Raw genomic sequence first — 57,121 nt, 5'->3', positions numbered from 1 at the left:
CGGGGCCGGTCGATCCCAGGTACGGTCATGGTCTGATATTAGAACGTTATTCGGTTCTGAAAACCACCTGGGAGTTGCGTAACGTTCCGCACCTGCGAGAACAGGCGACACACCGATCCTTTAAGCTGAGTTTCCACATGTCTGCCGCCCCGAGGCATGTCGACAGTAGGAGCCCAGTGCAGGTCACCCTCGCTCATCCCAGAGAGCTGGGAGACGCCGAAATCAGCCGCTGGCGTGCTTTGCAGGAAAGCGACACGGCGTTCGACAACCCCTTCCTGTCTCCGGAGTTCACGCTCACCGTCGGTGAGCTGCGCGACGCCGTGCGGGTCGCGGTGATCCACGACGGGCCGGAGATCGTCGGATTCTTCCCGTTCGAGCGACACCCGCTGGGCATCGGCAAACCGGTGGCCGCGGGTCTGACCGACGCCCAGGGCATGATCTACGCCAAGGACCTCGAGATCGACCCGTTCAAGCTGCTGCGCAAGTGCGGGCTCAGCGTCTACGAGTTCGACCACCTGGTGATCGGGCAGCCCCTGCTGGGCGCCACCTACGAGACCTATCCGTCGCCGGTCATCGACCTGAGCGACGGCTACGGCCCCTACACCGAGTTCCTGCGGGCCAACTCCGGCAAGACCTACAAGACGACGCTGGCCAAGGAGCGCAAGCTCGGGCGCGAGGCCGGTGAGGTGCGCCACGAGTTCGCGATCGCCGACCCGGGACCGCTCCACACGCTGCTCAACTGGAAGACCGACCAGTACCGCCGCACCGGCCGCACCGACCGGTTCTCCCACCGGTGGATCGTCGAGCTGGTGGAGCGGCTGCAGGCGACCCGCGGCGAGAGCTTCGCCGGCGTGCTCGACATGGTCTACGTCGGCGACCGGCCGGTGGCCGGCCACTTCGGCGTCCGCACCCGCACCACCCTGGCCGGCTGGTTCCCCGCCTACGACACCGCCTTCGCCAAGTACTCCCCCGGCCTCATCCAGCACCTGGCGATGGCCGAGAAGGCCGCCGCCGCCGGCATCGAGCTGATCGACATGGGCCGGGGCGCCAAGGAGTACAAGGAGAAGCTCAAGACCGGCGAGCTCTCCGTCGCGGAGGGCCGCCTCGCCAGGCCCGGCCTCCCGGCCGGCGTCCACTGGATGATGCGGGTGCCCGCGCGCAGGGCCAGGGCCACCGTGCTGGCCCATCCGGTGCTCCACAGGACCGCCGACAAGGCGCTGAAGACCTACGGCCGGTTGCGGGCCAGGATGGCCGGATGAGGTTCCTGGAGGAGCGCACCGGCCGCCACTGCCTGCTCCTCCCCTCCAACCGGCTCGGTCTCTACCTGGCGCTGCGCCACTGGTGTTCGCCCGGCCAGCGGTTGCTCATGTCGCCGGTCTCCGCCGACGAGATCCTCTTCCTGGTGCTCGCCGCCGGGCTGTGCCCGGTGATCGCGCCGCTGTCGCCGCGCGACGGCAACATCGACGCCGCCCGCGCCGACCTCTCCTCCGTGGACGCGGTCCTGACGACCAATCTGTACGGGCTGCCCGACCAGGTGACGGCGTTCACCGGGAAGGTCCTCGTCGAGGACGTCGCCCACGCGATGGAGACCTCGGTCGGCGGCCGGCCCCTCGGCACGTTCGGCCTGGCCGGGGTGTTCAGCCTGGGCAAGCACGCCGCCGCCGGCTCGGGCGGGGTGCTGGCCGTGGCAGAGCGCGCCGACCTGAAGTCGCTGGAGCGGGCCCGCGACGCCCTGCTGCGGCCGGGGTCGCTGCGCGCGGAGCTGTTCGCCGTGGCCACCTCGATGGCCCGCCAGGCGGCGCTCCGGCTCGACCTGGTGCGCCCGGCGCTGTGGCTGATGCGGGCGCTGGGCCTGCAGGAGGAGCGCGAGGGCTACCGCATCGCGCTGATGGCCCGCGAGCTGGCCGAGGCGCTGCCGCGGGCGCCCTCGCTGCCGTCGTTCGACCCGTGGGTCCGGGCCGACCTGCACGACTACCGCGCCGCCCGGGGCCGGGTGTCCCGGTGGTACCAGACCAGGCGGGTGGCCAAGGTGCCGCGCGAACGCGAGCGCAGGCTGGCCGGGGTCGCCCTGCTCGCGTCGTTGCCGATCGCCGCCCCCGCCGTGCGCGACCACCTCGACCAGCCGTTGTTCAGGGTGCCGCTGCTGGTGCGCGACCGCGACGCCGCCATCGCCGAGCTGGAGCGGCGCGGGGTGGCGACCGGCTATCTCTACGACCCGCCGTACGACGACTACGCGCCGGGTCTCACCAAGCCCTCGCCCGACCCGACGCCGGCCCGCTGGTGGGCCCGGCACGTGCTGCCGGTCGACCCGCTGTACGCGCGCCGGGCGCTGCCTCTGCTGCGCGAGCTGGAGGCCGCCCCGGCGTTCAGCCTTCCCTGATCAGCTCGGCCAGGATCTGGCAGCCCCGCCGCACCTGCGCGAGCGAGGCTGAACCGTACCCGATGACCAGGCCGTGCACCCGCTCGACCCCGTGATGATGGCGTTCGGCCGTGTCGAGCAGCACCCCTCGCTCCGCGGCACGTTCCATGACGCGGGGGGCCAGCCCCGGCGGCAGCTCGGCCAGCACGTGCAGCCCGGCCGTGTCGCCGCGCAGGCGGCAGACCGGTCCCAGCGACTCCACCACCACGGCACGCCTGCGCGCGTACTCCAGGCGCATCCTGCGCAGGTGGCGGTCGAGGTCGCCGCGCTCCAGCAGGGTCGCCACCGCCTGCTGCACCGGCCCGCTGGTGCGGTCGGAGACGGCGCGGCGGATGATGGCGATCCTGTCGAGCAGCTCGGGCGTGCCGACCAGCCAGCCGACCCCGACGTCCGGCGCCAGCGACTTCGAGAGCGTGCCGAGCAGCACCACCCGCGACGGGTCGAGGCCGTAGAGCGCGGGCAGCGGGGCGACGTCGTAGCGGAACTCGGCGTCGTAGTCGTCCTCCACCACCGTGGCGCCGGTGCGCCTGGCCCACGCCAGCAGCCGCTCGCGGCGCGGGATCGGCAGCCGCCCGCCCAGCGGGTACTGGTGGGCGGGGGTCGTGTAGAGCACGCGCAGTCCGGCGGGCAGGTCGTCGACGATCACGCCGTCCTCGTCCACGGGGCAGGCCACCACCTCCGCTCCCCTGGCGGCGAACACCGTGCGGGCCACGTGGTAGCCCGGGTCCTCGACGCCCGCGCGGGTGCCCGCGCCGAGCAGCGCCTGCGCGCACAGGTCGAGGCCGTTGCCGGTGCCGCGGGTGACCAGGATGTTCTCCGGCCCGACGGCCACCGCCCTGGCCCTGCGCAGGTGATCGGCGAGCAGCTCCCTGAGCCTGGGCAGGCCGTAGGGGTCGGGATAGTCGCCCGGCGGCAGGTCGGCGGCCTTGCGCCAGGCCCGCTTCCAGGCGGCCACGTCGTAGTCGCGCACCCAGGGGCGGCCGGGCGACAGGTTGATCACGTGGTCGCCCGGCACCGCCCGCCGCGCCATCTTCGGGGCGGGCGCCTGCGCGGCGGCCGCCCCGTTGGCGCCGGGCGGTGTCTCCATCGAGGCCACGAACGTGCCGGAGCCGTGCCGTCCCTCCAGCCAGCCCTCGGCGTAGAGCTGCTGGTAGGCCTCGGTCACCACGGTGCGGCTGACCCCGAGCTGGGCGGCCAGTCCGCGCGAGGACGGCAGCCGCTCGCCGGTCGCGAGCGCGCCCGAGAGCATGGCGTCGCGCAGCCGGCCCGCGAGCTGGACGGTCAGCGGCACGTCGGACTCCCTGGACAGGGAGATCGGAAGGTCGACGAGGGCGCGCAAGTGGTCTCCGGGAAGGCGTTGATAGTGGCTCTCCAGGATAGGTCCACTTCGCGGCTACGGTCGACGCATGCTCTCCTCCACCGCTCGCACCCGGCTGGGCCGCTCGAAGGAGCGTGGCAGCACCGACAGGAACGATCTGTACGAGATCCTCGACGCGGGTCTGATCTGCCACCTGGGCGTGGTGGCCGACGGTTACCCGATGGTGGTGCCCACCGGCTACGGGCGCGTCGGCGACACCCTCTACCTGCACGGGTCGACGGGAGCCAGATCGCTCCGCGCGGCGGCCGGCGGGGAGGTGTGCGTGACGGTGACCCACCTCGACGGCATCGTGCTGGCCAGGTCGGTCTTCCACCACTCCGTCAACTACCGCTCCGCGATCGTCTACGGCCAGGCCAGGCTGGTGACGGACGAGGAGGAGCGGATGGCCGGCCTGCGCGCGCTGACCGAGCAGCTCGCGCCGGGCCAGTGGGACTACGCCCGGCCGCCGGACCGCAAGGAGCTGGCCGCCACCGCCGTGCTCGCCCTGCCGCTGGACGAGGCGTCGGTCAAGATCCGCCGTGGCGCGCCGAGCGACGAGGACGCCGACTACGCGCTGCCCATGTGGGCGGGGGTGCTCCCGCTCGTCACCGCCTGGGGCGAGCCGCTGCCCGACCCGGCGCTCGCAGACGGGATCGGCATACCGGTTCACATCAGTGACAGAAAGTAGTTCCATGAACAGGGGCGCACCTGGCAAACTCCTTCCCTAGATCACGCGTCTCAACTGGTGGGCCGACCCTGGTTAAAGAGGCGGACAAATGGAGTGGAGCGCACCCGGCTACACGGAGATCACGCAGCTCGGCGCGGGCGCCAGCGGCCGTGTCGTGCTGGCCGCGCACGAGGAGACCGGCGTCAAGGTCGCGATCAAGTACCTCTCCGAGAGGTTGCGACATGATCCCGCCGCGCTGGGCAGGTTCCGCTCCGAGGCGCGGCTGCTGACCACGCTGCGCGACCCGAACGTCGCCACGCTGTGGGAGTACATCCAGGATCCGCAGGGCGCCGCCATCGTCATGGAGCTGGTCAACGGCGTCCCGCTGCGCGCGCTGCTGCGCGAGAGCGGCCCGACCGGCGCGGAGGCGGCGCTGGTCGTCCTCAAGGGCTCGCTGCTCGGCCTGGCCGGGGCGCACGCGCTCGGCCTGGTCCACCGCGACTACAAGCCGGAGAACGTGATCGTCCGCGACGACGGCCACAGCAAGCTCGTCGACTTCGGCATCGCCGTCAAGCAGGGTCAGGCCACCCGGGCCGAGGGCACCCCGCCCTACATGGCGCCGGAGCTGTGGTCGGGCGAGCCCGCCACCCCGGCGACCGACGTGTACGCGGCCACGGCCGTGTTCTTCGAGTGCCTGACGGGTCACCGGCCCTACCGCTCGCCCGAGCCGAGCGTGCTGGGCTACCAGCACCTGCACGCCCCGGTGCCGGTGGACGACGCGCCCGAGCCGGTGCGTGAGCTGATCCGGCGCGGGCTGGCCAAGAGCCCCGCCGACCGGCCCGCCGGCGCCGAGGCGTTCGTCGCCGAGGTGGAGGAGGTCGCCAGGGCCGCCTACGGCGACGACTGGGAGGAGCGCGGCCGCCGGCGGCTGGCCGGGCTGGTGTTCCTGCTCGCGCTGCTGCTGCCCGAGCCCGCCGAGCCCGCCCCGCAGGTGACCACCACCCTGGCCCGCACGGTGTTCAGGGCAGCGCCGCGCAAGGCGGTGCGCGTCGCCATGGCGGGCGGGCTGGCCGCCGTGGTGGCCGCCGCCGTGGTGGTCGTGGCCGTCAACAGGGAGACGCCGACGCGGCTCGAACCCGTGGCCGCCGCGCCCTCCGAAGCGCCGTCGCCCACCCCGTCCCTGCCGCCGGCGGTGACTCCGCGGCCCTCCGGGGATCCCACCGCGGGCCCCTCCCCGGAGGACACGGCGCTCGGCCGCCTGCCGGTCATCGGCGACCCGGGATCCCCGGCCACCGCCACGGGCGGGTCGCCGGACCCCGCCGTCACCGGGGGCCCCGACCCGGTCGCGACCTCCACGGACGACCCCGGCGCCCCGCCGACCAGCACCCCGCCTTCCTCCGAGCCTCCGACCAGCGACCCGCCCTCCTCGGACCCGCCGACCAGCGCCCCGCCCTCCTCCGCCCCGCCCTCTTCCGACCCGCCGACGACGACCACGCCGACGGTGACTCCGACGGTGACTCCGACGGCGACTCCGACGGCGAGCACCCCGACGCCGAGCGACCCGGTCACGAGCGCGCCGCCCCTGACCGCGGTGTCCTCGCTCGTCGTGAACCGGCTGGCCGTCCGGGGCGCCGTCGCGGCGGGAGCGCTCACCGTCGACGCCACCGGCACCGGCCCCATCACCGCCCGCGCCACCTGGCGCGTCGCCGGTGAGGAGGTGCGCACCGAGCGGATCCGGCTCGGCGACGCCCGCACCTACACCCGCACCGTCTCGCACGACCTGGGCGAGCGCCCCTGCGGCAAGGACGTCACGCTCACCGTCGTCTCCGACCCGCCCGCACGCGGCGGGAACGGTTCGTCGACCGTGAGCGTGCCGCCCTGCCCGACCGAGGTGACCGGCCTGCGGGTGAGGCTGGCCATGGCGGGCGCGACCGCCAGAGCCACCGTGTCCATGCGCACCAGCGGCACCGGCGAGGTGCCGGTGGCGGCGGCCTTCGCGGTCAACGGCGACCAGGTCGCCACCCGGTCGGCCGAGGCGTCCGGGCGCACCTCGTACACCACGACGTTCCGGCACGCCTTCCGCAGCCGCCCGTGCGGCGCCACCGTCACGGTCCGGGTCACCGCCAAGGGCCGGACGGCCACCGGCAGCGCCGACGTCGTCTGCCCGATCGAGGTCAGGAGCGTCTCCGTCGTGCGCGCCGTGGCCGACGCGGGCGGGCTGACCGCCACGGTCGCCGTGAGAACCGGTGACACGCGGCCGGTCCGCCTCGTCGTGGGGTTCCAGGCCGGGAAGATCTCCGGTACGAGGCAGCTCACGCTGTCCGGCGCGACTTCGTACTCCAGGACGATCCGATACGCGGTCAAGACGCCCTGCGGGGCCTCCTGGCTGGTACGGGCGAGCACCCGGCCGGGAGCGGGCAACGGCGGCTCCCAGCGGGGCGGCACGCTGCCGGACTGTGAACCCGAGGTGACGAAGACTCCACAGCCGGAGATCGACTGAACCTCGCCCTTTCGAAATTCGGGATATCTGATGCCGGTAGGTGTGAAACGCCGGTTAAGCTACGCTCCGTCTGTTGAGGGTGGGGGCCCGGACGACCGTAGAGGAGACCGCTATGAACGGCGATGAGCGGTGGGGGGTCCCCGGTTACACCGAGGTCCGCGAGCTGGGCACCGGCGCCGCCGGCCGGGTGGTCCTGGCCACGCGCGACCACGACGGGGCCGAAGTCGCCATCAAGTACCTGTCCGACCGGCTGAGGGACGACGTCGGCTTCGTCGCCCGGTTCCGGCAGGAGGCCAGGCTGCTGGGCGCGATGCGCAGCCCGCACAACGCCAGGCTGATCGACTACGTCGAGACCGGGCACGGCGCGGCCATCGTCATGGAGCTGGTCAACGGCGTGTCGCTGCGCGAGCTGCTCCGCTCGGAGGGCCCGACGGGGCCCGAGGCCGCGCTGACCGTGCTGAAGGGCTCCTTACAGGGGCTCGCCGCGGCGCACGCGATGGGGATCGTGCACCGCGACTACAAGCCGGAGAACGTGATCGTCCAGGGCGACGGCGCCAGCAAGCTGGTCGACTTCGGCATCGCGGTGGCGGCCGGCATCGGCGCCAGCGCGGCCGGCACGCCGCCGTACATGGCGCCGGAGCAGTGGTCGGGCGCGCCGGCCTCTCCCGCGACCGACGTGTACGCGGCCACGGTGGTCTTCTTCGAGTGCCTGACCGGCGCCCGCCCCTACCGGGCGACCAACCTGGCCGCGCTGGCCCGCCAGCACCAGGCCACGCCGCCGCCCGTCGAGGAGGTGCCGCCGGCCCTGCAGGGCCTGGTCGAGCAGGGCCTGGCCAAGCGCACGGAAGAACGGCCGGCGTCCGCCGAGGCGTTCCTGGCGGAGCTGGAGACCGTCGCCCGCGAGGCGTACGGGACCGACTGGGAGGAGCGCGGCAGGCGGAGGCTGACGTCTCTGGCGGGCCTGCTCCTGCTGCTCTGGCCGGTGCCGCCCGAGGCTCCAGCGGAGGCGGTCACCACGCTGGCCGAGACCCGCTTCGAAGGCCCGGCCAAGCTGCTGAGCAAGGTGTCCGCCAAGGCCGCGATCACCACGGCCTGCGTCGGGGTGGCGATCGCGGTGGCGGTGGTGCTGGTGAACCCGTGGAAGGGCGACACCGCCCTGCGCGCGCAGACCACCACGGCCACGCCCACCCCGTCGGCCTCCAGCGCCGAGCCGGTGGAGACCGACACCTTGGAGCCGGTCGAGACGGAGACGCCCGAGGAGCCGACGCCGGAGGCGACGACGCCGCAGCCGACCACGTCCGTCGCGCCCGTCGCCCAGCCCACGGCCACCCGTCCCACGGCACGGCCCACGGTGCGGCCGACTGTGCGGCCGACTGTGCGGCCGACCAGGACCAGGAAGCCCACGGCCCGGCCGACCCGGACCCCGGTGAAGACCCCGGTGTCCACCCCGGTCGAGACGCCGGAGACCAGGCTGTCCGGCAAGGCCGACACCGGCAACCGGGGCACCGCCGCGCCCACGCAGCCCTCCGCCACGCCCACGCGGCAGACGCCGACGCGGCAACCCACGCGGACGCCGTCCACACCGCCGACCACGCCCAGCCCGTCCGAGAGCCCGACCGGCGGCGAGCCGCCCAGGAGCACGCCCACGGTGATCATCGACTAGGGAGCGGCACCGACCGGAACGGGTGACGTCCGGTGCGGTTCCCGTCAAACTGGCGGTAAGGCGACGCAAGTCGGGGCGTCACCACAGGAAGATCTGACGCTCCGGGGGGGCAGACGGCGATGAGCAATCCGAGACAGGGGATCGCCGGGTTCCGGCTGACCGAGCACACCTGGATCACCGAGCTGGGCAACTGGATCGACGCGATCTCGCCCGACGGCCGCAGGGCCGGGGCGCTGCTGTTCGACTCCAGGATCATCGAGCTGCCCGGGGTGCGCGACCGGGTGGTGTCGGCGGTGCTGACCGACCGCCGGCTCGTCATGGGCGGGCTCGGCGGGCTGATCCCGGTCGCCGACGTGGTGGCGGCCGGCGAGCAGGTGTGGCTGCTCACCGCGCAGGCGGTCACGCCCACCCTGGCGAGCCTGCTGGCGGCCGGCACCGTGGAGGCGGGCGGCGCGGCGGCGGTGCTGGCCGACACCTCTCAGACCCTGCTCGCGCTGCACGCGTCGGGGGTGACGCACGGCTCGGTGCACCCGGGCACCGTCGTGGTCACGGCCGACGGCGCCGCGCTGCTGTCGGAGCGCGGGCTGGCCGACGCCATCCGGGGCGAGATCTCGCCGCCGGACCGCGACGTCTCCGGCTGGGCGGCGCTGGCACGCGGGCTCGCCGGCGCCTGCCAGCGCGGGGCGCCGCAGGCCGCGGCGGCGTTCGAGCGGGCCGCGGCCGCGGCCACCACCCACGGGCTGGCGGCGGCCAGGAGCGGCCTGCTCGCCGAGTCGCACGTGCTGCCCGGCGGCATGATCACCCGTGACCGGCTGGCGCAGGCGGCACGCGGCCAGTCGATGTTCGCGCAGCCCGCCGCGTACGGCATGCCGGCCCCGGCCGGGCAGGAGCGCGACGAGGGCGACATCGTCACCCTGCTGCACGTCCCGCAGGGACGCGAGAGCGCGGGCCGCACCACGCACGCCGGTCAGGCGACCACCAGTCCCAGCCCCGGCGGCGGGGAGGCGATGCGGTTCGGGCCAGGCGTCGGCGCGGCCCGGCAGGAGTCCACGGCCGAGCGGATCTGGCGCGAGGGCGCCTCCCCCGCGCGGAACGGCAGGGCCAGGGCGGTGCGCGCGCGACGCCGCCGGACGATCGTGTCGGCGTTCGTGTTCGCGGCCGTGATGGCCGGGGCGATCCTGGCCTGGCTGCGGCTCGGCGGTGGCGACGACACACCCGTGGCGGTGGAGAAGGTGACCGTCACCACGTCGGAGAAGACGCTGGGCTGCGACAGCGACGCGTTCGTCTCGGGCCGGATCGACACCAACGGCGGGGCCGGCGAGATCCGCTACGAGTGGCGGATGAACCTCGACAAGGACGTCGAGGAGGGCACCCTGCGCGCCACGGCCGGCACCACCTCCTACGACGTCGACCTGACGTGGCGGCTCCAGGGCGAGCGTACCGCCAAGGCCACGGCCACGTTACGGGTGCTCTCTCCCGGCCCGGCCCGCACCGCGAAGACGACCTTCACCTACAAGTGCTGAATGCGCACCAAAGCGGTTGTTTACTACGCTGACGTGCATGACCTCGCAGACCCCCGCGGGCTGGTACCCCGACCCGTACGGCTCTCCGCAACTGCGGTGGTGGGACGGCAGCCAGTGGACCGACGCCACCCATCCGATGGAGCAGGGCCCGATGGATCGAGGCCCGACGCAGCAGGGCCAGACGGATCAGGGGCCGGCGCACCAGCAGCCCTCAGGACCCCAGCCGGCCTCCGGCCCGCAGCAGCACGGCAGCCGGCCGCCTGACTGGCCGCCGGCGGGGGCCAACCCCACGCTCGCCTACGGCCAGCCTCCGCCCCAGGGCCAGCCCCCTTCCGGCCAGTCAGGTCCGTACGGGCAGACCGGGCCTTCCGGCCAGTCTGGACCGTACGAGCAGTCCGGTCCTTATGGGCAGTCGGGTCCGCAGCAGGGCGCGTTCGGGCATCCCGGCGGCCAGCAGGCCCCGTACGGGCAGCCGGGAGGGCAGCAGTACGGCCAGCAGGGCCCGTACGGACAGCAGGGCTCCTACGGGCAGCAGTCGTGGGACGCTCCCGGCTACGGCCCGCCGCCCAAGCAGAGCAACCCGATGCCGTGGATCATCGGCGGGGCGGCGGCACTGCTCGTGGTGGCCCTCCTCGTGGTGGCCGCCGTCGTCTTCGTCAACAGCACCGGTGACCCGGCGGCCGCGCCGACGACGTCCCAGAGCCAGACCGAGGAGCCGGCGGAGACCGAGGACCCGGACCCGGCGCCCTCGACCGATCCCCCGCCCTCGACCGACCCGCCGCAGAGCTCCGCCGAGCTCCCGCAGCCGGTGGACGGCCGCATCACCGACGCCAAGCTGGGGGTCTCGTACGAGGTGCCGGACACCTGGGACGTGCCGCGCGCGTCCGCGATCAACAGCACCCAGCCGGGGGCCCAGCTGTGGAGCAGCGGCGTGCAGAAGATCTCGCAGGAGAAGTTCGACGGCCGGTCCGACTGGATCGGCAACGTCTTCACCGGGGCGCTCAGCGACCGCTACCCCTACCCCGGCGCCGCCGGGATCGGGCTGACGGCCAAGGCGGTCTACGCCGACTTCAACAACAGGTACTACTCGCTCCAGCACACCAGCAAGATCGTCAAGGACCAGGCGATCAAGATCGGTGACCGGGACGCCTGGCTGGTGCAGTTCGAGATGGACTTCACCCAGATCTCCGAGGAGAAGGGCTACCAGTGGAAGAAGGAGAACGGCGCGGTCGTGCTCATGGACCGCGGTGAGGGCGAGCGGCCGGGACTCATCTACGTCTCGGTGCCCGACAACCTCGGCACCGACGTGGTCGACAAGGTGGTGAGCTCGCTCAAGCCCGCGTGACGAGTGGCACTAGGCTGGTGGCATGAGCAGGCGGACGGGTCGCTCCGGGCCGCTGCGGCGAGGAGTACGCATGAGTGATTCCCTGGTCTGGATCGACTGCGAGATGACGGGTCTCGACCTCGGGCGCGACGCGCTCGTCGAGGTGGCGTGCATCGTCACCGACAGCGAGCTCAACCAGCTCGACAGCGGCGTGGATGTGATCATCAAGCCGCCGCCGGAGTCACTGGAGCAGATGTCGGGGGTCGTCCGCGAGATGCACACCGCGTCGGGGCTGCTGCCGGAGCTGGCGACCGGGGTCACGCTGGCCGAGGCCGAGTCGCTGGTGCTCGACTACATCCGGCGCCACGTCCCCGAGCCGAAGAAGGCTCCGCTGTGCGGCAACTCGATCGGCACCGACCGCACGTTCCTGGCCAGGGACATGCCGGCGGTCGACGCCTACCTCCACTACCGCATGGTCGACGTGTCGTCGATCAAGGAGCTGTCGCGGCGGTGGTATCCCCGCGTCTACTTCGCCGCGCCCGAGAAGCAGGGCGGCCACCGGGCTCTGGCCGACATCCTGGAGAGCATCCGGGAGCTGCGTTACTATCGGGCTGCCGTGTTCGTCGGCCAGCCCGGGCCTGACTCGGCGACGGCCCGGACACTCGCGGAGCGTGTCAGCGGTTAACGGGTGGCGTGAAGACTCCCGAACACCGCTACACTCTTCCTGTGCCGTTCTTGCGGACGGCGCGATGGTGGGTGTAGCTCAGTTGGCAGAGCGCCAGGTTGTGGTCCTGGATGTCGAGGGTTCAAGTCCCTTCACTCACCCCAGAGGGCAACGGCCGGTTCTTCGGGACCGGCCGTTGCCGTTTTCTTCCGACAACTCCCCAAAAACATGTCAATGCGAGTTATGCTCGCTGTCTACCGCTAACGCCGGTTGGTTGGGGGGACTCGGCGATCTGACCGTCTGCGCGCCCCGGAGGCCGGATGAGAGTCGACGACGCAGCGTTCGACAGCGCGTTCACGTCCTTGAGCAAGCGTGAGGCCGAGGTCATGGACCTGATCGCGACAGGACAGTCCAACAGCCAGATCGCACAGCGACTGTTTCTCAGCGAGAAAACGGTCAAGAACCACGTCAACCGCATCTATGCCAAGCTCGGCGTGGACTCCCGCGTCCGTGCCATCGGCCTCTGGCGGTCCCGTACCACGGAGTGATCCCGTTTCGGAGCGTGCGCGCCCTCCCCTGAGGCGCGCGCGCTCGGACAGAGGCGGCTACGGAGCCGTCTCCAGGAGGGCGGACAGGGCCGTGAGGCCGTGGTCCACGTCCTGCTCCGGGATGTTGAGCGCCGGGCGCAGGCGGACCGACCTGGGCCCGCACGGCAGGACCAGGACTCCCGCCTCCTCGCGCAGCCGGGTGACCAGGGCGTCCCTGTCGGACGGCGCCGGCAGGTCGAAGGCGCACATGAGCCCGCGCCCCCGGACGCCGGACACGGTCTCCGGGTGCTCGGCCTCCAGCTTGGTCAGCCGCTCCAGGATGGTGGTGCCGAGGGCGGCCGCCCGCGGGATGAGCCCGTCGCGTTCGACGATCTCCAGGATGCCGCGGCTGCGCACCATGTCGACCAGCCCGCCGCCCCAGGTGGAGTTGATCCGCCCGCTGCGTTCGAAGACGTTGCCGGGCACCTCGTCCACGCGCCGCCCCGCCATGATGCCGCCGACCTGGACCTTCTTGGCGAAGGCCACGATGTCCGGCTGCAGCCCGAGCTGCTGGTAGGCCCAGGGGGTGCCGGTGGTGCCGCCGCCCGTCTGCACCTCGTCCAGGACGAACAGGGCGTCGTGCTCGTGGCACAGGTCCTGCATGGCCCGCAGGAACTCCGGCCGCATGTGGTTGTCGCCGCCCTCGCCCTGGATGGGCTCGGCGATGAAGCAGGCGATGTCGTGCGGATGCCGTTCGAAGGCGGCGCGGGCCTGGGCCAGCGCGCGCTCCTCGGCCGCCTCGACGTCGCCTGCGTGGATGGCGGGCACCTCGACGCGCGGCCAGTCGAAGGTGGGGAACCGGTCGGTCTTGACCGGATCGGTGTTGGTCAGGCTCAGCGTGTAGCCGCTGCGGCCGTGGAAGGCCTGGGTGAGGTGGAGGACCCGGGTGCCGAGCTCGCGCGGGCGACCGGCGGCCTCGTTGCGGCGGCTCTTCCAGTCGAAGGCGACCTTGAGCGCGTTCTCCACGGCCAGCGCGCCGCCCTCGACGAAGAACAGGTGGGGCAGGGCGGGGTCGCCGAGCACCCGGGTGAAGGTGTCGACGAAGTCGGCGAGGTGCTCGGTGTACATGTCGGGGTTGGCCGGCTTGTTGCGGGCGACCTGGCCGAGCAGGCGGGCGAAGTCGGGGTCGAAGGGCGGGTTCACGCCGAGCGGCGCGGAGGCGAAGAACGTGTAGAAGTCGAGGTAGCGCCGGCCGTCGCGGGCGTCGACGAGCCACGAGCCCTGGCTGAGTTCGAGGTCGAGTACGAGCCTGTATCCGTCGACGAGCAGGTGGCGGGCAAGGCGGGCGTGAACGTCCATGTCTCCTCCGCATTCGGCCGGACATGCCATATATTCCCCACCGTAACCCGGATTCATCCATAAAATTTACGGATCATCTCCCCATTAGGCTATCTTTTTCAACCGGAAAGACAGCGCGATCAGCGTGATCCCGTACAGCAGCGCGAAGATCCCGACCAGCCAGACGAGGCTGAGCAGCCCGGCGGCCGGCCAGAGCAGGAGCAGCACGCCGAAGATGACCGACAGCACGCCGCCCAGGATGAGCATCCACTCGTTGGAGATGACCTTGCGCAGCTGGATCCCGTCCGCGATCTCCGCGATGCCGGTGAAGATCGCCCAGAGGGCGATGAGGTACAGCAGCACGAGCGAGGTGATGCCCGGCCAGATGAAGGCGGCGAGGCCGGCCAGGATGCCGATGACGCCGAGGGCCACGGCCCACGCCCGCGACCGCACCTCGTGGCGGTACGCGGAGTAGATCGCGACGATGCCGTCGACGATCGCGTAGGCGCCGAAGAAGATCACCAGCACCAGCAGGGTGATGCCCGGCCAGATCAGTGCCAGGATGCCGAAGATCACGGCCGCGATGCCCCGGACGAGCGGCATCCACCAGGTACGCGCGAGTTGCTGCTCCATTCTTCCCTGATGTCCGCGCGAGCCGTCGGGGCATCCCTCGGCATGGTCAAGAATGGGCGATCATTGGGAGTAGACCACGATCGACACCGCGACGTACTGCACCAGGTAGGCGGCCAGGGTGAAGGCGTGGAACACCTCGTGGTAGCCGAACCAGCGGGGCGAGGGATCCGGCCGGCGCAGCCCGTACACGACGGCGCCGGCGCTGTAGAAGACGCCGCCGACGGCGACCAGCACCACGGCGGCCACCCCGGCGCCCCGCAGGAGCTGCGGCATCACGAAGATCGCGGTCCAGCCGAGCGCGAGATACAGGACGGTGTAGAGCCAGCGCGGCGCGCCCATCCACAGCACCCTGAACAGCACGCCCGCGAGCGCCCCGCCCCAGGTGACGGCGAGCACGGCGATCCGCGCGGCGCCGTCGAGCGCGAGCAGCGCGAACGGCGTGTACGTGCCCGCGATGATCAGGTAGATGTTGGCGTGGTCGAACCGGCGCAGCCACTCGGCGAGCCTGGGGCCGAGCGTGCCGCGGTGATAGGTGGCCGAGATGCCGAAGAGCAGCCCTGAAGTGATCGCGTAGACGGCCGAGGCGAGGCGGGCCTGGAGGGTCGGGCCGAGCGCCACGAGCACGATGCCCGCGATCATGGTCACGGGCAACGCTCCCGCGTGCAACCACCCCCGCAGAATGGGCTTAACGGAGATCGTCGTCATATAACCTACGGTACCGTAAGTTAGAGTCCGTTCAAGAAGCGGGCGGCGATCGGCACCGCCGCCGACCGGCCCGAGCCGCCGTGCCTGACGAAGACGGAGAAGGCCAGGTCGCCGCGGTAACCGATGAACCACGCGTGCGGGGCGCCGTCCACGACCTCGGCGGTGCCGGTCTTGCCCGAAAGGTCACCGGGCAGCCCCGCGCCGCCGGCCGTGCCGTGGTCCACGACCGCGCGCATCATCGCCCGCAGCCCGGCCACCACTCCCTGGTCCAGCTCCACGGGGTCGGGTGCGGGGCCGTCGATGCGGGTGGCCTCCTTCTCCGGCACCAGCCTGGGCGCCCGCCAGGTGCCGTTCTGCACCGCGGCGGCGACCGTCGCCATGCAGAGCGGGCTGGCCGTGACCGAGCCCTGCCCGATGGCGTCGGCGGCGCGCTGGTCGGGCCCGTCCGCCTCCTGGATCGAGCCGCAGAAGCCGCCCGCGCCGGTCGGCAGCGCGCGCCCGAAGCCCCACCGGGAGGCCGTCTCCGGCAGGTCGGCCACGCCCAGCCGGGCGAGCGACTGCTCGACGAACGTGGTGTTGCAGGAGTACGCGAACGCGTCGGTGAAGGAGACGGCGCCGCGCGCCACCTCGCCGTCGTTGCGGAGGGTGCGATGGCCGGGGATCGTGTACGTGCCGGGACACGCCACCTGGTCACCCGGGCCGAGCCCCGACTCCAGCAGCGCCGCGGCCGTGATGACCTTGAACGTGGAGCCGGGCGGGAACACGTCCTTCAACGCGCTGAAGCCGCTCTTCAGCCGGTCGGCCACCGCGAGGATGTCGCCGCTGCTGGGCTGGATCGCCACGATGGCCGCGTCGGAGCTCGCGTCGAGCGCCCGCGCGGCCGCCGCCTGCACCGAGCGCGACAGCGTGGTCCGCTGGCGCCGGGTCTCCGGCCGCGCGCTCAGCAGCTCCCGGTCCGGCTTCCCCGGCGCCTTGGCCACCAGCACCCAGCCCACCGGCTCGCCCTCCTCCCGGTCGTCGCGCAGCGGCCGCAGGTGGGCGTCGGCGTAGCTGTTGTGCGGGATCTTGTCGCCCTCCCTGGTGACCTGCTCGGCCGGGGAGCCGAACAGCTCGACGAGCTCGATCGTGCCGCCGTCCTTGAGCAGCGGGTGCAGGGTCTCGGGCTGCCAGAGGACCTTCCACTGCCGGTCGCGCACCGCCAGCCTGAGCGTGCCGTCGAACGGCCACTCGCCCAGCTCCTCCAGCTCCCTGACCCCGGTGAACGTCACCTCGGCCGTCTCCTCGCCGGTGCGTTCGACGTCCCCGGGCTCCAGCCGCAGCCGCTCCACGCCGAGGGCGCCGCCCATCGCCTCGTGCCACTGCCTGAAGTCGCCGGGAGGCCGGTCCACCAGCCGCGACATGGCGACCACGTCGCCGTCCCGCCAGGCCTGGAAGTACGCGGCCGAGGTGTCGGCGGCGCTGCCCTCGACGCCGCCGGCGGCCGAGACCGCGAAAGCCACTGCGGCGATAACGGCCACAACTGCGCCTACGACCACAATCAGCCTGCGCTGTCGCATACGGTTCTCCCAGGAGGAGATGAACGTGGCACGTGGACAGAGGGAACCGATGCCCGGCCAGTACCCGGTGACCTTCGGCGAGGTGGAGCTGCTCCGGGACCTGGACAGGCAGGACGGCTGGGTGCTGTCCAAGGATGGCGTACCTCAGTCCTATGTGGACCTACAAGACCCGACATTTCTGGAATTCGAATACGTCCGCCTCATGGCCGACGTCATCGACCTGCTCGACGAGGGCCCGCTGAGCTGCGTGCACGTGGGCGGCGGCGCCTGCACGATCCCCCGCTACGTCGCCGCCACCCGGCCGGGCTCCCGGCACATCGTGATCGAACCCGACGGTCTCCTGGTCAACCTGGTGCGCGAGCAGCTCGACCTGCGCTCGGTGCCCAAGCTCAAAATGATCATCGCGGGCGGCCGGGAGGGCACCGCCAAGGTCTGGGACTCCTCGGCCGACCTCGTGGTGCTGGACGCGTTCACCGGCGCCACCATGCCGGTGGAGCTGGCCACGGTGGAGTATCTCGGCGACGTCGCCCGCGTCCTGCGCCCCTCCGGCACGCTGCTGGTCAACCTGGCCGACGGCAAGGGCCTGGCCTTCGCCAGGCGCCTGCTCGCCACCGTCACCGGCGCCTTCCGCCACGTCGCCCTGCTGGCCGAGCCCGGGGTGATGCGCGGGCGCCGGTTCGGCAACCTGATCGTCGCCGCCTCGCGCGCCGAGCTGCCGCTCGACCCGCTCACCCGCCGCGCCGCCGGCGGCCTCACCCAGGCCAGGTGCGTGTACGGGGAAGCGCTGGAGAACTTCGTCGCCGGAGCCGCCCCGATCAAGGACGGCGACGCGGTGCTCGCACCGGTGCCGCCGCCCGCGGTGTTCGGTCAGGGCCTCAGGTAGGCGAGCACGGCCGCCACCCTGCGGTGCACGTCGGCGCTGACCTCCAGGCCGAGCTTGGTGAAGATGGAGTTGACGTTCTTCTCCACCGACGACACCGACAGGTGCAGGGCCCTGGCGATGGCGCCGTTGGAGCGGCCGTGGGCCATCTCGCGGAGCACGTCGCGCTCCCGCGGGGTGAGCGACTCCGGCTCGCCGCGCAGGTCGTGTCTCGCCATCAGGCCCTCGACGACCTTCGGGTCGATGACCGAGCCGCCGGAGGCCACCGCCCTGATCGCGCCGAGCAGCTCGTCCAGGTCGCCGACCCGGTCCTTCAGCAGGTAGGCGAAGCCCTCGGTGCCGTGCTTGAACAGCTCCAGCGCGGACAGCGCGTCGGAGTACTGCGACAGCACCACGATGCCGACCCCCGGGTGCGCCGCCCGCACCGTGTGCGCGGCGTCGATGCCCTCGAAGCCCTGCCGCCAGTCGCCGCCGGGCATCCTGATGTCGGTGACCACCACGTCGGGCCGCAGCCTGCGCACCGCGTCGAGCAGCTCGTCGGCGTCGCCGACCGCGCTGACGACGGTGACCCCGCCGGACGTCTCCAGCAGCTGCCTAGTGCCCTCGCGCACCAGGTAGTGGTCGTCGGCCAGGACCGTCCTGATCGCGTCACCCATCGACCGGCACCCACGCGTCCACCCGTGTCCCCTCTCCGCGCCCGCTCTTGACCCGCAGCCCGCCGCCCAGCGCGCCGAGCCGGTCGGCCAGCGTGGCGAGCACGCCGGGCCGCGCCTCGAACCCCGTGCCGTCGTCGGTCACCGTGGCGCCGAGCCGCCCCTTCTCCCGGGACAGCCGCACCTCTATCCTGGCCGCCCCCGCGTGCTTGAGCGCGTTGGCGACGGCCTCGCTCACCGTGAAGTACATCGCGCCCTCGACCTCGTCGGGGAACCGCTCGGCCCGCAGCTCCCGGCCGGCGAGCACCTGGACGTGCACCGGCAGCCGGGCGCAGCGCTCCTCGACGGCCTCCACCAGGCCGCCCTGGCTGAGCGCCGACGGGTGGATGCCCGCCGCGAGCTCGCGCAGGTCGGCGAGGGTCTGGCGGGCCTGCTCGCGGAGGTTCCCGAGCGTCCCGGTGCCGCCGCCGGTGGCGCGGGCCAGCTCGATGCCGGCGATGAGGGCGACGAGCTGCTGCTGCACGCCGTCGTGGATGTTGCGCTCGATGCGCCGCCGCTCGGCCTCCTGCGCGTTGACCAGGCGGGTGGCCAGTCCGGCGCTCTGGATAGCCAGCCCGGCGGGTACGGCCAGCGCCTCCAGGAAACGCCGGTCCTCGCCGGACAGGCGGCCGTGGGCACGCGGGCCGCACTCGATCCGCCCCTGCCCGCCGAGCACGGGCAGGGTGATCGCGGCGGGACCGTCCTCCGGCCCGGAGACCACCCGGCGGCCGTCGGCGAGCGTGACGGCGGCCCAGCGGGTCTCCAGGCCGGTGCGCACGGCCATGGCCAGTCTGCCGAGCTGCTCGACGGGCTCACGGCTGTCCTCCAGCTCCGGGCCGAGGCTGGACAGCACCTCCTGCACGGTCGGCCGCACGTCGAACACCAGGAGCAGCCGCGAGCCGCGCAGGCCGACGCGGAGGTCGAGCAGGCGGTGGCGGACGACCGCGACCACGATCGCGCCGGGCAGCGCCCCCAGCATGGCCAGCGCCCCGGCCACGCCGACGACCGGCAGGGCGACCCCTCCGAAGAGGAAGAAGTACGCCAGCAGCACTCCCACCTGGGTGGCCGTGGTCCCGGCGACCATCCAGCCGTACTGCGAGCGTTCCGGCGGACGGCTGCGGCGCCAGCGCAGCACGAGCCCGCCGAGGACCACCCAGCCGGCGACCCAGACGGTGAGCTGGCCGACGGTGGCGGCGAGAACGCCGGTCAGTTGCACGGGATCGGTCACGTCCGGAGACCCGCCGAGGAAGAGGGGCGCCATCAGCACCCCCGCGGCGTGCACGGCGGCGGCGACGCCCGCGCCCCAGGCGACGGGCCGCCACCGGCGCGAGGGCAGCCTGCCCTCGGGGAACAGCAGCGGGACGTACACCCAGGTCAGCGCGTAGAAGACGACCATCGCGACCATCGAAGGGGCCGCGAGCCCGGGCACGCGGCCGACCAGGCCGACGCCGAAGATGCCGACGCCGAAGCACACCGCGGCGGCCAGCAGCAGCCGGCCGTACGGCACGTCCGGCCGGCGGGCGGCCAGCAGCCAGCCCAGCACCGGCAGGACCAGCCCGACGGCGACGAACGCCACGTGCCAGACCGTGAAGCCCTCCAGGAGCGACCCGCCCACCAGCCCCGCGGCCGCGATCAGGGCCATCAGCCCGGCCGCCAGATTCGTACGCATCGCCCCTCATCGTCACAAAGGCAGCTGACCTGCGTCCATGAGGTTGACCGCACAGTCGGTGCGGCCATCCCCACCCCGCGGGACGGTGGCCTGCCCGGTGGGCGCGGCGGCGGCGCCCGGCTTGGCTGGGGGCACGTCCACGCGAGGAGGATCTTTCATGAGAAGGCGCGTATCACTCCTGGCGGCCGCCTGCGCCGTCAGCCTGACGGCGTGCGCCGCACCGGTCGCCACCGCCGCGGCGGTCCCACCGGTCGCCACTGCCGCGAGCGAGACCGCCGCCACCTACCAGCCGGGGGTCGCGAGAACCGAGGCCGCCACCGGACAAGGCGGGGTCGCGGCGACCGGGAGCGTCGCCACCGGCCAGCCTGAGGTCGCGAGGCCGGGGACCGCCGCGACGGCGACCGCGACGCCTGCGGCCACGTCTACGGCGCCGCCCGCCGAGATCCCGGACACGCCTCTGGGCGACGCGCTGCGCTGGGTGCTGGACGCCTCCACCAGGGCGCCGGTCGGGGAGAGCGAGCTGAGGACGCGCATCGCCCCCGAGTTCCTCGCGGCGGTCCCGGCCGAGCAGTTCGACGCGGTGCTGACCGCGTACCCGGACCTGAGCCTGCGGGCGGTGAGCGTGGCGCACGCCGCCGCGCTCGTGGCGGGCGTGGAGTCGGGCGGCAAGCGGTTCCTGCTGGAGTTGTCGGTCGACGGCGCGGGGTTGATCAACGGGATGCGGCTCGCCGAGGCGCCCGCCCCGCAGCCCGCGCCGAAGAGCTGGAAGGAGCTGGAGCGGCGGCTGCGCGCCGTCGCGCCGCAGGCCGGGTTCGTCGCGGCGCGGGTCGACGGCCGCGCCTGCCGCACCGTACGCGGCGTCGCGGCGGACGTGCGCCGTCCGCTCGGCTCGATGTTCAAGCTGTACGTGCTCGGCACGGTCGCCGGGCAGATCGAGAAGGGCGCCTACGGCTGGGACACCGAGCTGACGATCACGGCGGACGTGAAGAGCCTGCCGACCGGGCAGCTCCAGGACCGCCCCGACGGGAGCCGGGTGACCGTGCTGGAGGCCGCCAGGCTGATGATCTCCATCAGCGACAACACCGCCACCGACCTGCTCATCCGCAAGGCGGGACGCGAGGCCGTGGAGCGCACCATGCGTTCCTGGACGAAGGGCCACGACCGGCGCAACACGCCGCTGCTGACCACGAGGGAGCTGTTCGTGCTCAAGGGCGCCCGCTACCCGGAGCTGGCCGAGCGCTACCTGTCGATGAACACCCGGGACAGGCGCGACTATCTGGCGAAGGTCGTGGCGAAGGTGCCGCTCTCGGACATCCGTCCGTGGACCCACCCGCGCGAGCTCGACACGATCGAGTGGTTCGCGTCACCGGAGGACGTCTGCCGCGCCCACGCCGCGCTCTCCGGGCTGGGCGACGAGCGGGTGGACGAGATCATGTCGGCGAACGACGCGGGGCTCGGGCTGCCGCCGGACCGGTGGCGGTCGGTGTGGTTCAAGGGCGGCTCCGAGCCCGGGGTGTATGACATGGGCTTCCGCGCCCGTACCACCGACGGCAGGACGTACGCCGTGACCCTGATGGGCGTCAGTCCGGACGCGCCGTTCGACGACGGGAAGACCGGCCAGGAGTTCCTGGCGCTGGCGCGGGGCGCCTTCGCGCTGGCGGCGCGGGGCTAGCTGATCGTCAGGCAGGCGATCCGGTCACCGGCGTTGCCCGCGTCGGGGCCGGTCGCCGTGGTCTCCTTGGAGTGCAGCACCAGGGAGCGGGGCGGCGTGGCCGGGTCGAAGCCCCACGGGTGGCGGGCGGTGGCCCGGCCGGCGCCGGTGGCGTCGGTCTTGAGGTCGAGCCAGATCTCGTTGTCGGCGCTGGCCGGGCCGGGCCGGTGCTGGTAGTGCGGGCCCGCGTCGGCGCCGGTCTTGCCGCACGGCTTCGTGTGCAGGTGGGCGCCGTAGCCACGACTCGGCCGGAAGCCCTCGACCACCAGAGAGGTGATCGTCTGGCCGCCGGACGACTCGGCGGTGACGCTGGCCTGGGCGCCTTCGGGCGCCAGCTTCCGGTCGTAGGCGACCGCGGAGGCGCCGGCGACGGTGAACTCGCCGCTGCCGTTGAGCGTGGTGGCCGGCTGGCCTTCCGTGTGGGCGAGCTGCGGCGGGCTGGCGCCGCAACCGGCCGCGAGCAGGGCGAGCAGGATGACGGGCAGGCGTGTGGGCATGCCCCACTCATATCAGTAACCGAGCGACTACGCATCGTGTTTGAAGATTCGTGTCCCACTTCAGCCAACCGGCGCTCAGCCCCGCCCGCCAAGAGGTCGCGATCGAATCGAGACGCGACCTTGCCATACCCCTCTTGCCTAGAACCGAATTCTAGAAGCAGAGTGGCACCATGATGGAGGAGTACGCGGACCGCGTGTGGCGTGGGGAGACCGGCGACAGCATCGCGGATCCCGGGTTGTCCGGCAGGGGTGTGATGACCGTCGCCGACGGCCTGGGGTGGTGGCCCGGATTCGGCAACGTGATCGCGTTCGAGACGGAGGGCCACCTGGCGCTCTGGGACACCAGCAGCCCGTTCTCGGCGGGCAAGCTGTACGAGGACGTGCGGGGATGGAGCCGGGCGCCGCTGACGGCCGCGTTCTACTCGCACGGCCACATCGACCACGTCTTCGGCACCGGGCCGTTCGAGGAGTCCGGGCCCCGGGCGACGGTGTACGCGCACGAGGCCGTCGTGCCGAGGTTCCAGCGTTACCTGCTGACCAGCGGCTACAACGCGGTGATCAACCAGCGGCAGTTCCAGTTCCCCGGCCTCCAGTGGCCCACGGAGTACCGCCACCCCGACGTCACCTACCGGGACGCGCTCACCGTCAGGCTCGGCGGGCTGACCTTCGACCTGTTCCACGCCAAGGGCGAGACCGACGACGCCACGGTCGCGTACGTGCCCGAGCACCGGCTGCTGCTGCCCGGCGACCTGTTCATCTGGGTCACCCCCAACTGCGGCAACCCGCAGAAGGCGCAGCGCTACCCGCGCGAGTGGGTGCACGCCCTGCGCCGGATGGCCGCGCTCGACGCCGAGATCATGCTGCCCAGCCACGGCGCCCCGATCTTCGGCCGCGACCGCATCCGGCAGGCGCTGCTGGAGACGGCCGAGTGGCTGGAGTCGCTGGTCACCCAGACGCTCGGCCTGCTCAACGCGGGCGCCCGGCTGGACGAGATCGTGCACGCCGTCCGGCCGCCCGGCCACCTGGCCGACCGGCCGTACCTGCGGGCCCGTTACGACGAGCCGGAGTTCGTGGTGCGCAACCTCTGGCGGCTCTACGGCGGCTGGTACGACGGGAACCCGGCCAACCTCAAGCCCGCTCCCGACGCGGTGCTCGCCCGGGCGGTGGCGGACCTGGCGGGCGGCGCCGGGAAGCTCGCGGACGCCGCCGTGAAGGCGCTGGCGGACGGCGACGAGCGGCTCGCCGGCCACTTCGCCGAGATGGCCGCGCTCGCCGCTCCCGACGACCCGGGCGTCCACCGGGTCCGCGCCGACGTCTTCGCCGCCCGCGCCGCCCGCGAGGCGTCCCTCATGGCCAAGGGCGTCTTCACCTGGGCCGCCTCCGAGTCGGCGGAGCGGGCCGGCTCCTGACCGGTCAGCCGAAGTGCGACCGGGTCTCGGCGAAGGCCCGGTCGGTGCCCTCCAGCGCGAGGGCCACGTCCTGCTCCGTGTGGGCCGCCGACATGAACCAGTTGTGCCAGGGGTGCAGGTAGACGCCGTGCCGCAGGCAGGCGTCGCTCCAGTGCAGGGCGACCGACAGGTCCGCGTCGCCGTCGAAGCTGAGCCACGGGATCGTCACCGGGCCGGTCTGGTTCACCACGAAGCCGTGCGCCTTGGCCTGCGCGTACAGGCCCTCCCTGAGCTGGGTGCCGGCGCGCTCCATCGCCGCGATGCCGTCGGTGTCGCGCAGGGTCTCGATGGTCGCCTTGGCCGCCGCCATGGCGACCGCGGAGAACCAGAACGACCCGGTCGTGTAGAGCGTCTGGGCCGCGCCCCGCAGCGCGTCGACGCCGGTGAGGGCGGCGATCGGGTAGCCGTTGGCCATGGCCTTGGACCAGGCCGTCAGATCCGGCCGCACCCCGTACCGCTCCCACGACCCGCGCAGGTCGATCCGGAACCCGGCGCGCACGTCGTCGATCACCAGCGCCGCGCCGAGCCGGTCGGCCAGCGCCCGCGCGCCCCGCGCGAAGGCGGGCTCGACCAGTGCCTGGTCCTCGAACGAGTCGTGCTTGAACGGCGTCACGATGATCGCCGCCACGTCGTCGCCCGCGCTCGCGGCGGCGGCCTCCAGCGACTCCAGGGAGTTGTAGTCGAACTCGACCAGGTCGGCTCGCTCGTTCGGGGTGGTGCCGGCGGTGGAGGGCGTGCACCACGGGTCGGCCCCGTGGTAGGCGCCGTGCGCGCGGAGCACCTTGGTGCGGCCGGTGGCGGCGCGGGCGACCATGAGCGCCTGGGTGGTGGCGTCGGTGCCGTTCTTGGAGAACATCGCCCAGTCGGCGCTCGGGATCGTGTCCACCAGCAGCTCGGCCAGCTCCACCATGATCGGGCCGGGGCCGTTGAGGCAGTCGCCGAGAGCGGCCTGCCGGGCGGCGGCCTCCTCCACCCGGGGGTGGCGGTGGCCCAGCACGACCGGCCCCCAGCTGCACATGAAGTCGATGTACGCGCGACCGTCCGCGTCCCACTGCCGGCAGCCTTCGGCCCGCTCGAAGAACTGCGGGTAGCCGGGGGCGAAGATGGCCGCGTTGAGGTGCCCGTACATGCCGCCGGGGACGACCTTGGCGGCCCGCGCGCGGAGTTCGGCGTCTGTCATCGGAGACTCCTAAGGGGTGGTCAGTCGAGGAGGGCCAGCACGGCGTCGAGGTCCGTGAGCCCGGCGTCGGAGCCGAGCCCGGTCGCCACCAGGGAGGCGGCGGCGGTGCCCCAGCGGGCGGCGGTGGGCACGTCCTCGCCGTGCAGCAGGCCGGTGACGAACCCGGCGCAGTACGCGTCGCCGCAGCCGGTGGTGTCGGCCACCTCCGTCTTGACGGCCGGGACCCGTTCGGCGCCCGCGCCGGTCACCACGAGGCTGCCCGCCTCGCCCAGCGTGACGAGCACGCCGCGCGGCCCCTCGGCCAGCAGCGCCCCGGCGGCCTCCCGCACGTCGTCGGCACCCGCCATCAGCCGGGCCTGGCTCTCGTTCGGCAGCACGTAGTCGACGTGGGGCAGGAACGCCCGGGCCAGGCCGAGCAGGTCCGGCATCTCCGACAGCAGGTCCATGGTGACCACCGTGCCGGCGGCCCTGACCTCGTCGAGCAGCGCGAAGAAGGCGGGGTCGGCGAGCGCGAAGGTGACGTCCACGCCGCCCAGGTGGATCGCCCGCGCCCGGCGCAGCAGATCGGTGTCGAGGTCGGCGGGCGTGACGCCGAGGTTCGCGCCGGGGACGTGGAAGCTGGGGCGCCCGCCGTCCGGCCGGATCGGCAGGATCGAGGCGGCGGTGCGCTCCCCCGCCCTGCGGACCAGCCGGGAGACGTCCACGCCGTGCTTGGCCAGCACCGCGACGAGGAAGTCGCCGAGCTCGTCGTCGCCGGCGGCGCCCATGGTGACGACCTCGTTGCCCAGCTTGACCAGGTCGACGGCGGTGCCGGCGGCGGAGCCCGCGGCGGTGAGCCGGATCTCGTCGACGAGCACGGTGTCCTGCCCCTCGGGGATGTGCGAGACGGGCCTGGCGAGGATGTCGACGATGTGCACGCCGACGGTGACGACGGTCATGGTTTAAATAGACAGACGTCCGACTAAAAAGTCAATATGCTGGAGCGGACACGGAAGGGGGCATGCCGATGCCGAAGATCGTGGACCACGACGAGCGCAGGCGCGAGGTGCTGTCAGCCGCCCGGCGGGTGATCGTCAGAGACGGCATCGACGCCGCCACCACCCGCGCCATCGCCAAGGAGGCCGGCTACTCCAACGGTGTCCTGGCCCACTACTTCACCGACAAGGACGAGATCCTGCTGTCGGCGCTGAGCCAGTCCCACGAGCGCATCCGCGACCGGCTGGCCCGCAAGGTCGAGGGCGTCTCTGGGCTGGCCGCGCTGCGCGAGCTGCTCCTCGACAACCTGCCGCTCGACGCCGAGCGCACCCAGGAGACCCGCCTGGAGGTGAGCTTCTGGAGCCGCAGCCTGGCCTCCGAGCGGCTGGCCGAGGTGCAGCGGTCGGAGGCGGCCGAGCTGCGCGCCGCCGTGCGCGACCTGCTCGGCCAGGCGAGCGCGGCGGGCGAGCTGACCACCGGGCAGAACCTCGACGACGTGACCGAGCACCTGCTCGCCCTGGTCGACGGCCTGAGCCTGCACCTGCTGCTCTATCCGGACCGGCTGCGCCGGGTCGATCTGGAACGACTCCTGCTCCAGCACCTCGACGGGCTCTGATTCGTTGCCGCATTTCGGACGACCGACTACATTGCCGCCATGAGCCTCCGCGAGCAGTTGTGCGCGTACGGCAGGCGCGCCGTCGAGCTGGGCCTGGTCATCGGGACGTCGGGCAACCTGAGCGTGCGCGAGGGCGACCGGGTGTCGGTGACCCCCTCCGGGGTGGCGCTCGACCGGCTGACCCCGGAGTCGTGCCCGGTCGTGGACCTCGACGGCCACCTCCTGGAAGGTGACGCGCAGCCGTCCTCGGAGACGCCGATGCACCTGGCGATCTACCGCACCACCGACGCGCGCGCGGTGGTCCACACCCACTCGGTGTTCGGCGCGGTCGTGGCCACCACGAAGACCGAGCTGCCGCCGATCCACTACAACGCGCTGATGCTGGGCGGGGTGGTCAAGGTCGCCGAGTACGCCACGTACGGCACCGACGAGCTGGCCGCGAACGTGCGGGCGGCGCTGGAGGGCAAGCGGGCGGCGCTGATGGCCAACCACGGCGGGGTGACCATCGGCGCCACGCTGGAGGAGGCGTTCGAGGCCACCCGGCTGCTGGAGTGGCTGTGCGAGGTGTACGTGCGCGCGCTGGCCGTGGGCGAGCCGGCCGTGCTCACCGACGAGCAGCTCGCCGCCGTGGTCGAGCGCGCGCTCAACCCGCCGGAGTTCCCCCGCCGTTGAGCGCCCGCTCGGCGAGCCCGGTCGGCAGCCCGCCGGAGCCGGCGATCCGGTCGTGGAAGGACTTCAGCGAGCCGGTGTACGACGCGCGGATCCGTTCGATCTCGATGGCGCCGGTGAGGTACGAGGGTGCCTGGGTGGGCCAGGCGCAGTAGCGGCTGACCTCGCCCTGCGCGGTGCCGGGCGACAGCGACGCCTTGGTGGCCATGAACGTCTCGGCCTCCTCGGTCGTCATGTCCCCGCAGTGCAGCGCGGTGTCCACGACGATGCGGGCCGCCCGGAAGATCCGGAAGTCCAGGTGGGCCAGCTCGGTGGCGGGCGTGCCGAAGTAGCCCTGCTCGTGCAGGAGCTTCTCCACGTACAGGCCCCAGCCCTCGGTGAAGTACGGGGTGCGGAACACCTTGCGCACCGGGTGCGGGTTGGCGGCCAGGGTCGCCAGGTGCCAGTGGTGGCCGGGGTAGGCCTCGTGGACCGCGATCGACGGCATCTGCGCCCGGCTGTTGGTGCGCAGCCGCTGCCGCACCTGCTCGGGCGTGAAGTGGTCGGGGGTGTACGGCACGAAGAACACGCCGGTGCGCGAGCTGCTGAGCGGCGGCGGCGCCAGGTAGTGGGCCACCGCCACGACGGGCCGGCTGTAGACCGCCGACGGCAGCACCAGGCACTCCTCGCCCTCGGGGAACGTCACCAGGTCCCGCTCGCGGACGAACTCCCTGGCCCGCCGGGTCTCGGCCTCGTACTCGGCCCGCATCCCCTCCAGCGTGCCGGGGTGGTCGTCCATGAGCGTCTCCATGGCGGCCCGCCAGTCGGGCGAGCCGCTCACCCGAACCGCGACCTCGCGCATCCGCCCGTCCAGCTCGTCCCAGGCGGCCCGGCCCTTCTCGTGCAGCTCGGCGGCGCCGTACCCGAGCAGTTCGCGCTCGCGCAGCAGGCGCGAGTAGAGCCGCTCGCCCATCCGCCAGGTGCCGCCGCACCGGAATCCGTCCAGGAACGCGACCAGTTCGTCGAACGCGGCGGCGGCCGGCTCGGCGGCCTCGGCGAGCCGGGCCCGCAGGTCCGGGTCGCCGACCATGCCGGGGACGGTCTCAGTGAGGAAGGCGCGCCCGGTCCGCGCCTGGCCGAGCCCGCGCCGCACGATCAGCGGCGCGGCCAGCTCGGGGTCGAGGTTGGCCCGGCAGGCGGCCAGCACTCCGGGCACCTCGGCCAGCCGGGAGATCGCGGCGGCCACCAGCTCGGGCTCCGGCCTGAGCCGGTGCTGGAACGGCGTGAACAGGGCCGTGAAGACGGCCGACAGGTAGACGGCCGGGTCGCGCCGCCAGTCGGGCCACTCCGCCAGCGCGACCGCGCCGCGGAGCTGGGAGATCACGAGGTCGCGGTCGATCGGGTCGCCCGTCTCGCCGGCCTCCAGCCGCGCCAGCCACCGGGCCTCCTCGCGCTCGCGCTCGGCGAACGCGGCGGCGGAGAAGTCGCCGAGCGTGTGGTCGTAGCCCTCGGCGCCCAAGGTGCTCGCCAGGACCGGACGCCGGGAAAAGTACCACCTGAGAAACTCGTCCACCGATGCACCATATCCTTGGCGAATGCCCCTTCAGATCACCGGCGCGTTAGGCGATCCCGACCTGATCCGGCTCCCCTGGGAGCTGCCGCTCGCGGAGTGGCCCCAGCACCACCTCGTCGACCTGCCGCGCGGCATCTCGCGGCACGTCGTGCGGTTCGCGCGGCTGGGCGGCAAGGTCTACGCGATCAAGGAAATCAGCGAGCGGTACGCCAGGCGTGAATATCAGCTCCTGTGGGACCTGGCCAGGCTGGACGCGCCCGCCGTGGAGCCGGTCGCCTACGTCACCGGCCGCGAGGAGGGGCTGGACGCGGCGCTGATCACCCGGCACCTGCAGTTCTCGCTCCCGTACCGGGCCGTGATGTCCGGGACGCTGCGCCCCGACACGCTCACCCGGCTGATGGACGCGCTGGTCGTGCTGCTGGTGCGGCTGCATCTCACCGGGTTCTACTGGGGCGACTGCTCGCTGTCGAACACGCTGTTCAGGCGCGACGCGGGGGCGTTCGCCGCCTACCTGGTCGACGCCGAGACCGGCGAGATGCACCCGATGCTCAGCGACGGGCAGCGGCTCGGCGACATCGACGCGGCGCACCTGAACATCTTCGGGGAGATGCTCGACCTGGAGGCCGGCGGCCTGCTCCATCCGTCGATCGACCCGATGGACACCGCCGAGGACATCGTCAGCCGCTACCACCGGCTGTGGGCCGAGCTGACCCAGGACGAGATCATCGAGGAGGTCGACTGGCACCGGGTGGAGCAGCGGATCCGGCGGCTGAACCTGCTCGGGTTCGACGTGGCCGAGATGATGGTGCGGCGCAAGGTCGGCACCGGCCGGCTGATCGTCCGCCCCAAGGTGGTCGACTCCGGGCACCACCAGCGCCGCCTGCTGCGGCTGACCGGCCTGGACGCGGAGGAGAACCAAGCCAGGCGGCTGCTCAACGACCTCGACGGGTTCCGGGTCGCCGTGGGGCTGCGGCACGAGGACGAGGCGATCGTGGCGCACCGCTGGCTGGCCGAGGTGTTCCAGCCGACGATCGCGGCCATCCCGGCCGGGCTGCGCGGCAAGCTGGAGGCGCCGCAGCTGTTCCACGAGATCCTCGACCACCGGTGGTACCTGTCGGAGGCGGCCGGGAGCGATGTGGGGCTGGCCGCGGCGGTCAAGTCGTACGTGGACAAGGTGCTGGTCTTCAAGCCCGACGAGAAGGCGCTCCTTCCGGACGAGGCGACGGAACCGAATGCGAATAACCTTCCCTGAGGCCTTTGTCATTTCCTCATAAATCGCTGGATTATCCCTCTCAGTAGGGTTTTTCTTCGCCTCAGCCGTAGACAACTTCATCTCGGTACGGCTCACGTTATCGCCGTTCATTTCCGTCTCTTCTGGCATCCCTAAGCTGTCCGCGTCCGCATGACGGCGAGGGAGGCCACCGTGCTCGCACTCGACAGCTGCCTGACCGAAGTCATGGCCATACCGGGAGCGCTCGACGCGATGCTCGTGGATCACACGAGCGGCATGGCCGTGTCCTTCAGCGGGCAACCCCGCGGCGTGGACGCCGACAAGGCGGCCGCGGCGCTGACCGAGATGCTGCGGGCCAGCATGGACGGGCTCTCGCGGGCCTGTCCCGGCGACACCGTGCGCATCGGCGACCTGCTGATCAGCACCGACCAGGGACACCACCTGATCAGGCTGACGGACACCCTGTTCGAGGGGCCGCTGGTGATCTACGTGCGCCTCGACATGGAGCGGTCGAACATCGCGCTGGCCCGCCACCGGCTGCGCGCCATCTCCGAGCAGCTGCTGGCGTGACCGATGCCGTCGCTGGACACGCTCCTGGCCGGCCTCGCCAAGGAACGGGCCACCGGTGCGCTGCGGGTGGGCCGCGCCGGCACCGTCTACCTCGACGACGGGCGCATCACGTACATGACCTGCGCGCAGGTGCCCGGCGCCGAGCGGCTGCTCGCGGCCGGTGGCCGGGTGCCGGAGTCGGCGCTGCGCAGGCTGCAGGCCGACGGCGGCACCGAGCGCCTGCTGGAGGAAGGCCGGGTCACGCTCGGCGAGCTGCAGTACTGCGTGCTCGGCGCGGTGCTGGACGCGGCGTTCTTCCTGCTGCCGGTGACCGGCGCCCGGCCGAGGTTCCGGCCCGGCGAGGGGCACTGGCTCGGCGGGCGCTGGTACTTCGACGTGCCCGGCCTGGTGCGCGAGTGCGCGCGCCGCCGGGCACGGCTCGCCGAGACGTGGCCGCGGGCCGACCTGGACACCTCCCCCGTACGCGCCGCGCGGCGGATGCCCGGGCAGAGCGTGACGCTCAGCGACGTGCAGTGGGAGGTGGCGATCGGGGCCGACGGCGAGGCCACTCCCCTGGAGCTGGCCAAGCGGCTGGGCCGGTCCGGCTACGCGGTCCTGCTGGCGGTGCGCAGGCTGGCGGCGGCGGGCCTGATCGTCGCGGCCGCGGAGACGGAGCCGCTGCCCAGGCGGGTCAAGCGGCTCGACGTCGCCCGGCACAGGGCGGACGCCACCGCCGGCGGCCCGCTCGGCCCGGTCGTCACCGGGGATCCCACGGACATCGAGCTGCTGCTGCGGCTCAGGAAGGCGCTGGAGGAGCTGACGTGAGGTTCCCCTCACGCAGGAGGAGGCCATCTGTGGAACTGCGTCAAGAGGTGCTCAAGGAGATGGTTCTCCTGCGCGAACGGACGGCCGACGTCAAAGGGAGCGTGGCCTCCACCATCGACGGGCTGACGATCGCCTGCGACCTGGCGGAGGACAGCAGCGAGCACGTGTCCGCGCTGGCCGCGGCGCTGCTCGCGATGAGCCGGCGCATGATGATCCTGGCCGGGCGGGGCGACCTGGAGGAGACGCTCGTCTCCGGCAGCGCGGGCCACGCCGCGTTCTACGCCGCCGGCCCCACTGTCGTCCTCACAGTCCTGGCTGAGCCCGGCGCCAACCTCGGGCTGCTCCGGCTGGAGGGGCGCAAGACCGCCGCCGCGGTGGCGGCGGTGGCAGCAGGCAAGAAGTGACCATTCCTGATCGGAGGAAAGCATGGCCAGCATGGACATCTCTCTCAAGGAGATGATGGCGATCGACGGCTCCATCGGCGCCGCCATCGTGGACCACGGCAGCGGCATGGCGCTCGGCGCCCTGGGCGGGTCCAAGGACCTGGACCTCCAGGTCGCGGCGGCCGGCAACACCGAGGTCGTCAAGGCGAAGCTCCGGACGATGGACTCGCTCGGGCTCAACGACGCCATCGAGGACATCCTCATCACGCTCGGCGGCCAGTACCACATCATCCGGCCGGTCTCCGGGCGCGGCGGCAAGGGCCTGTTCCTCTATCTGGCCCTGGACCGCGGCCGGGCCAACCTGGCCCTGGCCAGGCACCATCTCAAGGGCATCGAGGAGAAGCTGGAAATCTGACCCCTCCCCCGAGAACCCGGCGGCACGCGTCCGGGCGCGGCGAGCGCGTGCCGCCGCCGGGGCGCATCTCGCGAGTGGCAGCCTCCCGGCGCTTCGCGAGGTGCGCCCCTTCCACCTGTCCCGGGATCAGCGGGCCGGGCCCGCGTGACCGGCGGTGAGTTTGGTGACGGCCTCGACGAGTTCCGGCCAGAGTGCCCGCGGGAGGTCGTGTCCCATGCCGGGGAAGACCTTGAGCTCGGCGCCCGGGATGGCCGCCGCCGTGGCCTGCCCGCCGGAGAGCGGGACGAGCTGGTCGTCGGCTCCGTGGATGACCAGCGCCGGGACGTTGAGCCGGGTGAGGGCCTCGGTCCTGTCGGGCGACGCCATGATGGCGGCGAGCTGCCGGGCGAACCCCGCCGGGTCGTGGCCGCGGTCGAACGCCTGCCCGGCCAGCCGCTGGACACGCTCGCGGTCGAGCTCGTACCCCGGGGAGCCGATGACCGACCAGGTCGCCAGCGCCTGGGTCATGGCCTCCTCCCGGGTGGTCACCGGCTTGGCGAACAGGACCGACCGGGCGCTCTCGCTCGGCGGGGCGACCGCGCCACCGGGGGTCGACATGATCGAGATGAGGGTGAGCACCCGCTCGGGGTGCCGGATGGCGAGCGACTGGGCGATCATGCCGCCCATCGAGGCGCCCATCACGTGCGCGGCCGGCCAGCCGAGGGCGTCCATCAGCCCGGCGGTGTCCGCGGCCATGTCGTCCAGCAGGTACGGCGCCGGCTTGCCCGGTGCGGGCGCGCCCGCCTCGTGGAGGTGGGTGGACATCCCGGCGTCGCGGTTGTCGAACCTGACGACATGGTGCCCCTGCTCGGCGAGCTGCTCGCACAGCTCGTCGTCCCAGTGAATGAGCTGGGCGCCCAGCCCCATGATCAGGAGGAGCGGGCGCCCGTCGGGAGAGCCGAAGCTCTCGTACGCGATGTCGATTCCATGAGCCGATACGGTCGAGGTCACGGCTCTAGAATGACATTCTAATCGTGGTGACGCAAAGGTCAGCGGCGCACGAGCTTGCGGATGCGCTCGCGGCCCAGCACCAGGCCGCCGCCGATGAGGATCACGCCGCCGGCCACGGCGGCACCCGCCACGTTGCTCCGCTCGGTGGCCGCGGCCGCCTCGGCGCCCCCGGCCGCGGGCTCCGGCTCGGCCGGGGCCTTCACGAGGTTCACGGGGTCGGCCTTCACCGGGCTGGGCTTCACCGCGTCGGCCTTGTCGCCGCCGGACGCGACTTCCTTCTTCTCGTCCCTCTTGTCCGCCTTGTCCTCGGCCAGGACCGGAGGGGCGGCGGGGTTGTGGTCCATGCGGTTCCAGGCGCGCTCGGAGAAGGCGACCGGGTGGTTCTTCAGGCCCAGGCCGTCGCCCCACTTGGTGATGACGTACTCGACCTCGATGTGGCCCTTGCCGCCGTTGCCGTCCACCATGAGCGTGCGCGGGTTGAACGTCCCGCCGGTCAGGTCGGCGAAGGTCTTGCCGTCCAGGTCGAGCATGATGCCCTTGCTGGACGGGACGCCCGGGCCGCGGTCGCCGACGAAGAACGGCGCCTTCTTGCCCTTGTAGATGACGTAGCCCTCGGTCAGCAGCGGCCAGCTGGGGCTGGCGGCCATGCCTTTCTGCATGGGCTTGCCGCTGGCCGGCAGGCCGGTGTCACCCGCGCGGCCGGAGCCGTCGTCCCAGAAGTAGGAGGCCGTGGTCTCGCCCTGGAGCAGGACCTTCTCCGTGCCCTTGTCGGTGTCGGCGTGAGCCGCGGCGCCGGAGCCGAGCGCCAGCGTGCCGGCGGCGGCGACGATCGCGGCGATAGAACGCATGCTGAAACGAGCAGACATGAAAAACAGAAGTCCTTTGTGAGGCAACAGCAAAGATGCGCTCGCGGAACGACATAGCCGGGCATCAAGCCGTACGGACGCTACGGTGGGAGCGCGAAAGGAAGATCAGGAAATGGGACCGCTCAATCGGCGGCCGATGACATCCCGCGGTAGGGGGGACAGGCGCGGTGATTCATCACAGGAAAACATCCTCTCCATCTCGCCTACCGGGTTAGCTGACGGGTTCGGACGTGGAGATGCCCTACCGGCCGCATGGGCCGGATTCACCCCAGAAGGTGGGTCCCCGGTTCCCGCGGGGGAGCGGGATTCGGCGCCAGGCAGCCGCCTCTTCCTGGTGAAGAGCCAAGGTCACTGCCTGGTAACGCCGACCAATCTAGCGAGCAAATCGGACAAACGCAAAGGTAAGCCCATGATTCGGGCGAAGATCTACCTAGAAAAAGGGGGTACGGCATGCCGTACCCCCTTGAACACCCAGATTCAGCCGCCGCTCTTGCGCCTGAAGGACCGCTTGCCGGCAGCCGGGCCGTGAGCTCCGTGGATCTTGGAATGGTCGGCGCTCCTACCACTGCCGCCAGATCCCGCCTGCTGGCCGCGCTTGCGCTCCAGTGCCTCACGGAACTTGCGCTTCATCTCGTCCTCGGGAGTCTCGTCGACTTCCGGCTCCGGGGTTTCCGCCATGAGGGCCTCCTGATGTGCGTACAGCCTCCAGCTTCGCACGCAGGCCTTGACAGCGCATAACCGGGATCATCGGCGGGACGCGCGCCGGCGACTTGGTGTTGCCTTGACCCGATCGAGGAAACACCACGGACATGCAGCTCTACCCCCCGGAGCCGCGGCGGTGAGCCCGCTCGCGTTCCTCGGCCGGGATCTCGCGATCGATCTCGGCACGGCCACCACCCAGATCTACGCCCCCGGCCTGGGCGTCGTGCTCAACGAGCCGTCGATGGCGGCGGCCTGCGCGGCCACGGGCCGGACGCTCTTCGGCGCGGACGCGTACGCGGCGTGCTCGCCCTCCAGCGGGGCGGGCACGCGGGCGGTACGGCACGACGACGGGCCCGCCCGCTGGCCGGTGCGCGAGGGCGGCGAGCTCGCCGGGCGGCTGGTCAAGCACTTCCTGAGCAAGGTGCACGGGCACCCGTACGCCCGGCCGCGGCTGGTGATGGCGCTGCCCGACGGCGCCCCGCCCATCCTGAGCTCGGCCGTGCGCGACCTGGCCTACGAGGCGGACGCCAGGCGGGTCTACCTCGTGGAGCACGCCGTCGCGGTGGCGCTCGGCGCCGGGCTCCCGGTGACGGAGCCGGCCGGGCGCATGATCGTCGACATCGGCCCTCACCTGACCAGGATCGCGATCCTCGCCTGCGGCGCCGTCGTCGCCGCGGGGACCGTCCACGCCGGCGGCGACGCCGTGAACGCGGCGATCGCCACCCTGGTCGCCCGCGAGCACGGGCTGCTGGTCGGCGAGGCGGAGGCGGAGGCGGCCAAGCTCCGCGCGGGCCCGTCCTGGAAACCGCTGGACCGGCACGTGATCGTCCGCGGCCTCGACCCGGAGTCGCGGCGCGAGCGGGTCGCGTGGCTGCCCGTCCAGCAGTTGTACGAGGTCACGCGGGCGCCGGCCGACGCCATCGCCCGCGCGGCGGCGACGGCCCTGGAGCATTGCCCCGCCGAGCTCGCCGCCGACGTCGCCGCGCACGGGGCGGTGCTGACCGGCGGCGGCGCGCTGCTGCGCGGCCTGGCCAGACGCCTGCGCGCCGCCATGGGCGTGCCGGTGCGGCGCGCGGACCGGCCCGTCGAGTCGATGGCACTCGGCCTCGGCCGCTACGCCGACCGCCTGGGCGCCATCGGCCCCCGGCCCCCGCTGTGACAACCCTTACAGCGGGGTCGAACAGGTGCCGTGCGCGATGTAGGCGAGCCCGTCGAAGGCGGCGCCGAGCACAGCCGGGGTGAACGTCAGCTTGTACGAGAAGCGCCCGGCCGTGGCGCCGTAGCCGCGCACGTACTGCTGCTCGCCCAGCCACCGGGTCACCGCCTCGGGCCTGGGCCCGAGGCGCAGGTCGACGACGTGATCGCGGGGGCAGGCGGCGGCCAGCAGGGATTCGGCCACGTCGGGCCTGCCGGCGGCGGGCACCCGGTGGCGCACCGGCGGCCGCCGCACGTCGGGCCTGCCGAACCGGAGCCGCCTGGCCCGGAACTCACCCTGTCCGAACAGCAGGCCGAGCGCGTAGTAACCGGCGCCGTGACGCTGACGCAGATGATCTCCCATGACCGGAGCACCGAGGCGCGCGTAGTGGCCGGCGGCCACGTGACCGTTGTGCGCCCAGACGGCGACCTTCGCGGCCGGGTCCTCCAGCAGCCGGTCGACGTTGTCGGCCATGAACTGGTCGCGGGCCGCCCCGGCGGTGCGCGCCCCGTCGGCGTCGCGCATCGGCCGCGTGACCAGTGTCGCGAACTGCCGCACGGTCCTGGCGTGCGCCTCCGCCGGCCCGCCGGCGTCCACCTCGTCGGCCAGCCTGCGGGCGGCCGCCTCGATCGCCGGGTCGAGCGGCTCCCCCACTCCCAGGCGCGTCTCCCCCAGCACCGCCAGCGGCCCGAGCAGCTCGCCGGCCCGCTCACCCAGGTGATCGCGGAGCCACCGCAGCGACGCTGCGGGGAACTGCGGGTCGATCCCGGCGAAGCGCACCTTCGGCTCGGCGGTGCGGTTGTGCGCGCGCATCCACTCCACCACGGCCAGCATCTCCCGCGTCCGCCACGTCCAGAACCCGAGGTCGGCCAGCAGCCGCTCCGGCTCCCCCGCCCCGCCCAGGACGTAGGCGTCCAGGGCCTCCGACGCCGACACGCTGGCCTCCATCGCCAGCACGGTGAACCCCAGCTCCTCCACGAGGAACCGCAGCAGCCGGTGCTTGAGCAGGAAGAACTCCCGCGTGCCGTGGGTCGCCTCCCCCAGCCCCACCACCCTGACACCGTCGAGGACCTCGCGCAGCGGCTCCAGACCGGCGACCGCCCCGCGCGGGTCGAGTCCGTCGAGCGGGACGGCCCTGGACGCGAGCCAGCCGGTCACCTCGGCCGCTCCCGTCACAGCCTGTCTCGGAGACTGGCCAGGGCGAGCACCAGGCCGAGCACGCCCAGCGCGACGCTCACCACCGTCAGCGTCGCGCCGTCGAGCCAGAGATGCAGCAGCCCGAAGTCGCGGTCGAAGAACTGGCGGGCCACGAACCCGCCGAACCCCTGGATCATGAGAATGACTCCGATGAACCCCATGCGGGCAACGCTGACACCCCCGGCGGGCCCGCCGCATCGGACCAAAGTATCGCCCGCATCAGCCCTTGGCCCATACCGTCCCACCGGATCACCTCTTTCTAGAGGATAAAGATCCGTTCGTCACGAAAAAGCACTACATTTGCGGCAGAGGCTACGTGGAAGGCGAGGACATGGCGCAGCTTCCGGGGCAGATCGACCCCAACGTGCCCAGTGTGGCCCGCATGTACGACTACTACCTGGGCGGCAAGGACAACTTCCCCGCCGACCGGGAGGCCGCGGAGCAAGTCATCGAGCTCGCCCGCCAGACCGGTTCCGACATCCGCGAGGTGGCCCTGGCCAACAGGGGATTCCTCATCCGGAGCGTGCGGCACCTGGCCCAGTCCGGCATCCGGCAGTTCCTGGACATCGGGACGGGCCTGCCGACGCAGGACAACGTCCACCAGGTCGCGCAGCGGGTCGCCGCGGACTCGAAGATCGTGTACGTGGACAACGACCCGATCGTGCTCGCCCACGCCCGCGCCCTGCTGGCCGACAACGCCGAGACGATCATCGTCCAGGGCGACCTCGCCGAGCCCGACGCCATCCTTGCCGCCGCCGAAGAGCATCTGGACTTCTCCCAGCCCGTGGCCGTGGTCGTGGCGGCCGTCTTCCACTTCTTCCACGACGACGACCAGGTGGCCAAGATCGTGGCGGCCCTCCGGCAGCCGCTGGTGTCCGGCAGCTATCTGGTGGTCTCGCACGGCTACATCGAGCCCGGAGAGAGCGAGGCCTCGAAGGTCGACGGGGTCCGCGGCGTCTACCAGCGCAGCACCTCGGGCGGCCTCGCCTGGCGCGGCAGGGAGGACCTGCTCGCGCTCTTCGACGGCCTGGAGATCCTCCCTCCGGGTGTGGTGCCGGCCCAGAAGTGGCGCAACGACGACGACCCGTACCCGTGGCCTGGCCTGGTCAAGGGCGGCGTGCTCGGCGTCGTCGGCCGCGTTCCCTAGACCGGCGGGGCCGGGTCGTACTGGATGTAGTGGCGGGTCTCCTTGGCGCGCTCGGTGCCGGCCAGCCGGGCCACCAGGTGCAGCGCCATGTCGATGCCCGCCGACACTCCAGCGGCGGTGATGGTGTCGCCGTCGTCCACGAACCGGTAGCCGGGCCGTACCTCGATCGTCGGGTCCAGCTCGGTGAGGGTGTCGATGGCCGACCAGTGGGTGGTGGCGGGGCGGCCGGCGAGCAGGCCCGCGGCCGCGTACGCCAGCGACCCCGTGCACACGCTCGTCAGCAGCGGCACGGTGGCGCGCCGGTCGCGGAGCCAGGCCAGATGCTCCTCGTCCTTGAGCAGCGGCCGGGTGCCGCGCCCGCCCGGGTGCAGCAGCACGTCCAGCGGCCCGACGTCGGCCATGCCGTGCTCGGCGACCAGCCCCAGGCCCTTGGCGGCGCGGACCGGACCGGCCTCACGGGCGAAGGCGACCACCTCGGCCTCGTCCGGGTGGGCGGCGGCCCAGGAGGCCAGCACCTCCCACGGGCCGACGGCGTCCAGCTCCTCGACGCCCTCGAACAGCAAGATCCCGATGCGCATCAGTGGCTCCTCGTCATGCGGAAGTGGCGGCGGTACTGCCCCGGGGTGACCCGCAGGCTCCGCCGGAAACAGCGGTGCAGAGTCTCGACCGTGCCGAACCCGCAGGCCCTGGCGACGGCGTCGAGCGTGTCGTCGGTGGTCTCCAGCAGGCGGCGGGCCGCCTCCAGCCGCACGGACTCGACGAAGGCGGCGGGCGTGCGGCCGGTCTCGGCGGTGAACACGCGGGTGAAGTTGCGCTCGCTCATGTCCGCCCGGCGGGCCAGCGCGGGCACGGTGAGGTCCTGGTCGGGGGAGGCGGTGATCCAGGCCAGCAGGTCGCGCAGCGGCTCGCGGGCCGGCCGCCGCGCTTCGAGCTGGGCGGAGAACTGCGCCTGCCCGCCGGGCCGCTGGACGAACATCACCAGGTGGCGGGCGATCCGCCGCGTCTCGTCCGCCCCGAGGTCGTCCTCGACGAGCGCCAGCGCCAGGTCGATCCCGGCGGTCACACCCGCCGAGGTCCACACGTTGCCGTCCTGGACGAACAGCGCGTCCGGATCGACGACGACGGACGGGTGCCGCGCGGCCAGCCGGTCGCACGACGACCAGTGGGTGACGGCCCGCCGCCCGTCCAGCAGCCCGGCCTCGGCCAGCAGGAACGCCCCGGTGCACACCGACGCCACCCGCCTGGACCGCCCGGCCGCCTCCCGCAGCCAGCCGATCAGCCGCGCGTCGGCGCACGCCTCGGGCGTGCCGCGCCCGCCCACGACGACGAGCGTGTCGATGGCGCCGTCGCAACCGGCGACGGTCGCGGTGGGCACCACGGCCAGCCCGCCCGACGCGGGGACCGGCCCCGCCGCCACCGCGACGGTCTCGATCGCGTACGGTCCGGCCTGGTGGAACACCTCGTGCGGCCCGGTCAGATCCAGGATCTGGAACCCGGGAAAGATGACGAAGACGACGCGCACGTCTTTTATGCTCCAGGGCCGCCCGTCATGGCGGCAAGGACAGGAAAGTGACGATTTCCGCCAAGATCAACTACGTGCGGCCGTGCGCAGCGCCCGGTAGAGCAGCCGGGAGTCGCCCAGGTGGTGGCGCAGGAGCTTCTCCAGGCCGCCGATCGGCACCAGGTTCTGCGGGGCGCGCGGATCCTTGTAGTCGACGCCGGCCAGCGGCGGCAGGGCCAGCGTCACCGCGTCGGCCAGCGCCGCCGCCTCCGCGGGGTCCAGCTCGGCGCTCGCCTCACAGCGCACGATGCCCGCCCACGGGGTGACCGCGTGCACGGGCAGCCGCACGTACCAGGCGTGCCGCCGCCAGCTCGTGCCCATGAGGAACACCGGCGTGCGCTGGCCCGGCGCCAGCGAGGCCACCACCGCCGACTGGGCAGGCGGCAGATAGGCGATGTGGTGGGTCTTGATGTAGCCGATCGTGCGCGGCAGATGCCCGCGCCCGCGCAGCGGCCCGTCGACCAGCAGCAGGTCGTCGGCCATCCCGCGGTGGCGGACCGACAGCTCCACCTCCAGCTGGGTGACCTGCCGCTGCAGCGCCAGCGACAGCTCCTCCGCCGTCGAGTCGGCCGCCCTGCCGGGGCGGTAGGTGGCGTGCGCGGTCTTCACCTCGGGCGTGTACGGGGAGGCGCTGATGAGCGCGCGGTGCACCTCGATGTCCGCCAGGTCGGCGCCGTCGGGACCGCACCGGACGATCCCGGCGGCGTACGAGGCCGCGATCCCCGGCACCGGCATGGCCGTGTCGGGGTCGTCCACCCACACCCGGGCGTCGATCCGGCGCACCCCGTCGGCGACCAGCAGCGTCTCGGGAGCTCGGGCGTCGGGGCCGGGGGTGACGGGCTTCCAGTCGCCGGACGGCCGCTCGATGTCGAGCACCAGCTCGGCGCTCGTGGCGCCCAGCTCGGAGAACGCCTCGGCGGCCAGCGCCGCCGCGTAACCGGGGTCCCAGGGATCGACGGAGAACGCCGTCACGGCCCCACCTTCCGCACGTGCGAGCCCTTGGTGTCGCGGCGGACCTCGAACCGCACCGGCACCCGTTCGGCCAGCGCGGGGACGTGGGTGACGACGCCGACCATGCGCTCCTGCCCGGCGGCGAGCCGTTCGAGGGTGGTGGCGACCGTGTCGAGGGTGGCCGGGTCGAGCGTGCCGAACCCCTCGTCGAGGAAGATCGAGTCGAGGCCGCGCGCGACCGCGTCGGACAGCGCCAGCGCCAGCGCGAGGGCCGCCTGGAAGGTCTCGCCGCCGGACAGCGTGCGGGCGCTGCGCCGCATCCCGGCCTCGGCGTGGTCGATGACCTCGATCTCGGTACGGTCGCTCAGCGCGAGCTCGTACTGGCCGTCGGACAGCTCACGCAGCAGGCCGGAGGCGGTGGTGACGAGCACGGCGAGGGCCTCGGCGCACAGCCAGCGCTCGAAGGCGTTGGCGCGCAGCCGCAGCGCAAGCTCGTGCGCGACCTTGGCGGCGTGCTCCTTCGCGGCGAGCTCCTCGGCCAGTTCGGCGGCGCGTTCGCGGGCCTCCCTGACCCGCTCCAGCCGGGACTCGACGCGGGCCACCTCGCCGGCGACGGCCGCGCCGAGCTGCTCGGGGGTGCCTTCGCCGGGCAGCGGGACCTCGTGCTCCCGCAGGCGCTCGGCGAGCCTGGCGCGTTCGCGGGAGAGGCCGGCGGTGGCGGCGGCGAGCTCCTCGTCGCGCTCGGCCAGCGCGGCGGTGGCGGCGCGGGCGGCCTCGTCGCGCCAGGCCAGCAGGTCGGTCCAGGCGCGGTGCAGGTCGTCGCGGGCCAGCGGGGGCGGCGGGTCGTCGTGCGAGCCGAGCGCGAGCAGCCGGTCGCGGGCCGTCTCCAGCGTCCGCCACGCGTCGGCGGCCCGCCGGTCGGCCCGCTCCGCCTCCGTCTGCGCCTGCCGCAGCCGGGAGCGGGCGGCCCTGACGGCGGTGCGGGCCTCGGCGGCCACCGCCTCCGCCTTGCCGATCGCGGCCAGCCTGCCCTCGACCGCCGCCCGGTCCACGGCCGGGGGCAGCGCGGCCAGCTCCGCCTCCAGCCTGGTCACCTGGGTGGCGTACATCCCCGCCGACGTCTCACCCTTCGCGTACGCGGTCCGCGCCCGCTCGGCCTCCTTCCGCGCGGCGGCCAGCGCCCCCTCCGCCGCCCTGATCTCCGCGGCCCCAGGCGCCCGCACCACCACCCGGGACGCCCCGGCGCCCGCATGGGCATGCACAGCCGCATCGGCGTGGCTCCCCGTACGAGGATCTTCCGCGACGGCGGTGGTCGCCGGGGCGGTGGGGGTTCCCGAGGCGGCGGAGCCCGTCGGGGCGGTCGGCCGCGGGGGTGTGTTCTCTCCAGGGGTGGGGCGGAGGCAGACGGGGCACGGGTCGCCGGGGGTGAGGCGGGAGGCCAGGTCGGCGGCGGCGTGGGCGTCGCGCAGCCGGTCGCGGCGCCGATCGGCCTCGGCCATGGCGCTTTCGGCTTCCTGGAGCGCGGACCTCAGCGACTCCAGGGAATCCGCCGCGGAACGGGCCTGGGCACGGGCCGACTCCATCTGTGCGGTGAGCCGGTCGCGGGAGTCGAGCGCGGTCAGCGCGGCCTGGGGGCGCTCCCGGCCGCCCAGCGCGGCCAGCGCCTCGTCCGCCTCGTGCTCGTCGGCCTCCAGCGTGGCGACCTCGTCGAGCAGGGACGTCACCGCCTCCGCGGCGGCCCGCCGGGCCGACGAGAGCGTCGCCACCCCGTCGGGCATGCGCGGCGCGGCCAGGGCCTCCTGCCGCTCGGCCACGGCGGCGCGCTCGCGGGTGGCGCGGCGGATCTCGGACTCGCGGGCACGCAGCAGGTCGAGGTCGGCGTCGAGGGTCGCGGCCAGCCGCCGCAGCGCGGAGAGCCGCCCGTCCAGCTGCTCCTCCAGCTCGGCCGTCGCCCCCGACAGCTTGCCGAGCTCGTCGCGGGCCAGGGAGGCGGAGGTCCTGGCCGTCTCCTCCTCGCGCACCGCCCGCTGCCTGATCGCCTCGTACACGTCGGCGTCGAGCAGCTGCACCAGCAGGTCCTGCCGCTCGCGCGGCGCGGCGTGCAGGAACTCGGCGAAGCGCCCCTGCGGCAGCACGACGCACTGGGTGAAGAAGCGGTATTCGAGCCCGGTCACCCGCTGCACCTCGGCCGTGACGTGCTCGCCCTCGGCGAGCGGCCTGACCACGGCCTCCCACGCCTCGCCCAGCGGCACCCCGCCGGCCAGCTCGTCGATGCGCGCCTCTTTGGTGCGGACCGTGCCCTTGCCGTCGCGGACGAGCGCGCGGACCACCCCGTAGCGGCGGCCGTCGCTCTCGAACAGCAGCGCCACCTTCCCCGCCGCGACGGACGGGGCCAGCGCGTGGGCGATGACGTTCTCCCTGCCCCAGCGCGGGACGGTGCCGTAGAGCGCGAAGCAGAGCGCGTCGATGATCGTGCTCTTGCCGGCCCCGGTCGGCCCGGTCAGCGCGAAGTAGTCGACGTCGGAGAAGTCGACGTCCACCGGGTCGCGGAAGCTGCCGAAGTGGTCGAGTCGCAGCAGCAGCGGGCGCATCAGCCGGTCACCTCGTCGTACAGCCGGTCGAAGAGCGTGGCCACCTGTTCGTCGGCGCGGCCGGTCGCGGTCAGGTATTCGCGGAACAGCTCGCGCGGGCTGCGGGCGGGCGAGCGCGACTCCCGTACGGCGGCGACGGGGCGGAAGCGCTCGTCCAGCGTCACGTCGATCGCGCCCGGCAGCAGTTCGCGCACCTGGTCGGCGAGGCCGACGCGGGGTTTCTCCTCGACGACCACCCGGAGCCAGTCGTCGCCCTGGTCCAGGGACTCCAGCCGGTCGAGCGTGCCGCGCACGGTGCGCAGCCTGCGCGGCGAGCGGAACACGACCTCCTCCACGACGGCGGGGCGGCCGGGCGCGACGTCCACCAGCAGGGCGCCGGGCAGGTTTCCCTCCTCGCCGAAGTCGACCGCGATGGGCGAGCCGCTGTACCAGATGGGGCACGGGCCGGGCAGCTGCTGGCGGCGGTGCAGGTGGCCGAGCGCGGCGTACTGGGTGGACGGCGGGAAGGCGGTGGGCTCGAAGTAGTACGAGAAGATCGACTGGGCCTCCCGTTCGCCACCGCCGAACCGGCCGCCGGGGAGCGTGCCGTGGGTGGTGATCAGGTTGACCGTGTCGTTCTGGAATCCCGCGGTGAGCGCGGCGATCAGCTCGGCGATGCGGGCGGCGTAGTCGCGGTTGTGCTCGGCGGCGGTGCCGGCCAGCACCTCAGCGGCGCGCACCACGTAGCGGTGTGACAGGAAGGGCAGCACGGCGAGCCGGACCGGCTCGCCGGTGCGGGCGGTGAAGGAGAGCGTGCCGCCCTGGTCGGGGCGGCGGAACGCGCCCACCACGTGCAGGCCCAGCTTGCCGAGCAGCGGCCGGTAGACCTCGAACAGCTGCGGGTTGTCGTGGTTGCCCGCCAGCACCACGACGTCGCGGCCGCCCTCGCGCAGCGCCATCAGCGCCGGCAGCACGAGCTGCTGGGCCTCGGTGGTGGGCGCGGAGGTGTCGAACAGGTCGCCGGCCACGATCACCAGGTCGACGTCCCGCTCGCGGGCGGTGGCGACCAGCTCGCGCAGCACCTCGCGGTGCTCGTCGAGGCGGGAGCGCCCCTTGAGCACCTTGCCCACGTGCCAGTCGGCGGTGTGCAGGATCTTCACGAGTCGACCTCTCAGAAGGGCGGGATGTCGTCTTCGACGCCGGGCAGCCCCTGGAACGGATCGGCCGACGCCTCGGCGGGGGCGAGCGCCTCGGACGGGCGGGTGGCCCAGGCGGGGAACGGGAAGGCGACGACCAGCGGCACCGGGATCTCGGGCTGGGCCACGAACATGGTGCCGGGCCTGGCGATGGTGGCCCGGTCGCGGACGGCCGGGGGCAGCCAGCCGTACTCGGACCTGGCGGCCTCGGCGGTGTCGAGCCGGCCCGCGACGCGCACGGCGCTGTTGGCGACGATGCGGCGCTCCACCTCGGAGGCGGTCTGCTGCGCGCCGATGAGGATCACGCCGAGGCTGCGCCCGCGCTCGGCCACGTCGAGCAGGATCTCCTTGATCGGCGAGTCGCCTTCGCGCGGCGCGTACTTGTTGAGCTCGTCGAGCACCACGAACAGCAGCGGCTTGGCGGTGCCCGAGGACTCCTTGCGGTGGAACTCGCCGCGCAGCACCACGCCGACCACGAACCGCTGCGCCCGCTCGGGCAGGTTGTGCAGGTCGACGATCGTCACCTGGGCGCTGGAGGTGCTGACGGAGTGGTTGCGGTAGAACGGCAGGTCGCCGCGGATGATCGGCGACAGCGCGCGGACGGCGCTCCTGAGCCGGCGCAGGAAGGCGTTGACGGTGCCGAGCGGGGTCTGCGCGCCGGTCCACTGAGGGCGGCTGCCCTCGTCCTGGAGCTGGTCGGACAGCAGCTCGACCAGGTCGGAGAAGGTGCGGCAGGAGGTGCCCTGGATCATCACGGCGCCGCCGTCGCCGACCGGCTCCGCCCACGCCTTGAGCCGGGCCGCCACCTGGCCGACCAGCAGCGAGTAGCCGGCCCGCTCGTCGTCGGCGTCGGCGAACGCGAAGCGCAGCAGCTCGTCCTGGCAGAACTCGACGAGCGTCCAGTAGAAGGAGCTGACGCCGTGGGTGCGGGCGGAGACGTGGGGGACGCCGTTGGGGTCGCCGGGCCGGGGCGGCGCGAACACGTGGACGCTGCCGAACGGCCTGGCCGGCAGCCCGAGCCGGCCGTAGACGGCCTTGGCCGGCTCGTCGAGGCGGACGTTGTCCTGGTCGAGGAAGAGCAGGTCCTCGCCCTTGACCGAGAAGATCAGCGCCTTGGTGTTGGCCGCCTCGCCGCCCAGCACCCCCGAGTTGAAGATCGAGTAGAGCAGGAAGGTGGCGAACGAGGTCTTGGTGGCGACGCCGGAGACGCCGGAGATCGACACGTGGGCGCCGCGGGTGCCGTCGAGGAAGTCGAAGTTGACGTAGAGCGGCTGCCCGTCGCGGCCCACGCCGAGCGGCACCCGGCGCTCCATCACGTCGAAGTAGAGCGCCTGGTCGCGGTCGCCCGCCCCGGCGAGATAGACCGTGGCCCCGGGCAGCGGCGGCACGAACACCTCGGGCTCGACCCGGGTGACCCGCACCTCGGCCACCTCGACCACCGCCGCGGGCAGCGCCCCTTCGGCGATCAGGAACACGTCGGAGTCGTACGCCGCGCCTTCGTGACGCGCCTCCACGGCCGTCACCACGCCGGCCATCACCAGCGGCCCGTGGCCGGGCACCTCGCGCTTGGTCACCACCACGTCGTCGAGCTGCACCACCTTGCCCGGCTCCAGCCCGATCCAGAACGACAGCGGCGAGGCGGCCTGTGTGCCCAGCACCCGGCCGACCGCCCCCGCGGCCACGGAGGCCACATCGACGCTCGTCATCCCGTTGACCGTCACGAAGCCCTCCACCCCCATCAACGCCTCCATGCAGGGTAATGGGCCAGGGTGACAGAAGTCCCCCGTCAAGGAGCACGCGACCGATGACTTCGCCGCCTCTCGTGGGTCTACATTTCAGGATGACTGGGAAGGAAGCGACGACATGACCCACACCCTTGAGGTGCCCGGCGCGACTCTCGCCTACGACGTGCACCAGGCCGAGACGGACGACGCGCCGATCCTGCTGATGATCGGATGCCCGATGGACGCCAGCGGGTTCACCGCCCTTGTCGGGCGGTTCCGTGACTGTACGGTGGTGACGTACGACCCGCGCGGGATCGGGCGCAGCGAGCGGGACGGCGGCGGCGAGTCGACGCCCGAGCAGCACGCCGACGACGTGCACCGGCTGATCGGCGCGCTCGGCGGCGGGCCCGTGGACGTCTTCGCCAGCAGCGGGGGCGCCGTGAACGCGCTGGCGCTGGTGGCCCGGCACCCCGAGCAGGTGCGCACGCTCGTGGCGCACGAGCCGCCGGCCGCGCAGGCCCTGCCGGACCGGGAGGGGGCGCTGGCCTCGGTGGTGGACATCTGCCGGACGTACGATCGCGACGGTTTCGGCGCGGCGATGGCGAAGTTCATCGCGGTCTCCAGCCTGCGGGGCGAGGTTCCCGCCGGTTTCGCCGAGCTGCCCGTGCAGAAGCCGGAGGAGCTCGGGTTCCCGGCGGAGGACGACGGCTCCCGCGACGACCCGATGTTCGCCCAGAATCTCATGACCTGCACGCATTACGAGCACGACTTCGAGGCGCTGCGCGCGGCGCCGACCCGGATCGTCATCGGCGTCGGCGCCGAGTCGGAAGGGGAGCTGGCGCACCGCGCGGGCGTGGCGGTCGCCGCGCGGCTCGGCACGGAGCCCGTGGTCTTCCCCAGCCACCACGGCGGATTCCTGGACGGCCAGTTCGGCATGGCGGGCGACCCGGACGGCTTCGCCGCCACGCTCCGCCGGGTCCTGTCCGCATAGGGGGGCCGACGAACCGGGCAGACTGGGCAGAGTGACGTCGATCGATCATCAACCGGCCACGCCGTTCGAGGAGCGGCTGTGGGCCGCTCATCAGGACGGGCAGACGGCCCTGTGCCTGAGCCTGCTCCGCGACGCCGACCTGGCGCTGCCGATCACCGCCGGCGCGGCGGCCGGGACCGAGGCTCCGGCCTGGGCGACGGCCGCCGACGCCGAACGGACGTGGGTGCCGGCGTTCACCTCGGTGGCGGCGATGCGGCTGGCCACCGGCGGCGTGGCCGCGCACTGCCGGATCGCGTCGCCGGTCGAGCTGGCGGCCGGCTGGCCCGACCCGCGGTGGGGCCTGGCGGTCAATCCGGGGCTGCCCGTCTCCTTCATGCTGGAGTCGGGCACGCTGGCCAGGCTGGCGGTGCCCACGCTGGCCCAGGACCTGCTGATCGCCCCCGGTTCCGGGGTCCCGGCGGTGCAGAAGCTGCTCTCCCCCGGCGGCGTGCACGACCTGCTCACCGGAGGCGAGCCGAGGATCTCCGGATACTGCCACCACGCGCTGGACGTCTCGCACATCGCGACGCCCGCGGTGCTCGCCGAGGCCCTGGGGCAGCCCGACATGCTGACCTCCGACGGCTCGCTCAACATCCTGCGCTGGCGCCCCGCCGGCCTCGGCCTCTACCGCACCCCGTACGGCGGGACCGACGAGGAGCGCAGGGCCGCGGTGGCCGGATGGGTGGTCGAGGAGCCGCCGTTCACCGGGCTGGGCCTGGCGCCGAACGTGGACCAGGTCATCCGCGAGTACAAGGTGTACGGGGTGATCCTGCCGCACGGCGCGGAGATCTGGGAGCTCACCGAGGCCGGGACCGAGCACCGGCGCGCTCTTTACCACGGCGACCTGCGGCGATGGCTGCTGATCGGGGCGCGGACGTGACAGGCCCTGCTGTTTACGGTGCTCACTACCGTGCCCGCTGGCGGGGCGCCGACTACGTGGCCAGCCCCGAGCCGCACCCCCTCGAACTGTGGGTGCGGCTGCGCAGCCCCGATCCGGCGGACGGCTTCGAGGAGGTCGAGCCCGGCTGTCACGTGCGCACGGTGCCCGTGGCGGAGTGCGAGGCCCTGGACTTCGTGACGACGGTGTGCCACTGGCGGGGCGAGCGGTTCGACGTGCGCGACGAGCGTGACGGGCTGCTGCTGCTCGAGTATCTGGGCGGCTCCGCGCTCACCGCGCGGGAGCTGGGGCTGGAACGGATCGAGCGCGGCGTGTACCGCCTCTGGGTGCCCCGTGAAGAGGTGAACGATCCGCAGGAGCACGCCGTACCACTCAATGGGGAAGATTCACCACTTTGATGCACCTCTTGCCTTCTGATGTTCATGTGACGGAAACTGATCAGTAATACGGGTGTGTGATCAGATTCGCCGGGGATGGGGGAGGTGTCCGTGGAGTCCCTCCCTGACGTGGCGGCGATGCGCGCGTACGCCGACGAACTGCGCGACATGTTCCGCCAGATCCAGGACGCGAGCCTGGAGTTGCACGCGAAGGCGCGAGAGGTCCAGGTCACCGAGAAGTCGCGCGACGGCCTGGTGTCGGTGACGGTCGGGGCGCGCGGGGAGCTGGTCAGGCTCGATCTCGACCCGCGCATCTACCGGCGTCCCGACGCGCGGCACCTGGCCGACACGATCACCGAGACGACGCGGCGGGCGGTGGCCAGGGCCAGGGAACGCGTCACCGAGATCTTCGAGCCGGTGATCCCCCGCGCGGAGTTCGAGGCGCACCTCGACGGTGACCTCGAAGCCGCCATGAACCGGCTCGCCGACCGGATGGAGGGCCGGACGTGAGACTCTGGGACGGTACGGAGATCATGAAACCGACCGTGGACCGCGGGCTGACCCAGTGGGACACGATGGCCGGTGACCTCGACGAGAAACTGTCCGACCGGGTCGCCAAGGTCAAGGCGGCCCTCGCCGCCGCGCCGTGGGGCACCGGCGCCGAGGGCGTGGCGTTCTGGAACGCCCACTTCCAGGGCAACGGCCCGAACCTCCTGCTCGACCAGTGCGCGCAGCTGTGCCAGGAGATCTCCGGCGAGCCGGGCAGGGTGCGCGCCGCCGTCGGCAACACCCTGCAGGTGAGCACCGCCATGGAAGAGGATCTCTCCGCGATGATGCGGCAGGTCTGAGAGCTCCGGCGTGGCGGTCAACGGCGGCCCGACCAATCCCACCGCACCGGGCGGCGGTGGGCAGCCGAGCGTGTCGGCCCTGGTCACCATCAACAGCGACGTCCAGCCCGTGTGGGAGACCGAGGCACTGCCCGACTGGGTGGTCAACTGGCTGATCCCCATGCTGTCGGCCGGGCAGAAGTGGCCGGAGGCCAGCGAGAGCGGGCTGTCGAAGCTGGCTCACGCGTACGGTGACCTCGGCACGACCGCCGTCGGCAGCACGCAGGACGCGGGCACGGCCGCCCGCACGGTCGCCACCGGCTGGAACTCGCCCTCCACCGCGGAGTTCGTCTCCAGGGCCCAGGTCCTGTACGGCAACGAGGGCGGGCTCGCCGGGGTGTCGGCGAACGCGCACGCGTACGGGCAGCAGGCCAACAATTTCGCCGTCGAGACCCAGTACTCGAAGCTCTCCATCAACGTCGCCTTCTGGGTGACGGTCGTGGCCATCGCCATCGCCCTCATCGCCGCGTTCTTCAGCGCCGGGTCCACCACCGCCATCATCGGGCCGTACGCGGCGGCGGCCCGCGCGGCCATCAGCCGCATCCTCGTCAGGCTGGCCACCGTGGGCGGCAGGTCGCTGACCGCGTCCCGGCTGGCCAGGGTGACCACGCTCAGCGGCGCCACCGGCCGGGGCGTCATCGCCAGGCTGCTGGCCACCTCGCTCGGCCGGGAGCTCGTCGAGGAGATCGGCGAGGAGTTCTTCATCGACGCCGTCGCCCAGTACCAGCAGATCCGGATGGGCACCCGGCAGGAGTGGGACTGGAAGAAGTCGCAGGCCGCGGTCATCGGCGCGGGTGCGGGCGCGGTCATCGGCACCCGGCTGTCCGGGCCGGTGTCCCGGGTGACCGGCTCGGTGCCCGGCTTCGCGGGGCGCGCGCTGACCACCGGCGCGACGAACATGATCGCCTCCCCGGTCGGCAGTTTCTTCGCCAACGGCGCCGTCTACGGCCAGTGGCAGAACCCGTTCACGGCCGAGTCCATGATGGGCGGGTTCCTCGGCGGCGCCGGGCGTGCGGGGTCGATCAGCCCGTTCAATCCCGACGTCTACTCCGCGCTGGCCAACCCGGTGTCCACGCTCGCCTCCGCGTACGACTCCGCCGCGCGCACCGACGCCGCCCGTTCCCCGGGTGGCGACCCTCCGGGCCCGGCGGCGGGGAACCCGTCGAACGGCACGCCCGACCCCGACGGGGCTCCGGGTTCCGCCCGTACGGCCGAGCCCGCGCGCGCCGGCGCCCCGGCGGCCAGCGGCGGCGCCACGCGACCGGCCGGCAGCCCCGACACCGGCCGCCCGGACACCGACCCTGCCGCGCAGCGGCGTACCTCCGCCCCGGCGGAGCCCGGCGACCGGAACCAGCCGGACGCGCGTACCGACCGCACCGCCAGAACCACCGCCACCAGCGATACGACCCCGGGGCAGGACAGCACGGCGGAACCCACGGGCGAGTCGGCCCCCACCGCGACGCCCGACGCCCAGCCCCAGGGCGAGCCCGCGCGAACCGCCGACCCGACCGCGCAGAACCCCAGCGGGACCACGCAGAACCCCGGAGAGGCCACGCAGAACCCCGGGGACACCAGGCAGCCCACCCAGAACCCTGGAGAAACCGGCCAGACCACCCAAAATCCTGGAGAAACCAGCCAGGCAGCCCAGAATCCCGGCGAGCCCGCCCAGAACCCCGAGAACCCCGCCGACCAGACCGCGCAGGGCGACGTCCGTGCGGACGGGACGCCCACCACCGAAGGCACGCCCGACACCACGACGCCGCGGGCCCCGGAAGACACCACGGTCACCGCCGACGGCGCGACCACCACGCCCGCGAACCCGGCCCAGGCGGCAGGCCCCGCCCCCACCGCCACCACCGGCCAGGACCCCGCCGCGGGCGCGTACACGAGCAAGCCCGGCACCGTCACGTCGAGACCCATCCCCGGCACCCGGTACGTGACCGACGGCCGCCAGGGCCCCGACCTGACCCTCGCCGAGGTGCGGGCGGCCACCGACGAGCTGCTCACCAAGTACTTCCTCGACGGGACCGTGACCGGCCTCACCTGGTCGCAGGACGGCACGACGCTGGCGGTGCACACCACCGACGGCACCCACTACTTCCGCCCCGTCGTGGACCGGAGAAGCAAACGCGACGAGATGGCCCGGACCAGGGTCAGGAACGACTCCGACGAGAACCGCCCCCACAAGGTCAGCTTCAACCCGCGCGTCGCCGGCGATCAGCTGTCCAGGGTCTGGCTGCACGAGATCACCGACACGCTGCAGCGGCTGCGCGCCGACCGGCTGCCGGTCCTCCGTCGCCCCAATCCCGAGCAGGCCAGGCGGGATGCGTGCGTGGACGCCCGGCTCAACGAGATGGCGATGCTGGCCGACAAGTGGGACAACGCTCCGACGATGCCGGAGAAGCGGCTGCTCGCCCTCGACATCGACGGCGTGGCCCGCGCGCTGCGCGACAGTAAGCACACCCCGCCCCTGCCGCCGTGGGCGCCCAAACAGAGAACCCGGCGGCAGCACACGCCGCCGCTGCCGGAGGGACGACCGTCCGCCGAGGAGGTCGCGTCCATCATCGACACGCTGACCAAGGCCGAGCAGGATCTCCAGGTCCAGGTCACGGCGTTGCGGGCCAGCGCCGCCGAGGAGCGCGAGCAGGCGCTCAACTCCACCCAGGAAGCCCGGAAGGCGCTGCGGCAGCATGACTCGGGCCGGTTCGAACGAGCCAGGGCGGCGCGTAAGGAGCACGTGCTGCACCGGGCCGCGCAACGCCGGCACCTCCGCATCGCCAAGGCGTACGAGAGTGCGTTGATCCGGGCCGTCGAGTCCAGGCAGACGTACGAACAGCTCCTGTCGACGTTGCAGCAGGCGCCCAGGCCCAACCATCGCGGAGAGCCGGGCCCGGCCAAGAGCGCCCGGCGGATCGAAGCCTTGGCCCGGCGGCGCCACCTGAGCTACCTCAACACGATGACCATGGCGTTGCCGCAGCAGGCCGCCCTGGGCACCGCCATGCCGGCGGGCACGCTCGCCCACCTGACCGCCCTCACCACCACGGTCAACGAGCTCCTGGAACGCAACGGGGCGAGGCACCGGTTCACCCCGGACGAGCTGGAACGCGCCGTGCGGGCGGACTTCCACCGGATCGTCTCCCCCGACGGCCTGGTGCTGCGCCTGGGCCACGGCTCCACGGCGGCGGAGATCCGGCTCAAGCTCACGCTCTCCGACCTCTTCGAGGTGCTCGACTCCGGCGTCAAGGCGTCGGAGATGATGGTCGGCCTGTTCTTCCAGGCGGCCCGTACGGTCTCCGCGACCCAGTCGAGCAGCGGCGGCATGTCCGGCGGCTTCGACACCAGCGTGCTGGCGAAGCTCATGCCGGAGGGCGAGTGGTACCGGACGCTGACCCAGGTCCTGGGTGTCAGCATCGGGGGCGCCGGCGGGCGCGGCAACTCCACGACGGGTGGCGCCGGCATGTACGCGCAGGGGGGTTCCGTCGCCGACAACAGAAGCGAGTCCCTGCTGTTCGACGCCGCAGCCAGGTGGACCGTCGAGATCCGCACCGGGCGGGAGACCGCCTGGCGGGGCACCACCGTGGTGGACACCGGCGCACCCGGAGACCCGGGCTCGCAACGCCTGTGGATCTCGCACTCCTACGCCGACCAGCGGCCGAGCAAGCTGGTCCGGATCCCCGAGCATCAGCGCGACCCGAAGCTCCCCAACCTCGTGGTCAGCGAGATGACCGGTCTGGAGGACGCGTTCGACGCGATCGCGCGGGAACTCGGCGGCGACTACGCCAAGATCGGCGAGGTCTCCCGCGGGAACCTGCACGGTTTCGTCACCAGCGAGCTGCCCCACCGGTTGCGGGACGCGGTCAACACGGGGATCGAGCGCGTCTTCACCGTCGACGGCCGGCCGCACGCGCGGGTGCGCGCCGAGAGCAGGATCGTGCTGGTGACCGCCGAGCCACTGGGCGGCGCGACCTCCGAGGAGTGGGAGGAAGAGGTCCTCGTCGACTTCGTCTCCGCTCCCGGCGGGGTGTCGTCCAACAGGTCGCTCGGCGGAGATCTCTCGGCCGGGCTCCGGATCAACGCGCTGGAGGACGTCGACGGTCCAGGCGATTACGGCCCCACCATCGGGCCGAAGGTCAAGGGCGCCGTGGGCGGGTCGCGATCGTACTCGTCGACGGGCAACAAGCAGACGATCCACCCGGGCGTGCACAGGAAGACCAAGCGCAAGCAGGCCCACCAGTTCGCGGTGGAGACCACGTTCACCGTGGAGCGGTTCGGCAAGCCCCCGATCACGCTGCCCACGACGCGCAGCATGGTGACCGCGAGCATGCGGGAGTCGGCCGCCTACCGCTTCGGGCTGCCCGTCGACCGTCATGCGCTGAAGTACCGGAACGGCGAACCGGTCACCGACGCGGACGGGAACGCGGTGTTGCGGGGCGACCCGGATCCGGATCCCCCGCCTGGGCGCAAGGCCGAGCTGCCCTCGTTCCTCGGCGACGGTCCCGGGCAGATGCGCGGCGCGGGACCCGCCCTCGTCCAGGACATCGATGGGCTGGACGGGTTCCGGCAGAAGGTGCTGGACCAGCTCGCCGAGCGCGGCCTCGTCCCGAAGACGGTCAACGGCAAGCCGAAGTACGCCTTCGGGGAACTCGCGCGTGCCGCCCAGATCCTCAACCTGCAGGAGGTCACCGAGCAGCTGTCCGAGCACCGGATCAGGAGCGCGTACGACTCGCTCGCGCAGGACGGCATCGTCTTCGACCTGGTGCAGCTGGGCGTCAACAGCGCACCCGAGCACTTCTCGCTGAAGATCTCCTTGAAGCAGGACTTCGCCGGCGGAGTGACCTACGTCGGCCACACGGACTCCGAGACGGTGGTCAATCTCGAGATCAGCTCCGACACCTCGGCCTGGGCCGCCGGCCGGTCCAGGAACGGCGGCGGCGGCCTGTCCGTCGGCGTGGGCGACGGTCCCCCGGAGGGACATGACGGGACGACGCACGAGGTCGCCGGCAAGTACGACTACCAGAACACTCTGACGATCGGCTCCAGCTCCGGCAACACGGACAACGAGGTGCTGCTCCACGAGACCAAGGGCCCTGTCTCGATCTTCCTGCTGGAAGGCGACCTGACGGCCGAGCTCCTGCACGGCAAGAAGTCGACGGTGCTGGCGTCCGATGAGATCACCGCCAAGCTGCTGTTCGCCGCCGACCTCCTGCCACCGGACACCGCGACGCCGCCCGCCCCGCTCGGCAAGGTGTCCGCGGAGGCCCAGGCCAAGATGAAGCTGCTGTATCTGGACGTGCCCGGCAGGATGGACGCGGCGCGCGAGGTGCTGCCCCGGGCGACGCGCAGGAGCTCCCCGGCGTTCCAGAAGATCTTCTCGATGCTCAACGTGCGCAACCTGATCTCGCACGTCAAGCTTCTGACCCGGCCCATCGTCACCGACACCGTCGTCCGCGCCGACGGGATTCCGCTGCGGTCGTCGCTGTCGGTGTCGGGGGAATTGGGCGAGTCCGAGGTCGTGGCGGTGGTCGACCAGGTGAGCGGCGACATCCTCTTCGGGCTCGGCAGCGCCGGCGTGTCCTGGGGCGGGTCGTCCGGCCACACCATCGGCGGCTCGGGAAAGCTCGGCGACCTCGACGACGCCGGGCAGACCGGCGACAGCGCCACGCTCGGCGCGCCCGCCCGCTTCCGTGGCAGTTCCACGTCGGCCTCGGTCCTCGACATCTGGGGCACGGAAGAGCTTCTGATCGAGTTCGGCCGCCAGTACATCATCAAGTCCTCGGTGGATCTCACGCTCACCGGCTCGGAGAGCGCCATGCCCGGGCTGCCGATCGCGGAGCAGATCGGGCTGGGCGGCACGAAGACCGCCGGCGCGGCGGGCACCGCGCTGTTCTCGATCCCCGAGTACGACGCGCTGGTCCTGTACTCGGCGGGCAAGCTGAACCTGCCGGCCCACCTGGTGAGCGACGCCATCGAGCGCCTGCTCAACGGCAGCCTGGATCTGGACGCCACGGTGGCCGTACCTCTCGCGCAGAAGTACCTGAAGGACGTCGCCCAGGCGCGGAACACCGGCCAGGACGTCGGCTACGCCGACCGGCACACGCCGGCCGCGCTGCTCGACAAGATGCACGAGCTGACCGGACTCGGCCCGGCCCCGGGCTCCCCGAGCAACGAAGCGGAGCAGCGGCTCCAGGACGTGCTGAGCGAGGCGGCCGACCTCATCGAGCGCTCCCGCAGCATCGTGGTGGCGCCGTCGTTCGAAGGGGCGACGGGCATGGGGCTGGTGGAGTCGGTCGTCATGACCGACGAGCAGGGCGAGGTGGTCCCCGCGGCCGACGCCGTGGTGGCCGCCATCCGGGCCCAGGCTCCCGACGTGCTGGCCCAGAGACCGAACATGCGGGACCAACTGGATACCGACTTCTCCGACAACGCCATCAGGATCCACATTGACGACGCGTGGTCGCCTCGTGGCTTCGAGAAGACCTACGGGCTGCATACGGACATCACGCAGACGAGGCCGGCCGAGGAACTGACGGTCAGGTACCGGCTGCTGCCCATGAACCCCGAGGGCCTCCGGCAGGCCGAGGCCCTCACGCACTCGTCACTCTCGGGGATCATCAAGCAGCACTACCTCTACAGCGAACACAACCGCTCACAGTCCCGGGCGGGTTCCCAAGCGGCCGGCCTGGATTACGGCGGCAGTGACCACGGCGACGGTCAGGGGGCCGGTCTCTCGTCCGACCGGGGCTATTCGTTCTCTCACTCCAACACCGAAACGGGCGTGCGGCTGAACCGGCTGGGCCTGTTCATCGGCAACGACCGAATCCGTCAGGGCATGATCGCCGTCGTCCAGGTCTCCCGGAACGCGGTGGGCGCCGAGCCGGTCTTCGGCCCGCCGGTCGTGCTCCCCGCCGCGGTCACCCGGCGCCTCCCGTCCGGCATGATCATGCCCGCCGACCAGGACCCGGGACCGGTCTCCACCGTGCGCGACCCCCGGCTGGCCGAACTGCGGTCCGGACTCTTCCCGGAGGCGCTGTGGGAGGACCCGGTCAAGCCCGATCTGTTCCAGGTGATCAACCAGCAGCTGTCGAAGATGATCGGCGCCAAGGCCGTCCGGGAAAGCCGGGCGCAGCTGGTCAAGCGTCTGTCACGGTCGGCCCTGCTGCCCGCCTTCGAGCGGATGTCGGGACCGGTGGGCAACGTGATCCGGGTCGCCAGCATGCGGTTCAAGAACCAGGGCGCCCGCGTCACCATCCATGCCCGCACCTCGGACCTCACCGTCATCGCCGGACCCTTCGATGCGGAGAAGGGCCAGGTCGACAGGAAGGCCGAGGCCCAGAACGTCTCGATCTCCCGCAGCCGGGTGCTGCCCGTCGGCGTGAACGCCGGCGAGAGCGACGGCGACTCGGGCCTCAACGGCGGCGTGCGCGGCGGCGAGCAGGCGTCGGAGAGCGTGAACGACCATCACGGCGCCCGGCGCGAGCGCAGCAGCTTCGAGCAGGCCAAGCTGTTCATCGTCCGGCTCAGGGTGGACTACGACCTCAAGTTCGAGAACGTCGCCCGGCGCCCGGACCAGGAGGAGCGTGCCGTCGGCGACCCCGTCCACATGACGGGCGCCGCGAGCGGCTGGGCGGACGTGGTCCTCACCCAGCAGGAGCTCGAGGAGAT

Annotated in this window: 51 protein-coding genes, 1 tRNA gene and 1 riboswitch (2 of these 53 only partly in view); of the genes, 28 read left to right on the top strand and 24 right to left on the bottom strand. The window is 72.6% G+C overall.

Translation table 11 applies throughout. The annotated features are described in order from the left end of the window. Positions 1-29: the beginning of a phosphotransferase family protein gene (locus KME79_RS07375; protein WP_219543807.1), read on the bottom strand. 1,000 nt of this gene lie to the left of the window's left edge; only the first 29 of its 1,029 coding nucleotides appear in the window; its start codon is at positions 27-29; its stop codon lies beyond the left edge, outside the window. Between the two features lie 147 nt (positions 30-176). Between KME79_RS07375 and KME79_RS07370 the strand changes: the two genes are divergently transcribed. Continuing rightward, positions 177-1,259, top strand: coding sequence for a GNAT family N-acetyltransferase (locus KME79_RS07370; RefSeq protein WP_308248826.1), 1,083 nt, complete (start codon positions 177-179; stop codon positions 1,257-1,259). Continuing rightward, complete coding sequence (locus KME79_RS07365; RefSeq protein ID WP_219543806.1) at positions 1,256-2,380, top strand: DegT/DnrJ/EryC1/StrS family aminotransferase; 1,125 nt, start codon at positions 1,256-1,258, stop codon at positions 2,378-2,380. Before KME79_RS07370 ends, KME79_RS07365 begins: the two co-directional genes overlap by 4 nt. Here the strand turns inward: KME79_RS07365 and pdxR are convergent. Further along, complete coding sequence (gene pdxR / locus KME79_RS07360) at positions 2,367-3,758, bottom strand: MocR-like pyridoxine biosynthesis transcription factor PdxR (protein ID WP_219543805.1); 1,392 nt, start codon at positions 3,756-3,758, stop codon at positions 2,367-2,369. The two genes, KME79_RS07365 and pdxR, sit on opposite strands and share 14 nt — an antisense overlap. A 67-nt stretch (positions 3,759-3,825) precedes the next feature. On the opposite strand from pdxR, the gene KME79_RS07355 reads away from it, so the two are divergent. The 8 genes from KME79_RS07355 to KME79_RS07320 all read left to right on the top strand — a co-directional run bounded on the left by KME79_RS07355 (position 3,826) and on the right by KME79_RS07320 (position 12,665). Then, positions 3,826-4,464 (top strand): pyridoxamine 5'-phosphate oxidase family protein, encoded by a 639-nt coding sequence (locus KME79_RS07355; protein WP_219543804.1) that lies wholly within the window; start codon positions 3,826-3,828, stop codon positions 4,462-4,464. A gap of 88 nt (positions 4,465-4,552) precedes the next feature. After that, the gene (locus KME79_RS07350) at positions 4,553-6,943 is read left to right on the top strand and encodes a serine/threonine-protein kinase (RefSeq protein ID WP_219543803.1); all 2,391 of its coding nucleotides are present in this window, start codon (positions 4,553-4,555) and stop codon (positions 6,941-6,943) included. 112 nt (positions 6,944-7,055) lie between these two features. Continuing rightward, positions 7,056-8,606, top strand: a complete 1,551-nt coding sequence (locus KME79_RS07345) for a protein kinase domain-containing protein (protein ID WP_246639419.1) — start codon at positions 7,056-7,058, stop codon at positions 8,604-8,606. Between the two features lie 119 nt (positions 8,607-8,725). Beyond that, positions 8,726-10,129 (top strand): protein kinase family protein, encoded by a 1,404-nt coding sequence (locus KME79_RS07340; protein ID WP_219543802.1) that lies wholly within the window; start codon positions 8,726-8,728, stop codon positions 10,127-10,129. A gap of 37 nt (positions 10,130-10,166) precedes the next feature. Next, a complete protein-coding gene (locus KME79_RS07335; RefSeq protein WP_219543801.1) occupies positions 10,167-11,474 on the top strand; it encodes a DUF2510 domain-containing protein in 1,308 nt (435 codons plus the stop codon). 70 nt (positions 11,475-11,544) lie between these two features. Beyond that, positions 11,545-12,138, top strand: a complete 594-nt coding sequence (orn, locus tag KME79_RS07330; protein WP_148029634.1) for an oligoribonuclease — start codon at positions 11,545-11,547, stop codon at positions 12,136-12,138. Positions 12,139-12,205: 67 nt separating this feature from the next. Then, positions 12,206-12,281 (top strand) — tRNA-His (locus KME79_RS07325). A 156-nt stretch (positions 12,282-12,437) separates the two neighbouring features. Next, positions 12,438-12,665: a helix-turn-helix domain-containing protein gene (locus KME79_RS07320; protein ID WP_148029633.1), complete on the top strand. Its 228-nt coding sequence runs from the start codon at positions 12,438-12,440 to the stop codon at positions 12,663-12,665. 57 nt (positions 12,666-12,722) lie between these two features. On the opposite strand, the gene lat is transcribed toward KME79_RS07320, so the two are convergent. From lat to KME79_RS07300, 4 genes are all read right to left on the bottom strand, one after another. After that, the gene (gene lat, locus KME79_RS07315; RefSeq protein ID WP_219543800.1) at positions 12,723-14,003 is read right to left on the bottom strand and encodes an L-lysine 6-transaminase; all 1,281 of its coding nucleotides are present in this window, start codon (positions 14,001-14,003) and stop codon (positions 12,723-12,725) included. Positions 14,004-14,087: 84 nt separating this feature from the next. Beyond that, positions 14,088-14,615: an HdeD family acid-resistance protein gene (locus KME79_RS07310; RefSeq protein WP_219543799.1), complete on the bottom strand. Its 528-nt coding sequence runs from the start codon at positions 14,613-14,615 to the stop codon at positions 14,088-14,090. A gap of 60 nt (positions 14,616-14,675) precedes the next feature. Next, positions 14,676-15,320: a PAQR family membrane homeostasis protein TrhA gene (gene trhA, locus KME79_RS07305; protein WP_219543798.1), complete on the bottom strand. Its 645-nt coding sequence runs from the start codon at positions 15,318-15,320 to the stop codon at positions 14,676-14,678. A gap of 20 nt (positions 15,321-15,340) precedes the next feature. After that, positions 15,341-16,819, bottom strand: coding sequence for a penicillin-binding transpeptidase domain-containing protein (locus tag KME79_RS07300; RefSeq protein WP_219543797.1), 1,479 nt, complete (start codon positions 16,817-16,819; stop codon positions 15,341-15,343). Between the two features lie 82 nt (positions 16,820-16,901). On the opposite strand from KME79_RS07300, the gene KME79_RS07295 reads away from it, so the two are divergent. Next, positions 16,902-17,759 carry a spermidine synthase gene (locus tag KME79_RS07295; RefSeq protein ID WP_308248825.1) on the top strand — a complete coding sequence of 286 codons (858 nt, stop codon included), beginning with the start codon at positions 16,902-16,904 and terminating at the stop codon, positions 17,757-17,759. Here KME79_RS07295 and KME79_RS07290 read toward each other — a convergent pair. Genes KME79_RS07290 through KME79_RS46180 form a run of 3 tightly spaced genes read right to left on the bottom strand, consistent with a single transcriptional unit; the run spans position 17,744 to position 20,258 of the window. Next, positions 17,744-18,412 (bottom strand): response regulator transcription factor, encoded by a 669-nt coding sequence (locus tag KME79_RS07290; RefSeq protein ID WP_219543796.1) that lies wholly within the window; start codon positions 18,410-18,412, stop codon positions 17,744-17,746. The genes KME79_RS07295 and KME79_RS07290 overlap by 16 nt on opposite strands. Beyond that, on the bottom strand, positions 18,405-20,117 hold the full coding sequence (locus KME79_RS07285) for a sensor histidine kinase (RefSeq protein ID WP_219543795.1): 1,713 nt from the start codon (positions 20,115-20,117) through the stop codon (positions 18,405-18,407). The genes KME79_RS07290 and KME79_RS07285 overlap by 8 nt, the downstream gene beginning before the upstream one ends. A gap of 12 nt (positions 20,118-20,129) precedes the next feature. Further along, the gene (locus KME79_RS46180; protein ID WP_281429311.1) at positions 20,130-20,258 is read right to left on the bottom strand and encodes a hypothetical protein; all 129 of its coding nucleotides are present in this window, start codon (positions 20,256-20,258) and stop codon (positions 20,130-20,132) included. A gap of 16 nt (positions 20,259-20,274) precedes the next feature. On the opposite strand from KME79_RS46180, the gene KME79_RS07280 reads away from it, so the two are divergent. Continuing rightward, complete coding sequence (locus KME79_RS07280; protein ID WP_219543794.1) at positions 20,275-21,789, top strand: serine hydrolase; 1,515 nt, start codon at positions 20,275-20,277, stop codon at positions 21,787-21,789. Here the strand turns inward: KME79_RS07280 and KME79_RS07275 are convergent. Next, positions 21,786-22,325: a superoxide dismutase family protein gene (locus KME79_RS07275; protein WP_219543793.1), complete on the bottom strand. Its 540-nt coding sequence runs from the start codon at positions 22,323-22,325 to the stop codon at positions 21,786-21,788. The genes KME79_RS07280 and KME79_RS07275 overlap by 4 nt on opposite strands. 170 nt (positions 22,326-22,495) lie before the next feature. Between KME79_RS07275 and KME79_RS07270 the strand changes: the two genes are divergently transcribed. Further along, positions 22,496-23,734 carry an alkyl sulfatase dimerization domain-containing protein gene (locus KME79_RS07270; protein ID WP_219543792.1) on the top strand — a complete coding sequence of 413 codons (1,239 nt, stop codon included), beginning with the start codon at positions 22,496-22,498 and terminating at the stop codon, positions 23,732-23,734. Positions 23,735-23,738: 4 nt separating this feature from the next. Here KME79_RS07270 and KME79_RS07265 read toward each other — a convergent pair whose 3' ends face one another. Beyond that, the gene (locus KME79_RS07265) at positions 23,739-24,953 is read right to left on the bottom strand and encodes an aminotransferase class III-fold pyridoxal phosphate-dependent enzyme (protein WP_148029623.1); all 1,215 of its coding nucleotides are present in this window, start codon (positions 24,951-24,953) and stop codon (positions 23,739-23,741) included. 20 nt (positions 24,954-24,973) lie between these two features. Then, positions 24,974-25,891, bottom strand: a complete 918-nt coding sequence (locus KME79_RS07260) for a carbohydrate kinase family protein (RefSeq protein WP_219543791.1) — start codon at positions 25,889-25,891, stop codon at positions 24,974-24,976. Between the two features lie 68 nt (positions 25,892-25,959). Between KME79_RS07260 and KME79_RS07255 the strand changes: the two genes are divergently transcribed. Then, a complete protein-coding gene (locus KME79_RS07255; RefSeq protein WP_219543790.1) occupies positions 25,960-26,544 on the top strand; it encodes a TetR/AcrR family transcriptional regulator in 585 nt (194 codons plus the stop codon). Between the two features lie 39 nt (positions 26,545-26,583). Continuing rightward, positions 26,584-27,216 carry a class II aldolase/adducin family protein gene (locus tag KME79_RS07250; protein WP_219543789.1) on the top strand — a complete coding sequence of 211 codons (633 nt, stop codon included), beginning with the start codon at positions 26,584-26,586 and terminating at the stop codon, positions 27,214-27,216. On the opposite strand, the gene KME79_RS07245 is transcribed toward KME79_RS07250, so the two are convergent. Beyond that, the gene (locus KME79_RS07245; RefSeq protein ID WP_219543788.1) at positions 27,188-28,765 is read right to left on the bottom strand and encodes a DUF885 domain-containing protein; all 1,578 of its coding nucleotides are present in this window, start codon (positions 28,763-28,765) and stop codon (positions 27,188-27,190) included. The genes KME79_RS07250 and KME79_RS07245 overlap by 29 nt on opposite strands. Positions 28,766-28,787: 22 nt before the next feature. On the opposite strand from KME79_RS07245, the gene KME79_RS07240 reads away from it, so the two are divergent. From KME79_RS07240 to KME79_RS07220, 5 genes are all read left to right on the top strand, one after another. Continuing rightward, entirely contained in the window at positions 28,788-30,017 is a 1,230-nt protein-coding gene (locus KME79_RS07240) for a DUF4032 domain-containing protein (RefSeq protein ID WP_148029618.1), read from the top strand. Between the two features lie 171 nt (positions 30,018-30,188). Next, a complete protein-coding gene (locus tag KME79_RS07235) occupies positions 30,189-30,566 on the top strand; it encodes a roadblock/LC7 domain-containing protein (protein ID WP_219543787.1) in 378 nt (125 codons plus the stop codon). Positions 30,567-30,569: 3 nt separating this feature from the next. Beyond that, positions 30,570-31,370 (top strand): hypothetical protein, encoded by an 801-nt coding sequence (locus KME79_RS07230; RefSeq protein WP_219543786.1) that lies wholly within the window; start codon positions 30,570-30,572, stop codon positions 31,368-31,370. A gap of 29 nt (positions 31,371-31,399) precedes the next feature. Continuing rightward, the gene (locus tag KME79_RS07225; protein WP_148029615.1) at positions 31,400-31,774 is read left to right on the top strand and encodes a roadblock/LC7 domain-containing protein; all 375 of its coding nucleotides are present in this window, start codon (positions 31,400-31,402) and stop codon (positions 31,772-31,774) included. A 22-nt stretch (positions 31,775-31,796) separates the two neighbouring features. Further along, entirely contained in the window at positions 31,797-32,168 is a 372-nt protein-coding gene (locus KME79_RS07220) for a hypothetical protein (protein ID WP_219543785.1), read from the top strand. A gap of 126 nt (positions 32,169-32,294) precedes the next feature. Here KME79_RS07220 and KME79_RS07215 read toward each other — a convergent pair whose 3' ends face one another. The 3 genes from KME79_RS07215 to KME79_RS07205 all read right to left on the bottom strand — a co-directional run bounded on the left by KME79_RS07215 (position 32,295) and on the right by KME79_RS07205 (position 34,702). After that, positions 32,295-33,158 carry an alpha/beta fold hydrolase gene (locus tag KME79_RS07215; RefSeq protein WP_219543784.1) on the bottom strand — a complete coding sequence of 288 codons (864 nt, stop codon included), beginning with the start codon at positions 33,156-33,158 and terminating at the stop codon, positions 32,295-32,297. A 38-nt stretch (positions 33,159-33,196) separates the two neighbouring features. Further along, positions 33,197-34,006 carry a hypothetical protein gene (locus KME79_RS07210; protein WP_246639418.1) on the bottom strand — a complete coding sequence of 270 codons (810 nt, stop codon included), beginning with the start codon at positions 34,004-34,006 and terminating at the stop codon, positions 33,197-33,199. Positions 34,007-34,209: 203 nt separating this feature from the next. Next, a riboswitch (cyclic di-AMP (ydaO/yuaA leader) is annotated at positions 34,210-34,347 on the bottom strand. Between the two features lie 154 nt (positions 34,348-34,501). Continuing rightward, positions 34,502-34,702, bottom strand: a complete 201-nt coding sequence (locus tag KME79_RS07205; RefSeq protein WP_219543783.1) for a DUF5302 domain-containing protein — start codon at positions 34,700-34,702, stop codon at positions 34,502-34,504. Between the two features lie 160 nt (positions 34,703-34,862). Here KME79_RS07205 and KME79_RS07200 point away from each other — a divergent pair, with 160 nt between their 5' ends. Further along, on the top strand, positions 34,863-35,885 hold the full coding sequence (locus KME79_RS07200; protein ID WP_219543782.1) for a rod shape-determining protein: 1,023 nt from the start codon (positions 34,863-34,865) through the stop codon (positions 35,883-35,885). A gap of 6 nt (positions 35,886-35,891) precedes the next feature. Here the strand turns inward: KME79_RS07200 and KME79_RS07195 are convergent, their stop codons facing one another. Together KME79_RS07195 and KME79_RS07190 are read right to left on the bottom strand one after the other, a co-directional pair. Then, positions 35,892-37,079: an erythromycin esterase family protein gene (locus KME79_RS07195; protein WP_219543781.1), complete on the bottom strand. Its 1,188-nt coding sequence runs from the start codon at positions 37,077-37,079 to the stop codon at positions 35,892-35,894. Between the two features lie 14 nt (positions 37,080-37,093). Further along, positions 37,094-37,279, bottom strand: coding sequence for a hypothetical protein (locus KME79_RS07190; protein WP_219543780.1), 186 nt, complete (start codon positions 37,277-37,279; stop codon positions 37,094-37,096). Positions 37,280-37,449: 170 nt separating this feature from the next. Here KME79_RS07190 and KME79_RS07185 point away from each other — a divergent pair, with 170 nt between their 5' ends. Next, positions 37,450-38,265 carry an SAM-dependent methyltransferase gene (locus tag KME79_RS07185; RefSeq protein WP_219543779.1) on the top strand — a complete coding sequence of 272 codons (816 nt, stop codon included), beginning with the start codon at positions 37,450-37,452 and terminating at the stop codon, positions 38,263-38,265. Here the strand turns inward: KME79_RS07185 and KME79_RS07180 are convergent. From KME79_RS07180 to KME79_RS07155, 6 genes are read right to left on the bottom strand one after another with little or no spacing between them, the layout of a single operon-like run. Continuing rightward, positions 38,262-38,843: a DJ-1/PfpI family protein gene (locus KME79_RS07180; RefSeq protein ID WP_219543778.1), complete on the bottom strand. Its 582-nt coding sequence runs from the start codon at positions 38,841-38,843 to the stop codon at positions 38,262-38,264. The two genes, KME79_RS07185 and KME79_RS07180, sit on opposite strands and share 4 nt — an antisense overlap. Next, positions 38,843-39,796 (bottom strand): GlxA family transcriptional regulator, encoded by a 954-nt coding sequence (locus KME79_RS07175; protein WP_219543933.1) that lies wholly within the window; start codon positions 39,794-39,796, stop codon positions 38,843-38,845. Before KME79_RS07175 ends, KME79_RS07180 begins: the two co-directional genes overlap by 1 nt. 57 nt (positions 39,797-39,853) lie before the next feature. Then, positions 39,854-40,798, bottom strand: a complete 945-nt coding sequence (locus tag KME79_RS07170) for a hypothetical protein (protein ID WP_148029608.1) — start codon at positions 40,796-40,798, stop codon at positions 39,854-39,856. Beyond that, on the bottom strand, positions 40,795-43,368 hold the full coding sequence (locus KME79_RS07165) for an AAA family ATPase (protein WP_219543777.1): 2,574 nt from the start codon (positions 43,366-43,368) through the stop codon (positions 40,795-40,797). The genes KME79_RS07170 and KME79_RS07165 overlap by 4 nt, the downstream gene beginning before the upstream one ends. Beyond that, a complete protein-coding gene (locus KME79_RS07160; RefSeq protein ID WP_219543776.1) occupies positions 43,368-44,507 on the bottom strand; it encodes an exonuclease SbcCD subunit D in 1,140 nt (379 codons plus the stop codon). Before KME79_RS07160 ends, KME79_RS07165 begins: the two co-directional genes overlap by 1 nt. An 11-nt stretch (positions 44,508-44,518) precedes the next feature. Further along, positions 44,519-46,294 (bottom strand): ATP-binding protein, encoded by a 1,776-nt coding sequence (locus tag KME79_RS07155; protein ID WP_246639416.1) that lies wholly within the window; start codon positions 46,292-46,294, stop codon positions 44,519-44,521. A 112-nt stretch (positions 46,295-46,406) separates the two neighbouring features. Here KME79_RS07155 and KME79_RS07150 point away from each other — a divergent pair, with 112 nt between their 5' ends. From KME79_RS07150 to KME79_RS07125, 6 genes are all read left to right on the top strand, one after another. Then, a complete protein-coding gene (locus tag KME79_RS07150; protein ID WP_219543775.1) occupies positions 46,407-47,258 on the top strand; it encodes an alpha/beta fold hydrolase in 852 nt (283 codons plus the stop codon). A gap of 31 nt (positions 47,259-47,289) precedes the next feature. Next, on the top strand, positions 47,290-48,177 hold the full coding sequence (locus KME79_RS07145; protein ID WP_219543774.1) for an SseB family protein: 888 nt from the start codon (positions 47,290-47,292) through the stop codon (positions 48,175-48,177). After that, positions 48,150-48,593: a UCP033725 family protein gene (locus KME79_RS07140; protein ID WP_219543773.1), complete on the top strand. Its 444-nt coding sequence runs from the start codon at positions 48,150-48,152 to the stop codon at positions 48,591-48,593. Before KME79_RS07145 ends, KME79_RS07140 begins: the two co-directional genes overlap by 28 nt. A 90-nt stretch (positions 48,594-48,683) precedes the next feature. Further along, positions 48,684-49,082, top strand: a complete 399-nt coding sequence (locus tag KME79_RS07135) for a YbaB/EbfC family nucleoid-associated protein (RefSeq protein WP_261808343.1) — start codon at positions 48,684-48,686, stop codon at positions 49,080-49,082. Next, a complete protein-coding gene (locus KME79_RS07130; protein WP_148029601.1) occupies positions 49,079-49,420 on the top strand; it encodes a hypothetical protein in 342 nt (113 codons plus the stop codon). The genes KME79_RS07135 and KME79_RS07130 overlap by 4 nt, the downstream gene beginning before the upstream one ends. 10 nt (positions 49,421-49,430) lie before the next feature. Next, positions 49,431-57,121: the 5' portion of a WXG100-like domain-containing protein gene (locus tag KME79_RS07125; protein WP_219543772.1), read on the top strand. It continues 1,813 nt past the right edge of the window; only the first 7,691 of its 9,504 coding nucleotides appear in the window; the start codon lies at positions 49,431-49,433; the stop codon falls past the right edge of the window.

The organism is Nonomuraea harbinensis (assembly GCF_019396385.1).
Classification (GTDB): domain Bacteria; phylum Actinomycetota; class Actinomycetes; order Streptosporangiales; family Streptosporangiaceae; genus Nonomuraea; species Nonomuraea ferruginea.
The sequence above is the reverse complement of the archived record's forward strand: the minus strand, read 5'-3'. Positions and strand labels throughout refer to the sequence as shown.

Bases quoted from the DNA above. Each gene is read 5' to 3' on its own strand.
- lat (WP_219543800.1), bottom strand. From the start codon at position 14,003: ATGGACGTTCACGCCCGCCTTGCCCGCCACCTGCTCGTCGACGGATAC.
- KME79_RS07290 (WP_219543796.1), bottom strand. From the start codon at position 18,412: ATGGGTGACGCGATCAGGACGGTCCTGGCCGACGACCACTACCTGGTG.
- KME79_RS07230 (WP_219543786.1), top strand. From the start codon at position 30,570: ATGCCGTCGCTGGACACGCTCCTGGCCGGCCTCGCCAAGGAACGGGCC.
- KME79_RS07260 (WP_219543791.1), bottom strand. From the start codon at position 25,891: ATGACCGTCGTCACCGTCGGCGTGCACATCGTCGACATCCTCGCCAGG.
- KME79_RS07310 (WP_219543799.1), bottom strand. From the start codon at position 14,615: ATGGAGCAGCAACTCGCGCGTACCTGGTGGATGCCGCTCGTCCGGGGC.
- KME79_RS07320 (WP_148029633.1), top strand. From the start codon at position 12,438: ATGAGAGTCGACGACGCAGCGTTCGACAGCGCGTTCACGTCCTTGAGC.
- KME79_RS07340 (WP_219543802.1), top strand. From the start codon at position 8,726: ATGAGCAATCCGAGACAGGGGATCGCCGGGTTCCGGCTGACCGAGCAC.
- KME79_RS07365 (WP_219543806.1), top strand. From the start codon at position 1,256: ATGAGGTTCCTGGAGGAGCGCACCGGCCGCCACTGCCTGCTCCTCCCC.
- KME79_RS07280 (WP_219543794.1), top strand. From the start codon at position 20,275: ATGAGAAGGCGCGTATCACTCCTGGCGGCCGCCTGCGCCGTCAGCCTG.
- KME79_RS07350 (WP_219543803.1), top strand. From the start codon at position 4,553: ATGGAGTGGAGCGCACCCGGCTACACGGAGATCACGCAGCTCGGCGCG.
- KME79_RS07285 (WP_219543795.1), bottom strand. From the start codon at position 20,117: ATGCGTACGAATCTGGCGGCCGGGCTGATGGCCCTGATCGCGGCCGCG.
- KME79_RS07250 (WP_219543789.1), top strand. From the start codon at position 26,584: ATGAGCCTCCGCGAGCAGTTGTGCGCGTACGGCAGGCGCGCCGTCGAG.
- KME79_RS07265 (WP_148029623.1), bottom strand. From the start codon at position 24,953: ATGACAGACGCCGAACTCCGCGCGCGGGCCGCCAAGGTCGTCCCCGGC.
- KME79_RS07150 (WP_219543775.1), top strand. From the start codon at position 46,407: ATGACCCACACCCTTGAGGTGCCCGGCGCGACTCTCGCCTACGACGTG.
- trhA (WP_219543798.1), bottom strand. From the start codon at position 15,320: ATGACGACGATCTCCGTTAAGCCCATTCTGCGGGGGTGGTTGCACGCG.
- KME79_RS07165 (WP_219543777.1), bottom strand. From the start codon at position 43,368: ATGCGCCCGCTGCTGCTGCGACTCGACCACTTCGGCAGCTTCCGCGAC.
- KME79_RS07275 (WP_219543793.1), bottom strand. From the start codon at position 22,325: ATGCCCACACGCCTGCCCGTCATCCTGCTCGCCCTGCTCGCGGCCGGT.
- KME79_RS07190 (WP_219543780.1), bottom strand. From the start codon at position 37,279: ATGGGGTTCATCGGAGTCATTCTCATGATCCAGGGGTTCGGCGGGTTC.
- KME79_RS07210 (WP_246639418.1), bottom strand. From the start codon at position 34,006: ATGCGTTCTATCGCCGCGATCGTCGCCGCCGCCGGCACGCTGGCGCTC.
- KME79_RS07185 (WP_219543779.1), top strand. From the start codon at position 37,450: ATGGCGCAGCTTCCGGGGCAGATCGACCCCAACGTGCCCAGTGTGGCC.
- KME79_RS07155 (WP_246639416.1), bottom strand. From the start codon at position 46,294: ATGGAGGCGTTGATGGGGGTGGAGGGCTTCGTGACGGTCAACGGGATG.
- KME79_RS07270 (WP_219543792.1), top strand. From the start codon at position 22,496: ATGATGGAGGAGTACGCGGACCGCGTGTGGCGTGGGGAGACCGGCGAC.
- KME79_RS07255 (WP_219543790.1), top strand. From the start codon at position 25,960: ATGCCGAAGATCGTGGACCACGACGAGCGCAGGCGCGAGGTGCTGTCA.
- KME79_RS07335 (WP_219543801.1), top strand. From the start codon at position 10,167: ATGACCTCGCAGACCCCCGCGGGCTGGTACCCCGACCCGTACGGCTCT.
- KME79_RS07345 (WP_246639419.1), top strand. From the start codon at position 7,056: ATGAACGGCGATGAGCGGTGGGGGGTCCCCGGTTACACCGAGGTCCGC.
- KME79_RS07355 (WP_219543804.1), top strand. From the start codon at position 3,826: ATGCTCTCCTCCACCGCTCGCACCCGGCTGGGCCGCTCGAAGGAGCGT.
- KME79_RS07240 (WP_148029618.1), top strand. From the start codon at position 28,788: ATGCCCCTTCAGATCACCGGCGCGTTAGGCGATCCCGACCTGATCCGG.
- orn (WP_148029634.1), top strand. From the start codon at position 11,545: ATGAGTGATTCCCTGGTCTGGATCGACTGCGAGATGACGGGTCTCGAC.
- KME79_RS07205 (WP_219543783.1), bottom strand. From the start codon at position 34,702: ATGGCGGAAACCCCGGAGCCGGAAGTCGACGAGACTCCCGAGGACGAG.
- KME79_RS07180 (WP_219543778.1), bottom strand. From the start codon at position 38,843: ATGCGCATCGGGATCTTGCTGTTCGAGGGCGTCGAGGAGCTGGACGCC.
- KME79_RS07220 (WP_219543785.1), top strand. From the start codon at position 31,797: ATGGCCAGCATGGACATCTCTCTCAAGGAGATGATGGCGATCGACGGC.
- KME79_RS07140 (WP_219543773.1), top strand. From the start codon at position 48,150: ATGGCTGCTGATCGGGGCGCGGACGTGACAGGCCCTGCTGTTTACGGT.